The organism is Micromonospora haikouensis, from assembly GCF_900091595.1.
GTDB classification, from domain to species: domain Bacteria; phylum Actinomycetota; class Actinomycetes; order Mycobacteriales; family Micromonosporaceae; genus Micromonospora; species Micromonospora haikouensis.
Genome location: NZ_FMCW01000007.1, coordinates 173014 through 230684 on the forward strand (window position 1 = coordinate 173014; position 57671 = coordinate 230684).

At 74.4% G+C, this 57671-nt stretch carries 41 protein-coding genes and 2 pseudogenes (2 of these 43 only partly in view); 25 read left to right on the plus strand and 18 right to left on the minus strand.

What is annotated here, in order from left to right; translation table 11 throughout:
• The 6 genes from GA0070558_RS09410 to GA0070558_RS09435 all read left to right on the plus strand — a co-directional run.
• On the plus strand, positions 1-398 hold the 3' end of the coding sequence (locus GA0070558_RS09410) for a hypothetical protein (RefSeq protein WP_176734154.1). Its footprint begins 751 nt before the window's first position; only the last 398 of its 1149 coding nucleotides appear in the window; the start codon falls outside the window, past its left edge; it ends in the stop codon at positions 396-398.
• Positions 399-637: 239 nt separating this feature from the next.
• Positions 638-1102, plus strand: coding sequence for a hypothetical protein (locus GA0070558_RS09415; protein WP_091277731.1), 465 nt, complete (start codon positions 638-640; stop codon positions 1100-1102).
• A complete protein-coding gene (locus tag GA0070558_RS09420; RefSeq protein ID WP_091277733.1) occupies positions 1084-4215 on the plus strand; it encodes a M48 family metalloprotease in 3132 nt (1043 codons plus the stop codon). The genes GA0070558_RS09415 and GA0070558_RS09420 overlap by 19 nt, the downstream gene beginning before the upstream one ends.
• A gap of 452 nt (positions 4216-4667) precedes the next feature.
• Positions 4668-5732: a cellulose binding domain-containing protein gene (locus GA0070558_RS09425; RefSeq protein WP_091277735.1), complete on the plus strand. Its 1065-nt coding sequence runs from the start codon at positions 4668-4670 to the stop codon at positions 5730-5732.
• 222 nt (positions 5733-5954) lie between these two features.
• Positions 5955-7178 carry a multidrug effflux MFS transporter gene (locus tag GA0070558_RS09430; protein ID WP_091277846.1) on the plus strand — a complete coding sequence of 408 codons (1224 nt, stop codon included), beginning with the start codon at positions 5955-5957 and terminating at the stop codon, positions 7176-7178.
• Between the two features lie 80 nt (positions 7179-7258).
• Positions 7259-8623 (plus strand): glycoside hydrolase family 43 protein, encoded by a 1365-nt coding sequence (locus GA0070558_RS09435; RefSeq protein WP_091277737.1) that lies wholly within the window; start codon positions 7259-7261, stop codon positions 8621-8623.
• A 95-nt stretch (positions 8624-8718) separates the two neighbouring features.
• Here the strand turns inward: GA0070558_RS09435 and GA0070558_RS09440 are convergent, their stop codons facing one another.
• From GA0070558_RS09440 to GA0070558_RS09475, 8 genes are all read right to left on the minus strand, one after another.
• A complete protein-coding gene (locus GA0070558_RS09440; protein WP_043963454.1) occupies positions 8719-10293 on the minus strand; it encodes a DHA2 family efflux MFS transporter permease subunit in 1575 nt (524 codons plus the stop codon).
• Positions 10294-10751: 458 nt separating this feature from the next.
• On the minus strand, positions 10752-12893 hold the full coding sequence (locus tag GA0070558_RS09445; RefSeq protein ID WP_091277740.1) for an alpha-glucuronidase: 2142 nt from the start codon (positions 12891-12893) through the stop codon (positions 10752-10754).
• Positions 12890-13582 (minus strand): hypothetical protein, encoded by a 693-nt coding sequence (locus GA0070558_RS09450; protein ID WP_091277742.1) that lies wholly within the window; start codon positions 13580-13582, stop codon positions 12890-12892. Before GA0070558_RS09450 ends, GA0070558_RS09445 begins: the two co-directional genes overlap by 4 nt.
• Positions 13579-15180, minus strand: coding sequence for a GH39 family glycosyl hydrolase (locus GA0070558_RS09455; protein WP_091277744.1), 1602 nt, complete (start codon positions 15178-15180; stop codon positions 13579-13581). Before GA0070558_RS09455 ends, GA0070558_RS09450 begins: the two co-directional genes overlap by 4 nt.
• Before the next feature lie 85 nt (positions 15181-15265).
• Positions 15266-16900 (minus strand): ABC transporter substrate-binding protein, encoded by a 1635-nt coding sequence (locus GA0070558_RS09460; RefSeq protein WP_091277745.1) that lies wholly within the window; start codon positions 16898-16900, stop codon positions 15266-15268.
• A 49-nt stretch (positions 16901-16949) separates the two neighbouring features.
• Positions 16950-17882, minus strand: coding sequence for a carbohydrate ABC transporter permease (locus tag GA0070558_RS09465; protein ID WP_256091841.1), 933 nt, complete (start codon positions 17880-17882; stop codon positions 16950-16952).
• Positions 17879-18862, minus strand: a complete 984-nt coding sequence (locus tag GA0070558_RS09470; RefSeq protein ID WP_091277747.1) for an ABC transporter permease — start codon at positions 18860-18862, stop codon at positions 17879-17881. The genes GA0070558_RS09465 and GA0070558_RS09470 overlap by 4 nt, the downstream gene beginning before the upstream one ends.
• A gap of 29 nt (positions 18863-18891) precedes the next feature.
• A complete protein-coding gene (locus GA0070558_RS09475) occupies positions 18892-21288 on the minus strand; it encodes a beta-xylosidase/alpha-l-arabinosidase (RefSeq protein WP_091277749.1) in 2397 nt (798 codons plus the stop codon).
• Between the two features lie 225 nt (positions 21289-21513).
• Here GA0070558_RS09475 and GA0070558_RS09480 point away from each other — a divergent pair, with 225 nt between their 5' ends.
• The 4 genes from GA0070558_RS09480 (at position 21514) to GA0070558_RS09495 (ending at position 27805) form a co-directional block, all read left to right on the plus strand.
• Positions 21514-22554, plus strand: coding sequence for an acetylxylan esterase (locus GA0070558_RS09480; RefSeq protein ID WP_091277751.1), 1041 nt, complete (start codon positions 21514-21516; stop codon positions 22552-22554).
• Complete coding sequence (gene manD / locus GA0070558_RS09485; RefSeq protein ID WP_077937843.1) at positions 22551-23759, plus strand: D-mannonate dehydratase ManD; 1209 nt, start codon at positions 22551-22553, stop codon at positions 23757-23759. The genes GA0070558_RS09480 and manD overlap by 4 nt, the downstream gene beginning before the upstream one ends.
• 63 nt (positions 23760-23822) lie before the next feature.
• Positions 23823-25157: an SWIM zinc finger family protein gene (locus GA0070558_RS09490; RefSeq protein ID WP_091277754.1), complete on the plus strand. Its 1335-nt coding sequence runs from the start codon at positions 23823-23825 to the stop codon at positions 25155-25157.
• The gene (locus GA0070558_RS09495) at positions 25154-27805 is read left to right on the plus strand and encodes a DUF6493 family protein (protein WP_256091842.1); all 2652 of its coding nucleotides are present in this window, start codon (positions 25154-25156) and stop codon (positions 27803-27805) included. Before GA0070558_RS09490 ends, GA0070558_RS09495 begins: the two co-directional genes overlap by 4 nt.
• Positions 27806-27958: 153 nt before the next feature.
• Here the strand turns inward: GA0070558_RS09495 and GA0070558_RS09500 are convergent, their stop codons facing one another.
• A complete protein-coding gene (locus GA0070558_RS09500) occupies positions 27959-28762 on the minus strand; it encodes an IclR family transcriptional regulator domain-containing protein (protein ID WP_091277756.1) in 804 nt (267 codons plus the stop codon).
• Positions 28763-29007: 245 nt separating this feature from the next.
• Here GA0070558_RS09500 and GA0070558_RS09510 point away from each other — a divergent pair, with 245 nt between their 5' ends.
• The 3 genes and pseudogenes from GA0070558_RS09510 (at position 29008) to GA0070558_RS09520 (ending at position 30614) form a co-directional block, all read left to right on the plus strand.
• A complete protein-coding gene (locus GA0070558_RS09510) occupies positions 29008-29640 on the plus strand; it encodes a CoA transferase (protein WP_256091843.1) in 633 nt (210 codons plus the stop codon).
• Between the two features lie 154 nt (positions 29641-29794).
• Positions 29795-30244, plus strand: a pseudogene (locus tag GA0070558_RS09515) (DODA-type extradiol aromatic ring-opening family dioxygenase); the annotation flags it as partial.
• 130 nt (positions 30245-30374) lie between these two features.
• The gene (locus GA0070558_RS09520; protein ID WP_256091844.1) at positions 30375-30614 is read left to right on the plus strand and encodes a hypothetical protein; all 240 of its coding nucleotides are present in this window, start codon (positions 30375-30377) and stop codon (positions 30612-30614) included.
• Positions 30615-30636: 22 nt separating this feature from the next.
• On the opposite strand, the gene GA0070558_RS09525 is transcribed toward GA0070558_RS09520, so the two are convergent.
• Positions 30637-32091 carry a family 43 glycosylhydrolase gene (locus GA0070558_RS09525; protein ID WP_256091845.1) on the minus strand — a complete coding sequence of 485 codons (1455 nt, stop codon included), beginning with the start codon at positions 32089-32091 and terminating at the stop codon, positions 30637-30639.
• Positions 32092-32113: 22 nt separating this feature from the next.
• Entirely contained in the window at positions 32114-34081 is a 1968-nt protein-coding gene (locus GA0070558_RS09530; RefSeq protein WP_256091846.1) for an alpha-L-arabinofuranosidase family protein, read from the minus strand.
• Positions 34082-35153: 1072 nt separating this feature from the next.
• Here GA0070558_RS09530 and kdpF point away from each other — a divergent pair.
• From kdpF to GA0070558_RS09560, 6 genes are all read left to right on the plus strand, one after another.
• Positions 35154-35243, plus strand: coding sequence for a K(+)-transporting ATPase subunit F (gene kdpF / locus GA0070558_RS09535; RefSeq protein WP_091277762.1), 90 nt, complete (start codon positions 35154-35156; stop codon positions 35241-35243).
• A complete protein-coding gene (gene kdpA, locus GA0070558_RS09540; protein WP_091277764.1) occupies positions 35243-36898 on the plus strand; it encodes a potassium-transporting ATPase subunit KdpA in 1656 nt (551 codons plus the stop codon). Before kdpF ends, kdpA begins: the two co-directional genes overlap by 1 nt.
• A 20-nt stretch (positions 36899-36918) precedes the next feature.
• Positions 36919-39114, plus strand: a complete 2196-nt coding sequence (gene kdpB / locus GA0070558_RS09545; RefSeq protein ID WP_091277766.1) for a potassium-transporting ATPase subunit KdpB — start codon at positions 36919-36921, stop codon at positions 39112-39114.
• On the plus strand, positions 39114-39995 hold the full coding sequence (locus tag GA0070558_RS09550; protein ID WP_091277767.1) for a potassium-transporting ATPase subunit C: 882 nt from the start codon (positions 39114-39116) through the stop codon (positions 39993-39995). The genes kdpB and GA0070558_RS09550 overlap by 1 nt, the downstream gene beginning before the upstream one ends.
• Positions 39996-40087: 92 nt before the next feature.
• Complete coding sequence (locus GA0070558_RS09555; protein ID WP_091277771.1) at positions 40088-42721, plus strand: sensor histidine kinase; 2634 nt, start codon at positions 40088-40090, stop codon at positions 42719-42721.
• Positions 42718-43404 carry a response regulator gene (locus tag GA0070558_RS09560; RefSeq protein WP_091277774.1) on the plus strand — a complete coding sequence of 229 codons (687 nt, stop codon included), beginning with the start codon at positions 42718-42720 and terminating at the stop codon, positions 43402-43404. The genes GA0070558_RS09555 and GA0070558_RS09560 overlap by 4 nt, the downstream gene beginning before the upstream one ends.
• Positions 43405-43425: 21 nt before the next feature.
• Here GA0070558_RS09560 and GA0070558_RS09565 read toward each other — a convergent pair whose 3' ends face one another.
• Genes GA0070558_RS09565 through GA0070558_RS09575 form a run of 3 tightly spaced genes read right to left on the minus strand, consistent with a single transcriptional unit; the run spans position 43426 to position 45272 of the window.
• Entirely contained in the window at positions 43426-44070 is a 645-nt protein-coding gene (locus tag GA0070558_RS09565) for a hypothetical protein (protein WP_091277776.1), read from the minus strand.
• A gap of 38 nt (positions 44071-44108) precedes the next feature.
• Positions 44109-44489, minus strand: a complete 381-nt coding sequence (locus GA0070558_RS09570) for a YccF domain-containing protein (protein WP_043963476.1) — start codon at positions 44487-44489, stop codon at positions 44109-44111.
• A gap of 48 nt (positions 44490-44537) precedes the next feature.
• Positions 44538-45272: a DUF2470 domain-containing protein gene (locus GA0070558_RS09575; RefSeq protein WP_091277778.1), complete on the minus strand. Its 735-nt coding sequence runs from the start codon at positions 45270-45272 to the stop codon at positions 44538-44540.
• Positions 45273-45318: 46 nt separating this feature from the next.
• On the opposite strand from GA0070558_RS09575, the gene rpsD reads away from it, so the two are divergent.
• Entirely contained in the window at positions 45319-45927 is a 609-nt protein-coding gene (gene rpsD, locus GA0070558_RS09580) for a 30S ribosomal protein S4 (RefSeq protein ID WP_091277780.1), read from the plus strand.
• Between the two features lie 29 nt (positions 45928-45956).
• Here the strand turns inward: rpsD and GA0070558_RS09585 are convergent, their stop codons facing one another.
• The gene (locus GA0070558_RS09585; RefSeq protein WP_091277782.1) at positions 45957-46742 is read right to left on the minus strand and encodes an alpha/beta fold hydrolase; all 786 of its coding nucleotides are present in this window, start codon (positions 46740-46742) and stop codon (positions 45957-45959) included.
• Positions 46743-46898: 156 nt separating this feature from the next.
• Between GA0070558_RS09585 and GA0070558_RS09590 the strand changes: the two genes are divergently transcribed.
• Positions 46899-49328, plus strand: coding sequence for a glycogen debranching N-terminal domain-containing protein (locus GA0070558_RS09590; RefSeq protein WP_091277783.1), 2430 nt, complete (start codon positions 46899-46901; stop codon positions 49326-49328).
• A gap of 16 nt (positions 49329-49344) precedes the next feature.
• Here GA0070558_RS09590 and GA0070558_RS09595 read toward each other — a convergent pair whose 3' ends face one another.
• The gene (locus GA0070558_RS09595) at positions 49345-50430 is read right to left on the minus strand and encodes an SRPBCC family protein (protein ID WP_091277786.1); all 1086 of its coding nucleotides are present in this window, start codon (positions 50428-50430) and stop codon (positions 49345-49347) included.
• A gap of 205 nt (positions 50431-50635) precedes the next feature.
• On the opposite strand from GA0070558_RS09595, the gene GA0070558_RS09600 reads away from it, so the two are divergent.
• Positions 50636-51889 (plus strand): glycoside hydrolase family 16 protein, encoded by a 1254-nt coding sequence (locus tag GA0070558_RS09600; protein ID WP_091277789.1) that lies wholly within the window; start codon positions 50636-50638, stop codon positions 51887-51889.
• A 144-nt stretch (positions 51890-52033) separates the two neighbouring features.
• Positions 52034-52996 carry a hypothetical protein gene (locus tag GA0070558_RS09605; RefSeq protein WP_091277791.1) on the plus strand — a complete coding sequence of 321 codons (963 nt, stop codon included), beginning with the start codon at positions 52034-52036 and terminating at the stop codon, positions 52994-52996.
• 56 nt (positions 52997-53052) lie between these two features.
• Here the strand turns inward: GA0070558_RS09605 and GA0070558_RS09610 are convergent, their stop codons facing one another.
• Entirely contained in the window at positions 53053-54267 is a 1215-nt protein-coding gene (locus tag GA0070558_RS09610; protein ID WP_091277793.1) for a S8 family peptidase, read from the minus strand.
• 68 nt (positions 54268-54335) lie between these two features.
• A complete protein-coding gene (locus GA0070558_RS09615) occupies positions 54336-55571 on the minus strand; it encodes a S8 family peptidase (RefSeq protein ID WP_091277795.1) in 1236 nt (411 codons plus the stop codon).
• 402 nt (positions 55572-55973) lie between these two features.
• Here GA0070558_RS09615 and GA0070558_RS09620 point away from each other — a divergent pair, with 402 nt between their 5' ends.
• The gene (locus GA0070558_RS09620) at positions 55974-56888 is read left to right on the plus strand and encodes a ribokinase (RefSeq protein ID WP_091277796.1); all 915 of its coding nucleotides are present in this window, start codon (positions 55974-55976) and stop codon (positions 56886-56888) included.
• A 5-nt stretch (positions 56889-56893) separates the two neighbouring features.
• Positions 56894-57671, plus strand: a pseudogene (locus GA0070558_RS09625) (ABC transporter permease); its annotated part runs 200 nt beyond the window's last position; the annotation flags it as partial.

The following is a 57671-nucleotide window of genomic DNA, read 5'->3' on the forward strand; positions in this document are numbered from 1 at the left end:
GCGATCTCGTCGGGGCGCTCACCACCGGCCGGCCGAGGAGCATCGCCCTGCCCGACGAACCGCAGGGGGAGTCGGTCAGCTACAGCCCCGACGGCCGGTCCCTGCTCACGGTCTCGGAGACGGCGAACCAGCCACCCGGCACGCGGCCGCGGATCCTGCGCTACGCCCTGCCCCCCGGCCCGACCCCGTCCGCGCGCCGGACCGAACCGGGGCCGACCGGGCGTGCCGCCGACCGGGGCGCGGCCGACCGGGCCGGCGACCGCGCCGCCGGCTCCCGGGACCGGGCCGGGCGCGGCGGCACCGCATCCCTCGTGGTGGGCGGCGTCGCGGTGGCGCTGGCGTTGGTCGCCCTCGCGATGGTCGGCGTGCGGGGCGTCCGCCGTAGCGGCGGACGGTGACCGTCCCCGCCACCCCGCCCACCCCGCCCACCCCGCCCACCCCGCCCGCCCCGACCGACCGCCCCGCCATCCGCCCGGCTCGACCGCCCGGCCCGCCACCCGACCGGGAGCCGCCGGCCGATCGGCCGCGCCGACGCTCGGCCGATCCGGCGAACGCGCGGGCGGTGTCGGTCAGCCGACACCCCGCCCCGCGCCGCTCTGCCACGCTGCCCCTGACTCCGGATTCAGGGGAGAGCGCGGTGCCGGTCACAGAACAGCGCAAGGTCATCGACATCGCCCGCGACATCGTCGCGGAGGTGGCACCGGACGAGTTGTCGGACTTCGACTTCGTGGCGACCGCCTACCTGCGCGATCCGGCCGCCGCCCGCCGGGCGGGCCGGGCCGGCGCGGAGCCCACCGCCGCCGGCTGGGAGGAGGCGGGCCACGCGGTGGGCGTGCTCGCCGCCGCGGTGGTCGTGGACATCTGCAAGGACCTCGTCGTCACCGGCGCGAAGGCCGCCGGACGCCGCTACCGGGCGGCGGGCTGGTGGCCGTTCCGCGGCCCCGCCGTCGGCGAGGACAGCACGGCCCCGCCGATCCCGCCCGGCCAGGAGGAGCGGATCAGGGCGCTGGCGGCCCGGCGCGCCGCCGACCGGGGCGCGCCCGAGGCCCTCGCCGCCGACCTCGCCGCCGCGCTGGTGCAGCGGTGGAACGCCCGGCCGTAGCGGACCCGGCCACCGACCGGGCACGGCTGAACCCGTTCACCCTCCCGCCCGCGACCACCTCGCTGTTCCTGCTGCTGATGACGCTCACCCTCAGCGCCGCCGCCTACACCTACGACGCCGTGGCCGGCGGCCTGACCGGCTGGGAGAGCAGCTACCGGCGGTGCGTCGTCGCCGCCGACACCGCCGCCGCGACCGGGCCGCCGCAGCGGGTCACCGACGGTTACCTGGCCTGCAACTCGGCGGTCGACGTCCGCCGGGCGGGGGTCGGCCTGGGCGCGGCGGCACTGGTGGCGACCGCGATGTTCGTCGGCTACCGGCGGCACCCGCGTCGGCTGATCCGCCGGCAGGGGCTGCGACCCCTCGACCCGGCCGTCTACCCGGTCGCGGCACGGGAGATCGCGCGGCTGGTCGACGAGGCGCGGCTGACCCGGCCGCCCCGCTTCGTCGTCAACCCGTACCGCACCGGGCCGGGCGGCCGGGCCTTCGGCTGCCGCCCCCACTACCACGTCCGTCTCAACCGGGGACTGCTGCACGACACCAGCGACGACGGCCTGCTGGCGCTGCGGGCGGTGGTCCGGCACGAACTCGCCCACCTGCGCAACCGCGACGTCGACCGCACCGTCCTGGCGCTGCTCAGCGGCTGGGCGTTCGTGCTGGTGGTGGCCGTGCCGCTGCTGGCGTTCGTGGCCGTCCGGACGCCCGCCCTGCTGTGGCCCGTCGGGTGGCGGCTCGCCGTCGCGGTCGCCCTGCTCTGGCTCGTCCGGGCCGCGGTGATCCGCGCCCGGGAACACCACGCCGACGTGCGCGCGTCCGTGGCCGGCCCCGACCGCACCGACCCGCCCTTCCACCCGCAGGCATTCCCGGAGCGGGAGCCGCCGGCGGGCGGGCCGCTGGGGCCGGCGCGGCGCGCCTGGTGGCGGCTGCTGCGGCTGCACCCGACCAACGGGGACCGCGCCGACGTGGTACGCCGGCCCGAGGCGCTGCTGCGCGCCGGGGCCGTCGAGGCGCTGGCGGCCGGCGTCACCGTCGGTGTCTCGCTGCCGTACCTGAGCACCATCACCACCAACCTGCTCGGCGGTGACCGGCTGCACGGCCTGTTGCTGGCCTCGGCGCTGCTCGGCGCGCTGACCGTGACCGTCGTCGGCACCGGCCTGTGGCGGCAGACCCTCGTGTCCCTGGTGACCGGCACGCCGCTGCCCACCGGCGCCCGGCCCGGCCTGGCGCTGGCCGCCGGCATCGCCGGTGGCGAACTCGTCGCCGCGCCGCTGAGCGACGACGCGACCTGGCCGTCGATCCTGCGGCAGTTTCCGGCGCCGGGCGTGCTCGCGCTGGTGCTGCTCGCCCTGGGCTGCCTGCTGGTCGCCCGCTGGTCGGTGGCCTCGGCGGCGGCGTGGCTGCCGTCGGCGGCCGGCCGCACCCTGACCCCGGCCGTACGCGCGGGCCAGGCGCTGGCCGCGCTCGCCTTCGGCGCCGGCCTGACGGCCTGGTCCACGGGGACCTCGGTGGCCGGCACGGGTGTGCCCGTCGCGCTGCCCGTCGGCGTGTTCGGCAGCGCGCTGGACCCGTGGGTGCTGCTGCCGCTGCTCGCGGCTGCGGCATACCCGCTGACGGCCGCCGTGCGGCGCGGCGGGGCCCTGCGGGCGGTGCGCCTCGACCGCGCCGACGGCGCGGCCCTGCCCCGGCCGCGCATCCGGCCCGCGGCGGCGCTGCTGCCGCCCGCGCTGGTCTTCGTCGTCGCGCTGGCCGTCAACGAGGCCAGCTCCGGTCGGCTGCTGGTGGCGGCGGCGACCTGGTTGGGCCGCGAGCTGGACCCGGGCAGCTACCAGCGGGCCCTGCTCAACGTCTACGCGCTGCTCGGCGCGGTCGCGCTCGGGCAACTCGTGGTCGCGTTCGTCGCCGCGGCCCTCGGCGGCCGGTCCGGCGTCGGGCTCGGCCCGGCGCACGCCCTCGTCGCGGCGGTGCTCACCGGCTACGCGCTGGTGTCGGTGCTGCTCACGCTCTCCTTCGTCGAGTTGTGCCTGGGCGCCGGCTGCGGCAGCGTCTACCAGGGCGTGCTCACCATCGGTGGCGCGTACACCCTGGTCGGGGTGTTCGGCCTGGCGGCGGCGGTCGTGGCCGGCACGGTCGTGGCGTCGGTGGGCCGGCTGGTGCGGTGGCGTCGCGCGCGGTGGCCGCAGGGCCACCCGGCCGCGCCCGCCGGTGCCCGCCGGGCCCGGCGCTGGCCCCGCGTCGTCGTGGTCGCCGTGACCGGGCTGGTCGTGCTGGGCTACGTCGGACCGGTCGTCGGGTTGTGGCTGTCCGCGAACGAGTTCATCCCCGGCCGCGGTGGATCATGGGTGCCGGAGCAGGTCGCCGCCGCCGCACCCCCGCCGGCCGCCGGCACCGTGGCCGCGGCCGACGTCTGCCGGTTCGCGCAGACCGCGGCCGGTCGCCCGCTGCTGCTGGACCAGCAGGCGATCACCAACGTCGAGGTGGGCCGGCGGGCCGCCGGCTCCGACGCGCCGGGGCTGCGCGCCTTCGGTCAGGTGCTCTACGACGGGACCCGGCGCGGCGAGGTGCGCCGCCCGAGCCGGGCCCAGGTGGCTCTCACCACCTACTGCCGGTGGCTGCCCACCGGCGGCCGGCCCGGCCCGGACACCCCGCCGCCGCCGGAGGCCGGCCCGACGGGACCGGTGCCGGCGCCGGCCCGGCTGCCCTTCGGGCAGACGTACGCCTGGCCCGACGGCGTCACGCTCACCCTCGCCGTGCCGCAGCGGGTCCAGCTCCAGGGCACCTGGTACGCGGTGGTCATCGCCAGCCTCGCCAACGGCCGCCCCGGGGCGCTGGACGTCAACGAGTTCTCCTTCCGGGGGCTGGTCGACGACCGGGTGACCCCGGCGATCGTCGTGCCCGACCCGGAATACCCGAACGCCGGCCCGACGGTGGAGGCGGGGGCGGTGCGGCGGCTCAACTACGCGTTCGCCGTCCCCGCCGACGCGGCGCGGCTGCGCATGGAGGTCTTCCACCGGGTGCGCGACGCCGAGCGGCCGGCGGTGGTGTTCGACGGGCCGCTGGGCACTTCGCCCAGCCCGACCCCGCAGGTGTCCACGCCCCCGTCGCCCACCCCTCGCTGACGCCGGTCCCGCCGCGCCTCCTCCGCGCCCGGCACGCGCTGTTCCGCCGGCGCAGCCGGTGCCCGGACCCGCCCGCCGCGCGCCTGGAAGTATCGCCAGCTGACGATCCATTGTGGGTGTCAGCGGTAAACCGTTATGGTGTCGGCGGCCAGGGTGAAGGGCACGCTCCAGCCACGGGCCGCCGGTCGTCCGCCCGGACGCCGGGGCCGGCGGCGCAGCCGCACGGGCACTGCTGACGGTTGGCCTTCCCATGCCATACCCGGCAGTTGCGGTGGTGCTCCGACCCGCCGCGCCTCCGTTCACCCTCGTCCGCCCGTGGGCGGACCTCGACGGGGCCGCCGCCGCGCCCGGATTCCGCACCTCGCCTCGGCGCGTCCCTCGCCCGGGCAACCACCATCGGGAGGATACGCATGACACGAAGAACTCGCCTGTTCGGCGCCGCGGCGGCCGTCATGGCGGTCGTCGCCACCGCCGTCACGTTCGCGATCGCCCCCGCCAACGCCGAGTCCAACGGCGGCGTCCGGGTGATGCCGCTGGGCGACTCGATCACGGACGGCTTCAACGTCCCCGGCGGCTACCGCATCGACCTGTGGCAGAAGTTCGCCGCCGGCGGCTACCGGATCGACTTCGTCGGCTCGATGTTCAACGGGCCGGCCAGCCTCGGCGACCACGACCACGAGGGCCACTCGGGGTGGACCATCTCCCAGGTCGACGCCAACGTCGTCAACTGGCTGCGGGCGACGACGCCCCGCACGGTGCTGCTGCACATCGGCACCAACGACATGTACGGCGACCCGACCGCCGCCGCGTCGCGCCTGTCCACGCTGATCGACCGCATCACCTCGACCGCGCCGACGGCGGACGTCTTCGTCGCGACGATCATCCCGCGGTCCGGCACCGAGAACGCCGTGCGGACGTACAACGCGGCCATCCCGGGCATCGTGCAGGGCAAGGTCAACGCCGGCCGCCGCGTGCACCTCGTGGACATCGGCAGCGCGCTGACCTACGCCGACCTGGCCGACGGCATCCACCCCAACGCGACGGGCTACGGCAAGATGGCCACCGCCTGGTACAACGCGCTGCGGGCGGTGCCGGGCAGCATCGGTGGCACGCCCCCGACGACGACGCCTCCGCCGACCACGCCCCCGCCCACGACGCCCCCGCCCACCACCCCGCCGCCGACCACGCCTCCGGCGTCCGGGGCGTGCCGGGTGGCGTACACGGTCAACGCCTGGAGCACCGGCCTGACCGCCTCCGTCACGATCACCAACACCAGCGCCGCGGCCGTCAACGGCTGGACCCTGGCGTTCACGCTGCCGACCGGGCAGAGCATCACCAGCGGCTGGAACGCCACCTACTCGCCGACCAGCGGCGCGGTGACCGCCCGCAACGTCTCCTACAACGGCAGCCTCGCCCCGAACGGATCGGTGGACATCGGGTTCCAGGCGAACCACACCGGCAACGCCGGCAAACCGTCCTCTTTCACCCTCAACGGCGCGACCTGCTCGACCGTCTGACGCCCGGCGGGCCCCCCGCGCCCGTACCCTTCGTGGGGGGCCCGCCGGCCTGTGACCTGCGTTACCTGTCGCCGGGCGGGGAATCAGATGCCGGGCTCCGGATTTGGAGCCTGTTGTGACCGTTGCATCATTTCCCGCCCGGCCGCGCGCCGGCCGCGCCGGGGCGTCCCGATGAAGGCCGCCACCGTGGCACCGGCAGCCCCGCCGACGCCGGGCGACGCGATGGGTCGCCGGCAGCGCCTGCGGCTCGTCCTCGTGCTCGGCTCGCTGATCGCGGTGGGCCCGCTGACCATCGACATGTACCTGCCGACCTTCCCGGCACTCGTCGCCGACTTCCGGACCACGTCGGCGGCGGTGCAGATGACCCTCACCGGCACCCTCGCCGGCCTCGCCGTCGGCCAGTTGCTGATCGGCCCGCTGTCGGACGCGGTCGGCCGCCGCAAGCCGCTGATCGCCGGCATCGCGCTGCACATCGTGGCGTCGGCGCTCTGCGTGGTCGCGCCGAACGTCGCCGTCCTCGGCGCGCTGCGGGTGGTGCAGGGCCTGGGCGTCGCGGCGGCCTCGGTGGTCGCGATGGCCGTGGTCCGCGACCTGTTCAGCGGCGCGGCCTTCGCCACGCTGCTGTCCCGGCTGCTGCTGGTCATGGGGGCCGCACCGGTCCTCGCGCCGACCCTCGGCGGCGGGCTGCTGCGCTGGACGGACTGGCGGGGCGTGTTCGTGGCCCTGGCCGTCTTCGGGGCGGTGCTCGTCGTGGTCGCCGTGTTCGGCCTGCGCGAGACGCTGCCGGCCGAGCGGCGGCGGCGCGGCGGCGCGCTCGCCACCCTGGCCCTGTACGGCTCGCTGCTGCGCGACCGCACGTTCGTCGGCCTGGTGCTGGTCGCCGGCCTGGCCATGGCGGCGCTGTTCGCGTACGTGGCCGGGTCGTCGTTCGTCCTGCAGCAGCAGTACGGCCTCGACGAACAGCAGTTCGGGCTGGCCTTCGGGGCGGGCGCGGTGGGGCTGATCGGGGCGACCCAGTTCAACGTGCGGCTGCTGCGTCGCCACTCCCCGCAGCGGATCCTCGTCGCGGCCCTGGGCGCGGGGACCGTGGCCGGGCTGGCGCTGCTCGTCTTCGCCGCGACCGGCCTGGGTGGGCTGCCGACCCTGCTGGCGTCGCTGTGGGCGGTGCTCGCGGCGGCGGGGCTGGCGATGCCGAACGCGCCGGCTCTGGCGCTGTCCCGGCACGGCGAGGCGGCGGGCACGGCGTCGGCCCTGCTCGGCGCGGTGCAGTTCGGCGTCGGCGCGGTGGCCGCGCCCCTGGTGGGGATGCTCGGCACCGGTGCGGTGGCGATGGCCCTGGTGGTGGCGGGCGGGATGGTGGCGGCCATGGCGGTCCTGCTCGTCGTCGTGCGGCCGGCCCGGCTCGCCGGCCTGCCGGCCGACGCGGTGGTCGTGGCGGCGCACTGACCGGCGGCACGCCCTCGTTGTCACCCGGTGAGGCGAGCGTTAACATCGAGTAACTTCGATTGTTGGCGTGGGGGTGGCAGATGGTCCGAACCGTCCGTCGGTCGTGGCGTCGGGCGGCGCTGACGGCCGCGACCGTCCTCGCGTCGCTCGTCGCCGCGCTGCCGTCCGCCGGGGCCGCCCCGGCGTCGGCCGCCGCGCCCCCACCGGGGCAGACCTCCCGCTACACGATGACGGCGTTCACCAACAGCAGCGAATCCAACATGTACGTCTACGAGTCGGCCGACGCCACCGGCTACCGGCTGCTGCGCGGGCCCGCCTACACGCCGCCGACCGGGCTGATCCGCGACCCGAGCATCATCCGGCACACCGACGGGCGCTACTACGTCGTCTACACCACCAACTGGACCGGCAACACCATCGGCTTCGCCACCAGCACCGACCGGGTCAACTGGACGTTCCTGCGCAACCACACCATCCCGATGACGGTGCAGAACACCTGGGCCCCCGAGTGGTTCGTCGACAGCGACGGCAGCGTCAACGTGATCGTCTCGCTCTCCACCAACGGGGCCGACTTCAAGCCGTACCGGCTGCGCGCGACCAACGCCTCGCTCACCGCGTTCGGGGCGCCCACGCTCCTTTCCGGGATCGGCCCCAACCACATCGACACGTTCGTGGTGAAGGTCGGCGCGACGTACCACGCCTTCGCCAAGCAGGAGACCACCAAGTACATCGAGCACGCCACGGCGAGCAGCCTGAACGGCCCCTACACCTTCGTCGGCACCGGCGACTGGGCCGGCTGGGGCGGCCCACGCGAGGGCCAGGCGCTGGTGCCGCTCGACAACGGGGGCTGGCGCATCTACTTCGACGGGTACACGGTCGGCAAGTACTTCTTCAGCGACAGCTCCGACGGGCTGCGCACCTGGACCCCGCCGGTCGAGCTGCCCGGGTTGTCCGGCTTCGCCCGGCACTTCACGGTGCTCCGCGAGACGGTTGCCGGCGGCGTCACGCTGCCCACCGGCACCCGGTCGTTGCAGTCGGTCAACTTCCCCGACCGGTACGTGGCCCGCCGCGCCGACAACCTCGGCTACCTCGACCCGGTCTCCACGGCCAGCCCGGCGCAGGCCCGCCAGGACGCCACCCTCACCGTCGTCGCCGGGCTCGCCGACGCCAACTGCTCCTCGCTGCGCACCGCCGACGGCAGGTACCTGCGGCACTACGACTACCGGATCCGGGCCGACGCCAACGACGGCAGCGCGATCTTCGGGCGGGACGCCACGTTCTGCGCCCGGCCCGGCTCGGTCACCGGTGCGGTCTCGCTGGAGTCCTACAACTACCCCGGCCGGTACCTGCGGCACTACGACTACGCGCTGCGGATCGACCTGTACCAGGACACCGCCGTCTTCCGGGCGGACAGCTCCTTCCGCCCGGTGGCCCCGCTGGCCTGAGCGCCCGGCCCCACCGGGCGGGCGAGGCCGGGACGCCGTCGCGGCGTGGGGCAGGGCGCCCCACGCCGCGACCGGTGGATCGGTGGATCAGCGGTTCAGTGGATCAGCACCGGGGCCGGCGCCTGCTCGTCGTCGAGCAGGTGGGACACCTGCCTCCGGCGCGGCAGGAAGAACGCCGGCACGAACGTCACCAGCACCAGGGCGAAGCCCACCCAGAACGTCGTGGCGAACGAGTCGGCGACGAACTCCAGGCCGCGCTGGAGCAGCCCCGGGTCGACCGGGAACTGCTGGGCCAGGTCCGGGTTCTGCTTGACGGCGATGGCCAGCCCGGCCTCGGTGACCGGCGCGCCCGTGTTCGGGTCGACCACCCCCGGGATGACCGGCGCGTCGTTCAGCTTGCTGGTCAGGATCACCGACATGATCGCCGAACCCACCGACCCGGCGATCTGCTGGAGGATGTTCAGCAGCGTGGAACCCCGGGCCACCTCGTGGTTGGTCAGCGTCTTCAGCGCCGAGGTCATGATCGGCATCATCGTGCCGCCCATGCCCAGGCCCATGACGAACAGCGAGCCGCACAGCAGCAGGTAGGACGTGTCGGTGTCGACCTGGGTGAACGCGAAGAAGCCCGCCGCGATCAGCACCAGCGCGAACGGCACCGTCCGGCCCACCGGGATCTTGTCGGCCAGCATGCCGGCGATCGGCATGGTGACCATCGCCCCGATGCCCTGCGGCGCCATCAGCAGGCCGGCGTCGAGCGTCGACTCGCCGCGCACCTGCAGGAAGTAGCTCGGGAACAGCAGCCCGGCGCCCATGAACGCGACCATGAACACGGCCATCGTGACGGACGCGACGGTGAGGTTGCGGTCGCGCAGCAGCCGCAGGTCGAGCAGCGGGTGCTTCGGCTTGAACGAGTAGACGACGAACGCGACGACCAGCAGCCCGCCGACGAGCATCGGCAGCCACACCTTGCGGTCGGCGAACGTGCCGGTCTCGGGCAGCGACGACACCCCGTAGAGGAAGAGGGCCAGGCCCGGCGAGAGCATCAGCATGCCGACGAAGTCGAACGACTCCGACGGCTCCGGGGCGTCCTTCGGCAGCGCCCACTGCGCGTAGGCCAGCGCGACGACGCCGATCGGCAGGTTGATCAGGAAGATCCAGTGCCAGCTCGCCACGTCGATCAGCCAGCCGCCCAGGATCGGGCCGCCGATCGGGCCGAGCAGCATCGGGATGCCCAGCACCGCCATCAGCCGGCCGATCCGCTCCGGCCCGGCCGCCCGCGTCATGATCGTCATGCCGAGCGGCATCAGCATGCCGCCGCCGAGGCCCTGCAACACCCGGAAGCCGATGAGCTGGCCGATGGAGTCGGCGGTGGCGCACAGGCCCGAGCCGAGCGTGAACAGCACGAGCGCCGCCATGTAGAGCCGCTTCGTGCCGAACCGGTCGGCGGCCCAGCCGGTCAGCGGGATGACCGTGGCCAGCGCGAGCGTGTAGCCGGTCATCGTCCAGGCGACCCGGGCGTAGGAGGCGTCGAACTCGGTCTGGAACGTGGGCAGCGCCACGCTGACCACGGTCACGTCGAGGATCGACATGATCGCACCGAGGACCACGACCCCGGCGATCTTCAGTACGGCGGCGTCGAGCTTGGCCGGCGCCGCGGGTTGACTGCTCACAGAATCTCCTGATGAAGCCGGCGGGTGCCGCCGATCGGCCGCGTGCCGCACCTCGGGCGGCAGCACGTTGTGGGTTACCTGTCGGGCGGGGCTGTCGCACACGGCGGCCCCGTGCGCCCGGTGGGATGCAACCGCCCTCCTGGTGGACGCGCGGCCACACGAACGCACCGCGAAACGTTAACAAGGCGGTCCACGGTTTCACGCGCCCAATTCGGCCGCGTGAACTGTGGTTACGATCACGGCAGCCGGGCCGTCAGCCTCCAGCCGCCAGGAGAGGACCTGCCGCTGGTCGGACTGCGCCCGCACCGGCAGCACCGACGCGGACCGGCTGCGGCGAGCGGGAATCGGACGCTCCCGGTCGGGCGGGTGCGGCGTCGAGGCCGAACCTGCGGGAACCCGGGCTGGCGCGGGGCGGCGGCCGGGAAGCTGTCACATGACTGACAGCCCGCCGCCTGCGTTCAGTGGATCGTCCGCCCGCGCACGTCCGGCACCCCTGACTTGCGGAGGAAGTACGTGTTGACCTGGTCGCGCCACTCGATGGCGCAGCGCAGCTGCTCGTCGAGGCGCTCGGCCACCCGGGCGTGCACCGCCGGGTCGATCACCCCGGTGAGGCGTCGCCACCGCTGCCGCATCTGCGCCACCTGCTGCGCCCCGGCGAAGTGGGTGTCGTAGATGTGCTGGATGACGGTCGACCCGCTGCGCAGCACGTGCCCGTACGGGACGTGGTGGAAGAACAGGAGCAGCTCGTCCGGGCAGTCGGACAGCGACTCGTACACCTGCGACCACGGCTGCGGATACTGGCCCGTGAAGCCGGTGCCCGTGGCGCGGGTGCGGTCCACGCCCACCCCGTCGCGGTCGGCGAAGTGGTAGGTGCCCCACCGCGAGTACTCGTAGCCGTCGACGTCGGGGCCGTAGTGGTGGCGGGCCGGGCTGACCATGAAACCGACGCCCAGCGGGGCGGTGTACCGCTCGTAGGTGCGCCACGAGTCGTCCATGACGGCGTGCAGCGTCTCGCGTACCAGCGCCGGGTCGCCGACCGTCGACGCGGGGAAGGTGAGGTCGATCCACTCGTCGAGGACCGCGATCGGGTCGAGGCCGGGATCCCAGGCGAGCCGGCCGTAGGCGTACAGGTTGGCCTGGGAGAGGGGGTGCCCGGTCCAGAACGGGTCGTCGCCGACGTTGGCCACGGCGGCCAGGCCGCCGCCGGTCGCCGGACCCGGCCCCGAGCCGGCGGCCACATCGGCGACCGTCGGCCCGCCGGGCCCCCACGGCGCGAACGTCAGCACCTCGCTCCAGCAGGGCGCGAGATAGCACACGTGCTGCTGCTGGCCCGTGTACTCCTGGGTGACCTGGAACTCCACCGCCAGCCGGGTCGCCGGCATCGCGGCCAGCACCGGCGACACCGGCTCCCGGGGCTGGAAGTCGATCGGGCCGAACTTCGCCTGCACCACCACGTTGTCGCGGAACCGGCCGTCGAGCGGGGCGAAGTGGTCGTACGCGGCTCGCGCCCGGTCGGTCGAGCGGTCCCGCCAGTCCTGCCGGTGGTTGTAGACGAACGCCCGCCAGTGCACCACGCCCCCGAACGGCGCGAGGGCCTCCGCGAGCAGGTTCGCGCCGTCGGCGTGGTCGCGCCCGTACGTGAACGGGCCCGGCTGCCCCTCCGAGTCGGCCTTCACCACGTAGCCGCCGAAGTCGGGGATGCGCTCGTACACCTGGCGGGTCGCGGCGGCCCACCACGCGCGCACCGCCGGGTCGAGCGGGTCCGCGGTCGGCAGGCCGCCGAGGACGACGGGCGCGGCGAAGGTGACCGACAGGTGCACCCGCACGCCGTAGGGGCGCAGCGCGTCGGCCAGCTCGGCGACGTCGCCGAGGCGGTCGGTGAGCAGTCGCGCCTCGGTCGCGTGGACGTTGACGTTGTTTACCGAGATCGCGTTGACGCCGCACGCCGCCAGCAGCCGCCCGTACGCGCGGACCCGGTCGAGGTCGCGGCGCGCCGCCCCGGCCCGCCAGAAGATCGACCCGCCCGCGTAGCCCCGCTCGACCTGTCCCATCACCGGGTCCACGTCGACGTTGTCCCAGTGGTCGAGCATGCGCCGCGCCATCGCCGGCGCGTGCCGCCGCGCCATCGCCGGCGCGTGCCGCCGCGCCGGGTGGTCCCCCTCGAACGCCGCCGCGCCGAGGCGCACCACGTGGAACAGCCCGTAGAGCAGGCCGGCCGGCGCGTCGGCCAGCACCACCGTGACGCCCTCGGCGCGGGCCAGCGCGAACCCCTCCGCGCCGAGCGGCCCGCCGGCGCCGGCCGTCCGGGCCAGCGCCGCCGCCGGCGCGGGCAGGGGCCCGGCGTCGCGCAGCGCGAGCACCAGGTCCACCTCCCGGTCCCCGGCGGTCCGGTCCGCCCGCCCGCCGTGCCGGGCGCAGGCCCGCTCGACCTCGTCGAAGACGGTGTCGACGAGCATCCCGTCGCCGCGCACGAGGACGCGACGCGAGCCGAGCGGGGCGAACGCCTCCGGCGGCAGCCAGGCGGCGTGCACGCCCCCGCCGTGGCCCGTCGTGTCGTGGCCGGCGGTGGCGGGGCCGGTCGTGGCGGGGGGCAGGCTCATGCGGTGAACTCCTTGCGGATCGTGTCGACCATCGGGGCGGCGACGCGCAGCAGCGCGAGGGCGCCCACCGAGCCCGCCAGCGCGAGCACCGCCTCCGAGGTGACCGCCGTGACGGCGGCACCCGCCACCAGCACCAGAGCCGTGCCGATGCCCACCCCGGGGGCGCGGACCACGAAGTGCAGGGCGAGGCGGGCCACGTCGCGGGCCCGGAACGCGAACAGGGAGGTGATCACCAGCGCGTTCGCCCCGACGAGGGCCGCCAGCGCGGCGACGCCGACCAGCGGCACCGCCCACCACCGGGGCACGCCCGCGACGTCCAGGTGGGCGAGGTTCACCGCGACGACGGTGAGCAACGCCAGCAGTGGCAGCCAGATCCGCAGCACCCCCGCCAGGTTGGCCCGGTAACCGCGCCGGAACGCGGCGGCGGGCCGCAGGTCGGTCAGGTCGGGGCGCTGGTGGTGCAGCGCGTACAGCGCGGCCGACAGCGCCGGGCCCAGCGGCAGCGCGCAGGCGGCGTAGAGCGGGATGTTGCTCGCGTCGGCGTCGAGCAGGACCAGCGGCACCAGGCCGGGCAGGCAGGCCAGCAGCAGGAGCAGCTCGACGACGAGCAGGGTGTAGACCCGCGCGGCGGACCGCGACAGCGGGCCCTCGCCGAACTGCCGGGCGGCGCGCGCGGCGTCGCCGCTCACGGGCGGTCGCCCCCGCCGGCCGGGTCGCCGTCGCGTCGCCCGCCGTCGGCTCGCCCGTCGCCGCCGTGGCCGGTCCCGTCGCGGCCGGGCAGGCCGAGCAGCCGGTCGCCGTCCCACCACGGCGGGGTCTCGTCGCGCACCGCGTCGATCTCCACCAGGGTCACCTCGTGCCGGGCGAGGGTGAGGTCGACCTCCACCCGGCCACCCGCCACCGGCAGGCTGCGGTGGGCGCGGGCCGGCTCGGCGGCCTCCCGCAGCGCGTCGAGCTGGCGCGGCAGCGGGGACCGGGGCCGGCCCATCTCCGCCCAGGCCGCGTGGACGTTGCCGGCCTCCTCGCTCACCGACGAGCGCGCCAGGTACGCCGACGTCGCCCCGGGCGCGTCCAGCGGCACCGACAGCGCCAGGGTGTGCCGCTGCGGCACCGGCTCGCGGCCGGTGACGTCCACCGGTGCCCACGCCAGCACGGTGACCCGGCCGTCGGCGTCGCGGGTGACCAGGTGGTCCGCGCCGCGGGCGAGGACCTGGTCGCCCATCCGGGCCAGGAACGCGTACAGGTGGTAGGTGGGCTTCTTGAGCTGGCGGTGGGTGAGCAGGCCGAAGCCGCCGTGCAACAGCGCCGTCGGGATCCCCACCTCCTCGAACATGTCGCTGAACGTCCAGTACGAGAAGGAGTCGACGAGGTCGCCGCCGGCGGCCACCACGGGGGCGAGGTACGCGGCGTGGAACGCGGTGTCGTGGATCGGGTTGTCGGGCCGGTAGGAGGAGTTGAACTCGGTGATGTGCACGGGCAGCTCCGCCAGGGCGGTGCCGGCCAGCAGCCGGCGCGGCGTGGCGAACTGCTCCAGCAGGTGTTCCGCCGGGGCCAGGGTCTGGTGGGTGCCGAACGGCACGTGCTGCGCCGGGCCGGAGGTGTAGGCGTGCCGGCTGACGAAGTCGCACGGCACGTCCCGCGCGGCGACGAACTCGGCGAAGGGCACCAGCCACTCGTCGGAGCCGGGGGAGATAGCCGGGCCGCCGACCTGCAGGGACGCGTCGACCTCCTTCACGGCGTGCGCCGACACCTCGTACAGCCGGTGGTAGACGTCGCGGTCCGCATCCTGCCAGAAGGCCGTCAGGTTCGGCTCGTTCCACACCTCGATGGGCCAACCGCGCACCTCGTCGAGGCCGTACCGGTCGACCAGGTGCGCGACCGTGGCCCGGACCAGGTCCGCCCACTCGGTCCAGGACCGCGGCGGGGTGACGTTGCCCTGCCACCAGAACACCGTCTGGTCGCCGGAGGCCAGGCCCGAGGGCATGAAGCCCAGCTCCACGAAGGGCCGGATCCCCAGCTCCAGGTACGCGTCGACGACCTGGTCGACGTACGTGAACGAGTGCCGCACGCGCCGCGACCCCGCGTACTCGTAGGGGCGGTGCACGCCGACGCCGTCGCTGAGCAGGCCGTGCCCCCGGATGTGCCGGAAGCCGATGTCCCGCTGGACGAGCGCCAGCGAGTCCTGGTAGTCGCGCCGCAGCGCCAGCTCGAACCGGCCGGTGCCGACGCAGGCCCGCCAGGCGTCGGTCAGCCGGCCCGCGGGCCGGTCTGGAACGTGGATCCGCATGTCGTCCTTGTCCTGCTCGTCGTGCCGGCCGGGCCCGCCGGTCCCGGCCGGCCCCCGGTGGTGGGGGCCGGCCGGGACCGGACGGTCAGCCGTTGTCCTTCTTGAACCGCTCGTACGCCTTGTTGACCACCTCGATGTACTGGTCGGCGTTCTTGGCCTTCAGCTCGCCGACGTAGGCGTCCCACTCGGTCAGTGGTCGCTGGCCCAGGATGAACTTGAGCGTGTTCTGGGTGACGTAGTCCTTCAGCGGCGTCTCCCACAGCGACACCTGCTCGCGCTCGGCGTCGGTGAGCGGGGCCGGCGGCGGCACGTCGACCGGCTTGCGCGTGTTCATCACCTTCTGGAACTCCAGCTCCTCCGGGGAGAAGAAGGACTGCATCAGGTCCAGCTTGCCGCCGTAGGCGAAGACCCCGTTGGCGAAGCCGAAGTCCTTCTGCAGGTGCTTGGTGCCCTTGGGGTTGAGCCCGATCATGTCGACGTCGGGGGCGGGCATCCGCTTGCCGGCGGCGTCCTTGACGAACGTGGTGCCCTCGATGCCCCACTTGGCGAACTCCTGGCCGGCGTCGGAGTAGTAGAGCCAGTCGATGAACTGCATCATCGCCACGAAGTTCTTGCTGTCCCGGGCCTTCTTGGAGATCATGACGCCGTTCTCCAGCCGGGAGGCGGGGTTGATCTCGCCGGCCGGGCCGACCGGCAGCGGGATGTTGACCAGCTTCGCGCCGGGGATGGTCTTGGCCAGGTCCGGCCGGTAGTCGTTGACCAGGGTCTGGGCGTTGCTAGAGATGACGAAGGACTTGCCGTTGGCGAGCTTCTGGCGGGCGGCCTCGTCGCTCTGGGTGAAGCTCTCCGGGTCGAGCAGCCCCTCGGTGACCAGCTTGTTGAGGTACTGGATCATCTGCCTGTACTGCTCGGTGGCCCCGGTGTAGACGAACTTGCCGGCGGCCGGGTCCCAGGTGCTGTGCTGGAAGGACCAGCCGGCCTGGGTGCCGAAGGAGCTGCCGGCGATCCGCAGCAGCGCGCCGCCGGGGGTGGGCTTGCTCCACCGGTCCGAGTACGGGTACGAGTCCGGGTACTTCGCCTTCATCGCCTTGAGCACGGTGTAGAGCTCGTCCCACGTCTTCGGGACCGGCTGCTTGAGCTCGTCGAGGATGTCGGTGCGGACCGCCACCGTGTATTCCTGCCAGGGCTTCTCGTGCAGGCCCGGCAGCAGGTAGAACTTACCGTCGGACTGGCGGAGGGTGTCGATCTCCGGCTTCAGCCCCCACTTGTCGATCTTCTCTTTGAAGTTCGGCATCAGGTCCAGGTAGTCGCTCACCGGCAGGATCGCCCCGGAGGAGACGAACTGGTTCTCCGCCGGGTGGTAGGTCTTCGGGATGATCAGCGGGGCGTCGCCGGCGCCGACGAGCAGGCTGCGCTTCTGCTCGTAGTCGCTCAACGGCACGGCGACCGGTTCGAGCTTGACGTTGGTCCCCTTGGTCAGCTCCGACCAGAACAGCCACTCGTTCTTCAGTGGATAGTTCGGGTGGTTGTTGTAGAGGATGGAGAAGGAGAGCGGCTCCGTCGCCGTGAACTGGGTGCCGACGTCATAGTCCGCCATGGCGCCGGCCCGGTTGCCGGACAGGTCCTTGGCGTCGCTGGCTTCCTCGGAGCAGGCGACGAGGGTGAGGGTGAGCAGGCTGGCCGCGGCTATGGCCGCGCGCCGCCACGTTCTGTGGAGCACGGCTCGTCCTTTCCGAACGGTGGTGGGGTGGTGGGGGAACATCGCCGGGCTACCCCTTGACCGCGCCGAGCATCACGCCCGACACGAAGTAGCGCTGGATGAAGGGGTAGACCGCCAGGATGGGCAGGGTGGTGAGCACGATGGTCACCGCCTGCAGGGTCGCGGCGGCCTGGACGGCGTCGGACTCGGCGACGCCGCCGGCCGACTGGGCGCCGGTGGCCCCCGCGATGAGGTTGCGCAGGTAGACGGTCACCGGAAACATCTCCTGCTGGTCCAGGTAGAGGAACGCGGTGAACCACGAGTTCCAGAACGACACGGCGTAGAACAGCACCATCGTGGCGATGATGGCCTTGGACAGCGGCAGCACGATCCGCAGCAGCGTCCCGTACGTGTTCAGCCCGTCGACGGCGGCGGCCTCCTCCAGCTCCTCCGGCAGGCTCTCGAAGAACGCCTTCATCACCAGCAGGTTGAACACGTTGATGGCGTTGGGCACGACGACCGCCCAGATGGTGTTCTTCATGCCCAGGCTGGTGATCAGCACGTAGTTGGGGATCAGCCCGCCGGAGAAGAACATGGTGAACACGGCGATGCCGACCAGCGCACCGCGCCCCTTGAGCCGAGGCTTCGACAGCACGTACGCGTAGCAGGTGGTCAGCACGATGGAGATGACCGTGGCGACCACCGTGTACACCACCGTGTTGCGGTAGTTCGTCCAGAACAGCGCGTCGGACATCACCAGCTTGTACGTCGTCAGGTTGAACCCGCGCGGGACGAGGTTGACCCGCCCGGCGATGATGTACGCCTCGTCGCTGAGCGAGCGGGCCACGATGTTGACGAACGGGTACAGCGTCACGATCACGACGCCGGTGAGGATGACGGCGTTGACCGCCTGGAAGACCCGGTAGCCCCGGGTCGGGCGGATCCCCTTCGGCCGGCGGGTCACCCGCCGGGTCTCGCCGGTCTCGGCGGCTTCCACGGTCACCACAGGCTCGTCCCCACCGTGCGCTTGGAGATGGCGTTCGCCGACAGGACCAGGGTCAGCCCGATCACGGCCTCGAACAGGCCGATCGCGGCGGCATAGCTGAAGTTGCTGGACTCGAAGCCCATCCGGTAGAGGTACGTGGAGATCACGTCGGCGGTCGGATAGGTCAGCGGGTTGTACAGCAGCAGGATCTTCTCGAACCCGACCGCCATGAACGTGCCGATGTTGAGGATCAGCAGTGTCACCATCGTGGGCCGGATGCCGGGCAGCGTCACGTGCCAGGTCTGCCGCCACCGGTTCGCCCCGTCGATGCGGGCCGCCTCGTAGAGGTTCTCGTCGATGGTGGTCAGCGCGGCGAGGTAGAGGATCGTGCCCCAGCCGACCGTCTGCCAGACCTCGGAGGAGACGTAGATGGTGCGGAACCACTCCGGCTGTTGGAGGAACGGCACGGCCTCGCCGCCGAGGCCGCGCACGATCTGGTTGACCGTCCCGTCCATCGACGTCAACTGCATGACCATGGCGGCCACGATCACGATGGACAGGAAGTGCGGCAGGTAGGACACCGACTGCACGAACCGCTTGAGCCGGCGGGCGCGGACCTCGTTGAGCAGCAGCGCCAGGACGATCGGCAGGGGGAAGCAGAACAGCAGGGTCAGCGTCCCGAGCACGAGGGTGTTGGTGAACACCTCCCAGAACGTCGGGTCGGCCAGGAACAGGCGTACGTAGCGCAGGCCCACCCAGGTCTCGCCGAACAGGCTGCCGCCGGGGGAGAACTTGCGGAAGGCGATCACGTTGCCGGCCATCGGCAGGTAGCGGAAGACCAGGAAGAACAGCAGCGGCGCCACGGCGAGGGAATAGAGCTGCCAGTCCTTGCGCAGCGCCTGCCGCCAGGTGCGGCGCCGCGCGGGGCGGCCCGCCGGCCGGGCGGCGTCCCGCGTCGGGGGCACCGGCGGCGGGGTGAGGGTGTCGGGAGTGGTCATCGACGGCCTCCAGGACGGGGCGGAGGTGCCTAGGCGGACTGCGGGACGGCGGCGGGGGCGATGCGTGCGGTCGACACCAGCCGACGCTGGTGCCCGACGGTGCGTTCGGCGCCGACGAGGCGCAGCGGGAGGGCGGCGGCGAACTCGCCGCTGGACCGGCCGAGCCGCAGCTCCACGTCGCCCGGCTCGACGACGCGCCGGCCGTGCGCGCCGGTGAAGGACGTGACGTCGGCCGGCACTGCGAACGTCACCCGCGCGCTCTCGCCCGGCGCGAGCGGGACGCGGGCGTAGCCGACCAGGCGGACCACCGGCCGGGTGGTCCGCGCGACCGGGTCGTGCAGGTAGAGCTGGACGACCTCGGTGCCGGCCCGGTCGCCGGTGTTGCGGATCGTCACGTCGACCTCGACCTCGCCGTCGACCGCCCAGTCGAGGCGGTCGCCGCCGGTGGCAGGGGCCTCGTCGACCCCGCGTACGCCCGCGTCGTGCCACTCGAACGTCGTGTAGCTCAGCCCGTGGCCGAACGGGAACGCCGGGGTGGGATCGACCGACGACACCTCCGACCGGCGGCCCAGCGCCGGGTTGAGGTAGGTCGACGGCAGGGCGCCGGCATCCCGGGGCACGCCGACGGGCAGCCGCCCGGACGGGTTCACCGCGCTGGTGAGCACCTCGGCGATGGCCTGCCCGCCGCGCTGGCCGGGGAAGAACGCCTGCACCACGGCCGCGGCGGAGTCGACCTCGGGCCCGAGAGCGTACGGTCGCCCGGCCAGCAGCACCAGCACCACGGGCGTGCCGGTGGCGAGCACCGCCCGGATCAGGTCGGGCTGGACCCCGGGCAGCCGCAGGTCGGTGGCGTCGCAGCCCTCGCCGGACGTGCCACGGCCGAACATGCCGGAACGGTCGCCGACGGCGAGCACGCACACGTCGGCCTCGGTGGCCGCCGCGACCGCCGCGGCGAAGCCGGAGGTGTCGTCGCCGGTGACCGCGCACCCGGGGGCGTGGGTGAGCCCCGGGAGCAGGCGGCCGAGGGCCTCGCGCAGGGAGGCCAGCTCCACGCCGAGCCCGTGCTCGGGGTGGCGCACCCCCACGTGGGAGGGGAACGTGTAGCAGCCGAGCATCGCCATCGGGTCGTCGGCGACCGGGCCGACGAGGGCGACGCGGCGGCCGGCGGCCGGCGGCAGCAGCCCGCCGTCGTTGCGCAGCAGGACCACGGACTCGCGGGCCAGGCGCAGGGCCACCTCCTGCGCGCCCGCGTCGTCGAGGCGTAGCCCGTCGACGCCGTCGGGCAGCGGCTGCCAGCCCTGGTCGAGCAGGCCCAGCTCGGCCTTCTGCGCCAGCACCCGGCGCAGCGCGCGGTCGATCAGCGCCTCGTCGACCTCGCCGGCGCGGACCGCCTCGACCAGCGGGGGACCGAACGCGTCGATGGTGGGCAGCTCCACGTCGATCCCGGCGCGCAGGGCGAGCCGGGCCGCCTCGACGCCGTCGGCGGCGACCGCGTGCAGCGTCTGGAGGAAGCGCACCGCGAAGTAGTCGGCGACCACGGTGCCGGTGAAGCCCCACTCGTCGCGCAGCAGCCGGGTCAGCAGTCCCTCGTCGGCGGCCACGGGCAGGCCGTCGATCTCGGCGTAGGAGTGCATCACCGAACGGGCGCCGCCGAGGCGCAGCGCCATCTCGAACGGCGGCAGGATGACGTCGGCCAGCTCCCGGCGGCCCATCGACACCGGGGCCAGGTTGCGTCCGCCGCGCGAGGCCGAGTAGCCCGCGAAGTGCTTGAGGGTGGCGACGATGCCGGCGGCCTCCAGGCCGCGCACGTACGCCGCGCCGGTCGTCCCGACGAGGTACGGATCCTCGCCGATGGTCTCCTCGGTGCGGCCCCACCGGTGGTCGCGGGTCACGTCGAGCACCGGCGCCAGGCCCTGGTGGACCCCGGCCGCCCGCATGGACCGGCCGATCTGGCCGGCCATCTGCGCGACCAGCTCAGGGTCGAAGGACGCGCCCCAGCTCAGCGGCGTCGGGTAGACGGTCGCGCGCCAGGCGGCGAAGCCGGTGAGGCACTCCTCGTGCACCTGCGCCGGGATGCCGAACCGGCTCGCCGCCGCGATCTCGGCCTGGGACGCGGCCAGCGAGCGCGCGCCGGCCACGGGGTCGACCGGTGCGGTGCCGAACGGCCGGGTCAGCTGCCCCAGCCCGTGCCGGATGACGTCGCTCCACCGCAGCTCGCCGTCGACCATGTCGGCCTGGTGCGGCGCGACCCCCTCGCCGGAGGGGTCGGCGCCGACCCACACCCCGACGAGCTGGGCGACCTTCTCCTCAAGCGACATCAGCGGCAGCAGGGCGTCGGCGCGCTCGGTCGGACTCAGCCGCGGGTCGCGCCACCGCGCGGCGTCCGGGGACGCCTCCGCGTCGTGGACGGGCAGCTGACTGTTCATGCCACACCCCTTCAGCCGGGCCCGGGAGGCTCCCCGGTGGCCCGCGACGACTGGCGACGGCGAGCCGGCCCGAAATTTTCGGAAATCCCCGCGTGACCTATTTCGGGCAACTTAAGGGCCCTAAATGGGCATGTCAAGGCTCGTCGTGCCCGGAGTGGATCGACGGGGGTCATCGTACCTGGGCGTCGCGCGTGTTACAGTCCTCGAAAATTTCGGAGAGGTTCCATGCCCCACTTCGACCTGCCCCTCGACCAGCTCCGGCAGTACGCCCCCACCGTGGCCGAGCCTGCCGACTTCGACGCGTTCTGGCAGGCCACCCTCGCGGCGGCGGCCGAGCACCCCGTGCTCGTCGACGTCCGGCCCGAGCCGACCCACCTGCGACTCGTCGACACCTGGGACGTCACGTTCGCCGGCTACGGCGGTGACCCGGTGCGGGCCTGGTACACCCGTCCCGCCGGCGCGGACGGGCCGTTGCCCCTCGTCGTGGAGTACGTCGGCTACGGGCGCGGCCGGGGCCTGCCGCACGAGCGCCTCACCTGGCCGGTGGCCGGCTACGCGCACCTGTTGATGGACGCCCGGGGCCAGTCCGGCCACTACGCGGCCGGCGACACCCCCGACCCACGTGCTGGCGCCCCGGGCGGCCCCTGGCCGGTGACCTGGGGAATCCTCGCGCCCGAGGACTACTACTACCGGCGGCTGATCACCGACGCCGTGCGGGCCGTGCAGGCGGCCCGTGCGCTGCCGGGCGTCGACCCCGGCCGGGTCGTCGCCGCCGGCAACAGCCAGGGCGGGGGGATCGCCCTCGCGGTGGCGGGCCTCGTCGACGACCTGGCGGCCCTGATCACCACCGCGCCCTTCCTGTGCCACGTCCAGCGGGCCATCGAGATCACCGACGCCGAGCCGTACGGCGAGATCGCCCGCTACCTCGCCGCCGACCGGACGGCCGAGGAGGCGGTGCGGCGCACCCTGTCCTACGTCGACGGCGTCACCTTCGCCCGCCGGGCGGTCGCGCCCGCGCACTTCGGCGTCGGCCTGCGCGACACCGTGTGCCCGCCGAGCACCGTGTTCGCCGCCCACAACCAGTACGGCGCCGCCAACGGCCGGCCGGAGCCGCCGCAGCGGGTGGTGCACGTCTACCCGTTCAACGGCCACGAGGGAGGGGAGGCGGTGCAGGTCCGCCGGCAGCTCGCGTGGCTCGCCGGGGTGCTCGCCGCGCCGGCCGACGCCACCGGCCCCGCCACCGACACGACGGAGGAGAGCGCGTGAGGATCGTCGACGCCCGGGTCATCGTCACCTGCCCCGGCCGCAACTTCGTCACCCTGAAGATCATCACCGACGAGGGCGTCACCGGGGTCGGCGACGCCACCCTCAACGGCCGCGAGCTGGCCGTCGAGGCGTACCTGCGCGAACACGTCGTGCCGCTGCTGATCGGGCGCGACCCGGCCCGGATCGAGGACACCTGGCAGTACCTCTACCAGGGGGCGTACTGGCGGCGCGGCCCGGTCACCATGAGCGCCGTCGCGGCGGTGGACACCGCGCTGTGGGACATCAAGGGCAAGGTCGCCGGCCTGCCGGTCTACCAGTTGCTCGGCGGCCGGTCCCGCGAGGGCGTCACCGTCTACGGCCATGCCAACGGCGAGACCGTGGACGAGGTGCTGGCCGAGGTGGCCCGCTTCGTCGACCTCGGCTACCGGGCGGTGCGGGTGCAGAGCGGCGTGCCGGGCCTGGCCAAGACGTACGGCGTCAGCGCCGACAAGATGTTCTACGAGCCGGCCGACGCGGCGCTGCCCACCGAGACGGTCTGGTCGACGGCCCGCTACCTGGCCCACACCCCCGGCGTGTTCGCCCGGGTCCGCGAGGAGTTCGGCCCGACGCTGCGGCTGCTGCACGACGTGCACCACCGGCTCACCCCCATCGAGGCGGCCCGGCTCGGCCGCAGCCTGGAGCCGTACGCGCTGACCTGGCTGGAGGACCCGGTCCCCGCCGAGTTCCAGGAGGGCTTCCGGCTCATCCGGCAGCACACCACCACGCCGATCGCCACCGGCGAGGTGTTCAACTCCGTCTGGGACGCCACCACGCTCATCCGCGAGCAGCTCATCGACTACGTCCGCACCACCGTGGTGCGGGCCGGCGGCATCACCCACCTGCGGCGCATCTTCGACTACGCCGCGCTGCACCACGTGCGCAGCGGCTCCCACGGCGCCACCGACCTGTCGCCGGTCTGCCTGGCCGCCGCCCTGCACCTGGACCTCGCGATCCCGAACTTCGGCCTGCAGGAATACATGCGGCACACCGAGGAGACCGACGCGGTGTTCCCGCACGGCTACCACTTCGCCGACGGCTACCTGCACCCCGCCGAGACGCCGGGGCTCGGGGTGGACATCGACGAGGAGGCCGCCGCCCGCTACCCCTACTCGCCGGCGTACCTGCCGGTCAACCGCCTGGAGGACGGCACCCTGCACCCCTGGTGACCCAAGGGCGCGAGAGGCCCGGCCGGGGCGCGGTGTCGGGGGGATCTTGTACCCTCCGGGCCCGTGAGCGCCCAACAGACGTACAGGTACCTCGGATCCTCCGCCCTGAGCCGGTCCGGCCTCGCCCTGTCCACCAGCGGCGGGCCCGCCCCGAACCCCCGCTTCTTCAGCGGCTTCCTCACCACGCCGCAGGCCGCCGCCGTCGGGCTGCTCGCGGTCGCCGAGGTCGCCCGCACCCGCTACTTCCGGCCGGTGAGCCCGGCCAGCCTCGACCCGGTGGTCACCGGCAGCCGCGACCGGCTGCGCTTCGAGTCGTTCTCCGGCTGCTGCGGCGTCTACGCCCGCCTGGACGCCCTGCCCGACGGGCTCGACGGCGACGTGCTGGAGCACGGCACCACCAACGTGGACGTCAACAACCCGCTGCGCGAGGCGCTGTCGCGCGTCGGCGGCCTCGACCCGCTGCGCCTGTCCGTCGGCCCCGACGACCTCACCGTGGAGACGATGGACGGCGCGGTCGTGGAGAAGAAGGTGCCCCTGCCGCAGCGGTGGCTGCGCGGCTTCGCCGAGGTGCAGGTGCTCGCCGCCGGGTTCGAGCCGCGCGCCCAGCTCCCGGCGGCCGAGGCGGCGACGTTCCTGCGCCGGCTGCCCACCGCCGGGGACCGGTCGGTGCTCTGGGCCGTGCCCGCCGGGCGGAGCCTGCGGCTGACCTCCCGGCCCGTGGCCGGCGCGGTCTGCCTGGCCGGCGCGGGCCGGCTCGCCGCCCTGCGCGGCCTGCTGCGCCACGCCCGCACCCTGACCGTCTACGGTCCGACCGTCGCGCCCGGCGCCGGGGCGCTGCCCAGCACCTGGGAGCTGGACACCGGGGCGCTGCGGCTGTCGCTGACCCTGTCGCCGGAGCCCTACCGGGGCTTCTCCGGCGAGGGCGCCGCGCTGGCCGCCCTCGCCGGCGACGACGTCGCCGACGACGCCGAGCTGGTCTCGGCCCTGTTGGCCTGGGACCCGACGATCGACGTGGACGCCCTGGCGAGCGCCGCCGGCCTCGACGCCACCCGGGTGCGGGGCGCCCTCGCCCAGCTCGGCACCGCGGGACGGGTCGGCTACGACGTCGCCGAGGCGGCGTACTTCCACCGCGTCATGCCCTACGACGCGGGCCGGGCCGAGCGCGACAACCCCCGCCTGGTGGGCGCGCGGGCGCTGGTCGAGTCCGGCGCCGTCGACGCGGACGACGCCGGGGCCACCGTCCGCAGCGCAGACCAGGTCTACCGGGTGCGGCGGCTCGCCGACGACGCGTACACCTGCACCTGCCCCTGGTGGGCCAAGCACCGCGGCCAGCGCGGGCCGTGCAAGCACGCGCTGGCCACCCGGATGGCCGGCTCCGTCGCGCGGGAGGCGGTGTGAAGTCCACGGTCCGGCGTCGGTGGGAGCTGGCGGCTGGCGGCAGCAGCGACCTGTTCGACCTCGTCGACGCCGGGTCGGCCGACCTCGTCGCCGCCGCCCTGACCGGGCTGCCCGAGCAGCGCCGCCGCGCCGTCGGCGGCGAGCTGACCGAGTGGTTCAAGACGCGCCGGTCCACCTTCTGGGGCAGCGCCAAGGGCACCGCCCTGGCCGTCGCCGTGGTTGGCTGCCTGCCCACCGCCGCCCAGGCCGCCGCGATCCTCACCCGCCGCTCCGTCACCGTCGACGGCGACCGGGCGGCCCGGCTCGTCCGCGTCGTCGCCGCCGAGCGGGGCATCGACTGGCTGCCCGAGCTGGCCCGCCGGCTGGCCGACAGGCTGGCCCGCGACGCCTGGATCGGGCACTGGCGGTTCGCCGCCGGGCTGCTGCCCGCCGACGCCGCGCCGCCGACGGGGGAGCGCTTCGTCGAGCTGTGGGTGCAGTCGCTGGCCACCCCCGACCGCCGCCGCGGCGCGCCCGTGCCGCTGCTCGACCGGCTACGCAACGACCCGCTGCTGCCCGCGCTGCTGCCCCGGCTGTTCGAGATCGACGGCATCGGCGCGCCCATGATTTTCGACGAGGTCCACACCGACTGGGAGAGCCGGCACCGCCACGTCCTGCCCACCGCGCTGGCGCGGCTCGCCGCCGACGGGGTCGTCGACCGGGCGGCCCTGCTCGACGGCGCGCTCGGCCGGCTGCTGCGCGGCGACCGCCCGGCCGCGCTGCGCGCGTTCACCGTCCTGCTGCACGAGCTAGCGCCCAGCGCGCAGGAGGTCGCCGCCCGCGCCACCGACTACCTGCGCCTGCTCGCCGACGCACCGGCCCCCGTCGCCGTCATGGCGCAGAAGGCCCTGCGCGCCCTGCCCGACCCGGAGCCGGAGGCCGTGCTCGCGGCCTCCCGCGAGGTCCTGCTGCGCCCCGACAAGGCGCTGGTGCGCGGCCAGCTCGCCTGGCTCGACCGGCTCGCCCGCCGGCACCCGGACCGGGCGGCCCAGATCGCCGAGGTGATCGCCGTCGCCGCCGGGCACCCCGCCGTCGACGTGCGCGACCGGGCGGCGGCCCTGGCGGCCCGGCACGGCCCCGCCCCGGCGGTCGGCGGTCCCGTCCCGGCCGGCGGCGACACCGCGCCGGCGGTCGCCGTCGCGCGCGGCGACGACCTGCCCCACCCCGGCCCGCCCGCGCCCGCGCCGGCCCCGATCACCGACCTCGACGAACTCACCGAGGAGGTCGCCGCGCTCGTCGGCACCGAACACCGCGGCGAGCCCTTCGACCGGATCCTCGACGGGCTGGTCCGTCTCGCCCCGACCGACGGCCCGCGGCTGCGCGCCGCGCTCGACCCGGTCCTCGCCCGCCGGCACTGGGCCTGGGCCGCCGAGCACCAATGGGACCCGTGCTGCCTGTGCGGCCTCGTCAGCGACCTGCTGGAGACCGCCGGCGAGCCCCGCCCGGCCGTCCCGCAGCGCGGTCGGTGGGCCGCGCTGCTCGCCGCCGTGCGACGCACCGGCCCGCAGGGGCCGCCGCGCGAGCTGGTCGTCACCGATCCCCGGGTGCCCGCGCCGCACGCGCTGCTGCGCGCCCGCCTCGCCGAGGTCGGCCACCACCTCGGCGAGCCCGGCCACGCCGGCCTGCTCGCCGCCCCCACCTCGGCCAACGGCGCGCTCGACCCGCTGGCCCTGCTGGAGCGGCTCACGGCGCTCGGCGAGCGCCAGCCCTGGCGGTGGGACCTCACCCAGGCGCTGCTGCGGCTGCCCCCCGGCGTCGACGACACCCTCGCCGGCAAGGCGGAGGCGCTGCGCACCCCGGCCGGCGACCGGCTCGCCGCCTGGCTGCGCGCCGGCGGGCTGCCCGACCCGGTCGCCCGGATCATCCCGCTCGCCCGCCGCCCCCGCAAGGTCGGCTACGACTGGCAGCACGACCAGCTCCCGCCCCGGCGGATCGCGGTCGAGCTGCGCCCGCCGGCCGGCTACCCCGACCCGTACGGGCTGCTGACCGTCGACCCGCCGCCGATGGAGACGGACCACGCCACCTGGGCGCGGATGTGGCCGTCGGTGCTGCCGCACCACCTCGGCGTCGTCGCCGCGTACGTGCTGCCGCAGGTGACCGCCGCCGCGGACCTGGACCGGCGCGACGGCGCGCTGGCGCTGCCCCTGCTCGCCGAGTGCGGCGGTGCCGGCGGGCCCGCCGTCGACGTGGCCCTGGCCTACGGGCTCGGCGCGCGCCACGGCGCCGACCGGGTCGCCGCGCTCGACGCCCTGCTCGGCCTGGCCGCCACCGGCCGGCTCGACGCCGCCGGGGTGGGCGCGCGGCTCGGCGACCTGGTCGCGGGCAACCTGGTGAAGCTGACCCGCGCCGTCGAGCCGCTGCGCGACGCGGCGGGGGCGGGCGCGCCGCTGAGCGTGTGGCGGCTGACGGCCGCGGCGCTGCCCCCGCTGCTCGCCGCGGCGACCCCGCCCCGGGGCCTGCCCGACCTGCTGACCCTGGCCGCAGAGACGGCCACGGCCACCGGGGTGCGCGTCGAGGTGCCGGGGCTGGCCGAGGTGGCCGGCCGGCGCGGGACGAGCCGGGTGGTGACCGAGGCGCGCCGCCTGCACCGGGCGCTCACCGCCGGTTGACGGGGCTCACCGCCGGTTGACGGGCGGCCCGGCCCGGCCCGGCGCGTGCTGCCGCCGGTCGGGCAGCGCGGTCGACCCCAGCCGACGCGGGGCTGTCCGGCGTCGGGCTCGGTCGCCCGGCCGAAGCCGGTGCCGGGCCTGGCCTGGGGGCGCTCAGCCCGGGGCGGGCGCGGCCAGCGGGACGCTGTCGCGCAGCGCCCAGTCTCGGCTGATGTCGGCGGCGGTGCGCAGCAGGCGCGGCAGGTGCTCGTCGACAAGGGTCTCCACGGTGGTGTCGGCCGCGTGCACGGTCACGTTCAGCGCGGCGACGATGCGGCCGTCGCCGTTGTGCACGCCGGTGGCCACGGAGCGGATGCCGGGGGCGAGGTCCTGGTCGGCGAGCGCCCAGCCCTTGGCCCGCACGTCGCGCAGCGCCCGGTCCAGCTCGGCGCGGTCCGGCTGCCACCGGGAGACGACCCCGGAGCGGCCCGGCTCGGCCAGCGCCCGGTCGAGGCCGGCGGGGTCGAGCGCGGCGAGCAGGACCTTGCCCATCGACGTGGCGGGGGCGGGGAAGCGGGTGCCGATGGTCACCGCCAGGGTGACGATCTTCGGTACGGCGACCCGCGCGACGTAGACGATGTCGCCGCCGTCGAGCTGGGCCATCGAGGTGGACTCGCCGGTCTGCGCGACGAGCCGCTGCATGTGCGGCCGGGCGACGTCCCACATGGTCAGCGAGTTGATGTAGGACATGCCGAGCTCCAGCACCCGGGGGGTCAGCGCGTACCCCCGGTCGGCGACCCGGACGTAGCCGAGCTCCTCCAGGGTGAGCAGGATGCGGCGGACGGTGGGCCGGGCCAGGCCGGTGACGCCCGCGACCTCGCTGAGCGTCATCACCGCCTGGCCCGGCCGGAAGCAGCGCAGCACGTCGAGCCCGCGGGCCAGGGCCTCGATGAAGTCCGGTCCCGCCTCGCGTGCCATCGGGCTCCCTCCGTCCGTGCTCGACCGGCCGCCCGGGCGGTCACCCGGGCGGCAGGCTCATGCTTCCACTGGGCCGAGCCGGCGTCCCACTCGGTGTACGTGTACGGGTTGTCGAGCACCGCCGTGGCCGGGATGTCGGGGTTCATGCCCCTGCGCCAGGCCTCCTCGCTCATGGCGTCCATCAGGTACGACACCGTCGCCTCGACCCCGCGCCCGACGGCCCGCCCTACCGGGCCGGCATCTCCGTGTTCGACGTGATGGCCGGCCTGCACGCCAGCATCGGCATCCTCGCCGCCCTGCACCACCGCGACCGCACCGGCACCGGCCAGCACGTCGAGGTCAACCTGCTCTCCTCGGCCCTGTCCGGCCTGGTCAACCACAGCAGCGGGTACGTCGCCGGCGGCACCGTGCCGTTCCGGATGGGCAACGCCCACCCGAGCCTGTTCCCCTACGAGCCGCTGCCCACCGCCGACGGCGAGCTCATCGTCATCGCCGGCAACGACGGGCAGTTCCGCAAGCTGTGCCAGGTGCTCGACCTGCCCGACCTGCCCGACGACCCCCGCTTCGGCCGCAACCAGGACCGCACCGCCCACCGCGAGGCCCTGCGCCCGATCCTCGTCGAGCGGCTGGCCCGGCGCACCAAGGACGAGTGGTTCCGCGACCTGCTCGCCGCCGGGGTGCCCTGCGCCCCGATCAACACCATCGACGGCGGGGTCGCCCTGGCCGAGGAGCTCGGCCTCGACCCCGTGGTCACCGTCGGCGACGTGCCCGGCGTCCGCAACCCGATCACCTTCTCCGACACCCCGGCCCGGTACGAGCTGCCGCCGCCGGGTCTCGACGAGCACGGCGAGGAGATCCGCGCATGGCTGACCAGCTGAGCTTCCCCACCTCCCTCGGCACCTCCGACCCGACCACGATCCGGCTGCTCGGCCACGACCTCGCCGCCGAAACATGCCGCAGTTCCTCGTCGGCAAGGCCCCGTTCTACGACGCGAACTGGCACAACGAGGAACGCGAGTTCGGGCTGCCGCGGATGCTGCTCACGGGCCAGGAGGACCTGTCCGGGCACATCCTGCGCGCCGGCCTCGACGCCGGCTTCGACCTGGCGTTCAGCAACGAGCTGCGCATCGACCACAGCATCACCTGCCCGATCGTCACGCTGCGCCCCGAGGCCGACCTGCCGATCGTGCCGATCTACACCAACATCTTCGCCCCGCCGCTGCCGCAGCCGAAGCGCTTCGTGCAGCTCGGCCAGGCCATCCGCGAGATCGTCGAGTCGTGGCCGTCGCACCTGCGGGTGGCGATCATCGGCACCGGCCACCTGTCGCTGGAGCTCGGCGGGCCCCGCCAGTCCGGCCCGCACGGCCCCGACCCCGAGTTCGACCGCCGGGCCGTGGAGTGGATCGCCAACGGCGACCTCGACGGCTGCCTGTCGGAGGTGACCCTCGACAGCCTGCACGCCCCCGGCAACGCCACCCACGGGTTCATGGACTTCATGCTCATGATGGGCGTCGCGGGCGCGGGCGCGAAGGCCCACCACGTCGACACCCTCGACCTGTTCCACACCATGGAGGCCTACTTCACCTGGTACCCGAGCCGAGCGGGCCAACGCCGTGCTCAACTGCCACACCGGCGAGGCCAGCACCTGGCTGCGGTTCACCCCGGCCGAGCGGGCCGCCCTGATCGCCCACGACCACGTCGCGCTGTTCCAGCTGGGCGCCCACCCGTTCCTCACCCTGACGCTGTTCATCGCCATGTTCGAACGGGACAACACCGAGCCGCTGGAGTACCAGAAGGCGTACGCCGCCCGGCTGGCCCACTTCGACCTGCCGTACCCGGACATCGCGACCTGACCGAGCCACCGCCACGCGCCGGTCAGCTCAGCAGGAACGTCGTCCGGTTCCCGGCCGCCGGCCCGACGATCAGCCGGCCCCGGTCGTGCCGCAGGTACGCGGTGGCGTCACCGGCGAGCTGGAGGGAGATCCCGCCACCGTCGCGGGGGACCCGACGGAAGCTCGCCGAGGTCGCCTCGGGGCTGCCGGCCGCCACCGGGACGATCTGGACGGTCCCGTCGACGACGCGGACGTACCGGTCGGGGAAGTTGACCGACCGCAGCGACTCGGTGCCCGCGCCGGCCAGCCCCGGCACGAACCGGAACTGGGTGTCGGCCAGCTCGCGCACGCCGGAGTCGACCCGCAGCACGTACTCCCAGTGCCGCACGTACGCGGTGCGGGCGTCGGCGGGGGACAGGCGCACGATCGGGCCGCCCTCGCCCACGGGCACCCCGAACAGCGGCGAGCCGTCGCCGTGCCAGTACAGCCGCTGCACCCGGGTGTGCCGGTTGGGGTCGTAGAGCGGGTCGCCGGTGATGTCGCGGTAGTCGCGGGCGTGGTAGACGAGCACGTCGGTCACCCCGTCCTCGGCGACGGTGAACGAGTTGTGCCCCGGGCCGTACCGCCGGGTCTGCTCCCAGGTGGCGAAGACCGGGTCGGGGGTCTTCACCCACGACCGGTTGTCCAGCAGGTTCGCGCCCGCGTCGGCGCTCAGCAGGCCCATGCAGTAGCGGGCGTCGGTGGCGCTGGCGGAGAAGGTCAGGAACACCCGCCCGTTGCGTACGAGCACCGCCGGGCCCTCGTTGACCGCGAAGCCCTGCGTCTCCCACGCCCGCGTCGGGGTGGCGATGCGCACCGGCTTGGTGCGGATGGACCACGGCGTGTTCATCTCGGCGATGTACAGGCTGGTGTTGACCGCGATCTCCGGCTCGGCCTGCGCCCACACCAGGTAGCGCCGCCCGGCGTGCGCGAAGGTGGTCGCGTCGAGGGAGAAGTCGTCCCACTCCGTGGCGATCTGGCCGCGCAGCGTCCACCCGGCGGGGTCGCGCGGGTCGGCCAGCCCCGACTCCAGCACGTACATCCGGATGCGGAACACGTTGTCGGAGTCGCCGGCGGCGAAGTAGACGTACCACCGCCCGTCGATGCGGTGCAGCTCCGGTGCCCAGATGTGCCCGGCCATCCGTCCGCTGGCGGGCCGCCGCCAGATCACGGACTCGGCCGCGGTGGCCAGGCCGGCGATGGTGGACGCGCCCCGCACGACGATCCGGTCGTACTCCGGCACGGAGCCGGTGAAGTAGTACGTCCCGGCGACCGGCCGGGTGATGAACGGGTCGGCGCGCTGGGTGATCAGCGGGTCGACGGTGGTGACGCCGTAGACCTCGGCGTCGGTGCGGGCCACGCCCGGCCGGGGGCCGGCGGTGGCCGCGGAGGACAGCCCGGCGACCATGCCGGTCGCCGCCACGCCCAGCCCGCCGCGCAGCAGGACACGTCGGCTCATCGGGTACGTCATCGTGGCTACCTCACTTGGTCCGGATGCGCAGGAAGGTGACGGAGTTCGGCGCGAAGGTGCGGGTGAACGTGCCGGCGATGCCGCCGACGGTCCGGGTTACCGGCTGGATCGGCTCGGCCGAGCGGGTGTTCTGTTCGCCCGGGTCGCCGGTGATCACGGTCATCCGGGCCCGGTCGTGCACCCGCAGCCCGCCCAGGTCCACCCGGGTCACGGCGGGCCTGTCCTGGGCGTTGACCACCTTCACGATCAGCTCGCCGGTGGCGTCGTCGCGGGTGACGACCTGAGTGAACGTGCGGGTGACCCGGTCGTCGGTGAAGCTGGCCCACTCCTGGCCGTCGAGGAACAGGGTGACCTTCGTGCCGCGCACCTGCACCCGCACGTCGTACGTGGTGCCGGTGGTGATCCGGTTCGGCTTGGCGAGCAGGGTCTCCTTGGCCCCGTTGGTGGCCTTCTCCACCGCGCCCTGGGTGTTGTTCCAGCCGCCGAGGTTCCACCAGTAGAAGTTGCCGGAGTCCTTCACCCCGAACGCGATGAGGAAGCCCTCCGCGCCGGCGTTCTTGCGGGCCCTGAGCGTCAGGTCGTAGTCGCTGGCCGTGACGTCGGCGGCCCTGACCAGGGTGTCCTGCGCGCCGGTGTCCGACTGGGTGTACGCGCCGTCGATCACCGACCAGGCGCCCCGGTTCGCCAGCGGCGTCCAGGCGCCCGCCCCGGCGGAGAAGTCGTCGGCGAAGAGCACGGTGCCGTCGGGGGCGGTCACCCGCACGTCGTCGTACGTGGCCGAGGTGGCCCAGGTCGACAGGCCGATCGCGCCGGTGATCGGCGCCGGCGCCGTGGACGGGCCGGTGACCCGGCTCGGCACGGTCCGGTCGCCGACGTTGTTCATGAAAAGCTTCTGCACCTGGTAGCTGGTGGAGCCCCACGACTCGTCGTTGTCGAACCAGATCAGGTCGGGCCGCCACTGGACGTTGTCCACGTTGGCCAGCAGTGGCGCGTACGAGGCCATCCGCACCACGTCGGCGTTGCGTTCCAGGCCGGTCAGGTACGACGCCTCGGCCAGCGAGTTGGCCAGCTTGTTGCCCTGCGAGGCGTACTCGCCGAGGAAGACCTTCGGGCCGGCGCGGTCGTAGGAGTCGTAGCGGGTGTTGTTCTGCAGGAACCACGCCGGGCTGTTGTAGTAGTGCTCGTCGACCATGGCGACGCCGGCGTCGCGGTTGAGCTGCCAGAGCCGGTCGAAGGTGCCGCCGGCGTCGTCGGGGCCGGAGTTGCCGATCACGGTGATCCCCGGGTGCGCCGCCTCGATCGCCGCGCGGAACCTCTGGAAGTTGGCGAAGTACGCGTCCGGCAGGTTCTCCTCGTTGCCGACGGCGAGGTGGGTCAGGCCGAACGGCCTGGGGTGCCCCATCGAGGCGCGCAGGCGGCCCCAGGTGGAGCTGGTCGGGCCGTTGGCGAACTCGATCAGGTCGAGGGTGTCGGCGATGTGGCGTTGCAGCAGCGCCTCGTCGACGGTCGCCTGGTTCTGGCCGCAACCGGTGACCAGGGCGGGCACGACGGGCAGCGGCATCGCGCCGATGTCCTCGGCGAACTGGAAGTACTCGTAGTAGCCCAGGCCGTAGGACTGGTTGTAGCCCCAGAAGTTGGCGTTGGTGGCGCGGGTCTCGACCGGGCCGACCGTGTCCTTCCACTGGTAGGAGCGGGCCCGGGGCCAGTTCGAGGCGGCGTCGTAGCCGGACATGCTGCCGGTGTTGACCAGGCAGCCGCCGGGGAAGCGGACGAAGCCGGGCTTCAGCGCCGCGATCTTCTCGGCGAGGTCGCGGCGCAGGCCGTTCGGGCGCTGGCGGAAGGTGTCGCGGGGGAACAGCGAGACCATGTCCAGCCGCAGGACGCCGGTGCCGCCCGCGCGCACGGACAGCCGGCCGGCGTCGGTGGTGCGGGTCGCCTTCAGCGTCCCGGTGTACCGCGTCCAGCCGTCGCCGCGCACGGCACGCCTCAGGGGCGCGGCGAGCGGCCGGCCCGCGGCGTCGTGCAGGGTGACGGTCAGGGGGGGTCCCGGCGGCGGCGTCGGTGCGGGCCCACACCGAGAAGTCGTACGCGCCGCCGGCGCGCAGCGCGATCCCGGTGTTGTAGCCCGCGTTCGTCACGCCGTACCGGCCGTCGCCGGGGTTGGCGAGGTCGAGGCGCAGGTAGGTGCGGTTGCGCTCGTGCAGCCGGGCGGCGTCGTCCGCCGTGGACGCGGTGCCGACGCCGCCGGCGTCGGCGGTGGACGTCCAGCCGGTCAGCGGCGTGTAGGAGCGGTTGTCGGCCGGGCCGAATTCGAAGGAGCGGTTGCGGACCAGTTCGGCGTGGAACCCGCCGTCGGCGGCGAAGTTGATGTCCTCGAAGAACACCCCGTACATGGAGTCGCTGATCGCGGTGCCGGCGGCGGCCGGGTCGACGGTGATGGTGTATTCGGGCTCGGGGGTCGGCGTCCTGGCCAGGCCGGGCGTGGCGGTGGCGACGGTGGTGGCCACCAGCGCGGCCGCCGCGAGGCCGAGCAGTGGGTGTGGTCGGAACATGTGTGCCTCCTGGACATCGGCACTGCCCCCGGCGTGCCGTGGCCGGGGCCCGACGCGCCGCGCCCCGGTCGGACGGCCCTGCATGTGAGCGCTAACACGGGCGAGTATTGCCGGCCGATGAAAACCGGTCAATAGCCGGGTTACCGGGAAGTACCTCCGGAGCCCCTTCTCGCCCCGCCGATGCGCGTCCCGTCGCGCTGCGGTTGCGGGCGACCACCCGGCGCGTCCGCGTCGGCCCGGTCCCGGCGGGGTGACCGCGCTCACGGCCGCGACCGGTCCGCGTGAAAACGGCGTCAAGAAACGGCCCGTCGCCGTCACGGTCGCGTTATGGCCCCTGTCCCCGGGCCGCGCGGCGGGTTGTGATGGCACGGCGACCGGCCCCGGTCGCGACGACCGTGTCCAGTAGGAGGAACCGACCGTGTCCGACCTGGTGTACGTGCTGGTGACGGCGGCGCTGTTCGCGGCGCTCGCCCTCGTGGTGAGGGGCGTGGAGAAGCTGTGAGCGCCGTCGACGCCGTCGGCTTGGCGCTGGCGATCGGCCTGGGCGTGTTCCTGGTGATCGCCCTGCTGTTCCCGGAGCGGTTCTGATGACCACGACGACAGCCGGCGTGCTGTTCGCACTCTCGCTCGTGGCGGCCCTGGTAGCCGTCCACAAGCCGTTCGGCGACTACCTCTACCGCGTGGTGGCGGGCACCCGGCACGCCCGCGTCGAGCGGGTCGTGTACCGCCTGGTCGGGGTCGACCCGGCGGCCGGGCAGACCTGGGGCGTGTACGCCCGCGCGGTGCTTGCCTTCTCCGCGGTGTCGATCCTGTTCCTGTACGCGTTCCAGCGCGTGCAGAACCACCTGTGGCTGTCCCTCGGCTTCGCCCCGGTGGTGCCGCACGGGGCGTGGAACACCGCGGTGTCGTTCGTGACCAACACGAACTGGCAGTGGTATTCGGGCGAGTCGACCATGGGGCACCTGGTGCAGATGGCCGGGCTGGCGGTGCAGAACTTCGTCTCCGCCGCCGTCGGCATCGCCGTCGCGGTCGCCCTGGTCCGTGGGTTCGCCCGCGGTCGTACGGGCGAACTGGGCAACTTCTGGGTCGACCTGACCCGGATCGCGCTGCGGGTCCTGCTGCCAGTCTCGGTGCTCGGGGCGCTCGTGCTGATGCTCGGCGGCGTGGTGCAGAACCTGTCCGCCGGCACCGACGTCACCACACTCACCGGCGCAGCCCAGACGATCACCGGCGGGCCGGTGGCCAGCCAGGAGGTGATCAAGGAACTGGGCACCAACGGCGGCGGCTTCTACAACGTCAACAGCGCCCACCCCTTCGAGAACCCGACGGCCTGGACGAACTGGCTGGAGATCTTCCTGCTCCTGGCGATCCCGTTCAGCCTGCCCCGGGTGTTCGGCCGGATGGTCGGCCAGAACCGGCAGGGATACGCCATCGCCGCGGTCATGGCGATCCTGGCGGTGGCGAGCATCGCCCTGACCAACGTCTTCGAGCTGGCCGGCCACGGCACGGTGCCGCAGGCGGTCGGGGCCGCGCTGGAGGGCAAGGAGGTGCGCTTCGGGGTGTCGGACTCAGCGACCTTCGCCGCGGCGACGACGCTCACCTCCACCGGCGCGGTGAACTCGTTCCACGACTCGTACACGGCCCTGGGCGGGATGATGCCGCTGGTCAACATGATGCTCGGCGAGGTGGCTCCCGGGGGTGTCGGCTCCGGCCTCTACGGGATGCTGGTCCTCGCGGTGATCACCGTCTTCGTGGCCGGCCTGATGGTCGGCCGGACCCCGGAGTACGTGGGCAAGAAGATCGGCGCGCGGGAGATCAAGCTCGCGTCGCTGTTCTTCCTGGTCACCCCGGCGCTGGTGCTGGCCGGGACGGCCGCGGCGTTCGCCACCGGCAACAACTCCACGGCCCTGAACGCCGGCCCGCACGGCCTGTCCGAGGTGCTGTACGCGGTCACCTCGGCGAGCAACAACAACGGCTCCGCGTTCGCCGGCATCACGGTCGGCACCCCGTGGTGGAACACCGCCCTGGGCCTGTGCATGCTCCTGGGCCGGTTCCTGCCGATCATCTTCGTGCTCGCCCTGGCCGGCTCCCTGGCCCGCCAGGTGCCCACCCCCGCCACCGGGGGAACCCTGCCGACCCACCGGCCGCTGTTCGTCGGGATGGTCGTCGGCGTCACGGTGCTCCTGGTCGCGCTGACCTTCCTGCCCGCGCTCGCGCTCGGTCCCCTCGCCGAGGGGCTGTGACCACTGTGAGAGAGAAGGACATGACAACGTCCACGCCGGCACCGCACGGCACCGCCGACGCGGGGACAGCCGGCACGCCCGCCACCCGGGGCAACCCGGCCGGCGGCGGCCTGCTCGACCCGGGGCAGCTCCTGGCCGCCCTGCCGGACGCGCTGCGCAAGCTCGACCCGCGCACCCTGTGGCACAACCCGGTGATGCTGATCGTGGCGATCGGCGCGGCCTTCACCACCGTTCTCGCCGCGACCGACCCCTCGGTCTTCGCCTGGGCCATCACCGGCTGGCTCTGGCTCACCGTCGTCTTCGCCAACCTCGCCGAGGCGGTCGCCGAGGGGCGCGGCAAGGCACAGGCCGCCACCCTGCGCCGGGCCAAGCAGGAAACCATCGCCACCCGGCTGGTCGGCTGGACCCCGGGCGCGCCCGCCAACACCTACCGGGACGAGGCGGTGCCCGCGCCAGAGCTGCGGCAGGGCGACGTCGTGCTCATCTGCGCCGGCGGGATCATCCCCGGCGACGGGGACGTCGTCGAGGGCATCGCCAGCGTCGACGAGTCGGCCATCACCGGCGAGTCCGCCCCCGTCATCCGAGAGTCCGGTGGCGACCGCAGCGCGGTCACCGGTGGCACCAGGGTGCTCTCCGACCAGGTCGTCGTGCGGATCACCCAGCGGCCGGGGGAGAGCTTCATCGACCGGATGATCGCCCTGGTCGAGGGCGCGAACCGGCAGAAGACGCCGAACGAGATCGCGCTCAACATCCTGCTCGCCGCGCTCACCGTCATCTTCCTGCTGGCCGTGGTCACGCTCCAGCCCCTCGCCGTCTTCTCGAAGGGCTACCAGGGCGCGGCACCGGACACCGGCGCGATCACCGACGCCGGCGTCAGCGGCGTGGTCCTGGTGGCGCTGCTGGTCTGCCTCATCCCCACCACCATCGGCGCGCTGCTCTCGGCGATCGGCATCGCCGGCATGGACCGTCTGGTGCAGCGCAACGTGCTGGCCATGAGCGGCCGGGCCGTCGAGGCCGCCGGTGACGTGAACACCCTGCTGCTGGACAAGACCGGCACCATCACCCTCGGCAACCGGCAGGCGGCCGAGTTCCTGCCCGTCGAGGGGGTCACCGCCGCCGAGCTGGCCGACGCGGCCCAACTGTCCAGCCTCGCCGACGAAACCCCCGAGGGCCGGTCCGTGGTCGTCCTCGCCAAGAACGACTTCGGGCTGCGGGAGCGGGAACCGGGCCTCGTGCCACACGCCGCGTTCGTGCCGTTCACCGCCCAGACCCGGATGAGCGGCGTCGACCTCACCCCGGACGGCGACGCCGGCCCCGCCCGGCGGGTCCGCAAGGGCGCGGCGGCAGCCGTGCTGAAGTGGGTCCGTGAGCACGGCGGCCACCCCACCGAGCAGGTCGGCCAGGTGGTCGACGAGATCAGCGGGCTCGGCGGCACCCCGCTCGTGGTGGCCGAGCACGTCCAGGGCGAACCGGCGCGGGCGCTCGGCGTGATCCACCTCAAGGACGTGGTCAAGTCGGGCATGCGGGAACGCTTCGACGAGATGCGCCGGATGGGCATCCGCACCGTCATGATCACGGGCGACAACCCGCGCACCGCGAAGGCGATCGCGGACGAGGCCGGCGTCGACGACTTCCTCGCCGAGGCCACGCCGGAGGACAAGCTCCACCTGATCAAGCGGGAGCAGGAGGGCGGCCGGCTGGTCGCGATGACCGGCGACGGCACCAACGACGCACCCGCCCTCGCCCAGGCCGACGTCGGGGTGGCCATGAACACCGGCACGTCGGCGGCGAAGGAGGCCGGCAACATGGTCGACCTCGACTCCGACCCGACCAAGCTCATCGAGATCGTCGAGATCGGCAAGCAACTCCTCATCACCCGGGGCGCCCTGACCACCTTCTCCATCGCCAACGACATCGCGAAGTACTTCGCGATCATCCCGGCCATGTTCGCCGGCATCCACCCGGGCCTGGACACGCTGAACGTCATGCGGCTGGCCAGCCCGGAGTCCGCGATCCTCTCGGCCGTCGTCTTCAACGCGATCGTCATCGTCGCGCTCATCCCACTGGCCCTGCGCGGCGTGCGGTACCGGCCGGCGGCGGCGGCGACACTGCTGCGCCGCAACCTGCTGGTCTACGGCCTCGGCGGCATCGTCGTGCCGTTCATCGGCATCAAGCTCATCGACCTGCTCGTCCAGCTCGTCCCGGGGATCTCGTGATGCGTCTACCCACCTGGCTCGCCCAACACCTGGCCGCCCTGCGCGCCCTGCTCGTCTTCACCGCCCTGCTCGGCCTCGCGTACCCGCTCGCCCTGGTCGCCGCAGGCCGGCTGCCCGGCCTCGACGCCCGCGCCGACGGCTCGCTCGTCACCGCCGACGGCCGCACCGTCGGCAGCGCGCTCTTCGGCCAGGCGTTCACCGACGCCGACGGCGACCCCGTTCCGCGCTACTTCCAGTCCCGCCCCTCGGCGGCCGGCGACGGCTATGACCCCACCTCCACCGCGGCGAGCAACCTCGGCCCGGAAAGCGTCGTGGACACCCTCGCCGCCGACCCCGCCGAATCGACGCCGAGCCTGCTCACCCAGGTCTGCGCCCGCAGCCGGGCCGTCGGCGCGCTGAACGGGGTGGACGGGCGGCGGCCGTACTGCACCGCCGACGGGGTCGGCGCGGTCCTCGGCGTGTTCCACCGCGACGGGTTCACCGGCCCGGTCACCCGGGTCGTCAGCGTCAACCAGACCGCACCCGCCACCCCGTTCGTGGCGGCCTGGCAGGGCGTCGCGGTGGAGCTGGCGCGGCCCGGCGAGGACTACGTCGCGGCCGGGGCGGTGATCGTCCCCGTGCGCGGCGACGCCCCGGCCGACCCGGCTGTGCCCGCCGACGCGGTCACCGCCGGCGGCAGCGGACTCGACCCGCACATCAGCCCCGCGTACGCCGAACTGCAGGTCGCCCGGGTGGCCCGCGAGCGCGGCGCGGACCCGGCGGCGGTGCGGCGGCTGGTGGCCGAGCACACCACCGGCCGGGTGCTGGGCTTCCTGGGCGAGCCCGGCGTTAACGTGCTGGAGCTGAACCTCGCCCTCGACCGGCGGCTGCCCGCTCGTTGAACCCTCGCCGGGGCGGACCACCGACGACCCGCCCCGGCCGGCCCGCCGACGATTCGCCCCGACCCACGTCGACCCACGGAAGGAGGAGCGCCGTGCCCACCGGAGAGCTGCGCGTCTACCTCGGGGCCGCGCCCGGCGTCGGCAAGACGTACGCGATGCTCGAAGAGGCCCGACGGCGGGCCGCGCGCGGCACCGACGTGGTGATCGGGCTGGTCGAGACCCACGGCCGCCCGCACACCGCCGCCATGATCGGCGACCTCGAACTGGTGCCCCGGCGCGTGCTCACCCACCGGGGCGTGGAGTTCACCGAGCTGGACCTCGACGGCGTGCTGGCCCGCCGCCCCGAGGTCGTCGTCGTCGACGAGCTGGCCCACACGAACGTGCCCGGCTCCCGCCACGACAAGCGCTGGCAGGACGTGCGGGAACTGCTCGACGCCGGCATCACCGTGCTGACCACCGTCAACGTCCAGCACCTCGAGTCGCTCAACGACGTCGTCGCCCGGATCACCGGCACCACCCAGCGCGAGACCGTCCCCGACGCCGTGGTCCGCGCCGCCGAGCAGGTCGAACTCGTCGACATGACCCCGGAGGCGCTGCGCCGGCGGATGGCCCACGGCAACGTCTACGGTCCCGACCGGATCGACGCCGCCCTCGGCAACTACTTCCGGGTCGGCAACCTGACCGCCCTGCGCGAGCTGGCCCTGCTCTGGCTCGCCGACACCGTCGACGACCAGCTCGGTGCCTACCGCGCCCAGCAGGGCATCTCCGACACCTGGGAGGCCCGCGAACGCGTCGTCGTCGCGCTGACCGGCGGGCCGGAGGGGGACACGCTGATCCGCCGCGCCGCCCGGATCGCCGCCCGGGGCCGGGGCGCGGACCTGCTGGCCGTGCACGTCGCCCGCAGCGACGGCCTGGCCGGCGCCGACCCCGCCCGGCTGGCCCGCCAGCGGGTCCTCGTCGAGGGCCTCGGCGGCACCTACCATCAGGTGCTCGGCGCGGACGTCCCGGCCGCGCTGCTCGACTTCGCCCGGGGCGTCAACGCCACCCAGCTCGTGCTCGGCGCGAGCCGGCGGGGCCGCTTCGCCCAGCTGTTCTCCCGGGGGGTCGGCGTCACCACCACCGCCCTGTCCGGGCCGATCGACGTGCACCTGGTCACCCACCCCGAGGCCGGGCGGGGTCGGCGGGCCGCCACCACGCCGGCCGCCCTGTCGCGGCGGCGCAGGCTGCTCGGCTTCGCCCTCGCGGCGCTCGGCATGCCGGCGCTCACCCTGGCGCTGCGCACCCTGCCGGATCTCACCCTCACCAACGACATCCTGCTGTTCCTCGCCGGCGTCGTGGGGGTGGCCCTGGTCGGCGGCCTCTGGCCGGCGCTGGTCGCCGCCCTCGGCGGATCGCTGCTGCTCAACTGGTTCTTCACCCCGCCGTACCGCACGCTGACCATCGCCGAGGCCGACAACCTGTTGGCGCTGGGCGTCTTCGTCGGCGTCGCCGTCGCCGTGAGCTGGGTCGTCGACGTGGCCGCCCGGCGCACCCGGGAGGCCGCCCGGGCCTCCGCCGACGCGCAGACCCTCGCCACCGTGGCCGGCGGCGTGCTGCGCGGTGAGCGTCCGCTGCCGGCCCTGCTGGACCGGCTGCGCGAGACGTTCGCGCTGCGCGCGGTCAGCGTGCTGGAGCTGGTCGCCGAGGCGCGGGGCCGCCCCGACCGGGCCCGCGACCGGGCCGCCTGGCGGGTGGTGGCCAGCGTCGGGGACGCCCCGGCCGGCAGCCCCGACGCCGGGGAGACGGCCGTGCCCGTCGACGACACGCTCACCGTCGTGCTGTCCGGCCGGCGGCTGGAGGCCGCCGACCGGCGCGTCGTCGAGGCGTTCGCCGCCCAGGCCGCCGTCGCGCTGCGGCAGGAACGCCTCGCCGTCGCGGCGGCCGCCGCCGGGCCCCTCGCGGAGGCCGACCGGATGCGCACCGCGCTGCTCGCCGCGGTCAGCCACGACCTGCGTACGCCCCTGGCGTCGGCGAAGGCGGCGGTGAGCAGCCTGCGCAGCCCCGACGTCGAGTTCGACGCCGACGACCGCGAGGAGCTGCTCGCCACCGCCGACGAGTCCCTCGACCGGCTGGGTCGCCTGGTGGCGAACCTGCTGGACATGAGCCGGTTGCAGGCTGGCGCGCTCGGCGTCACCGCCACCGCGGTCGGGCTGGAGGACGTGGTGCCCCGGGCACTGGACGAGCTCGGCCCGGCCGCCGCCGACGTCGGCACCGACCTCCCCGCGGACCTGCCCGCCGCGTTGGCCGACCCCGGGCTGCTGGAACGCGTGCTGGTCAACGTCGTCGCCAACGCCCTGCGGCACAGCCCGCCCGGCCGGCCGCCCACCGTCGCCGCCAGCGCCCACGCCGGCCAGGTCGAGCTGCGGGTGGTCGACACCGGCCCCGGCATCCCGGCCGACCAGTGGGAGCACGTCTTCCTGCCGTTCCAGCGCCTCGGCGACCGGGACAACCAGACCGGGGTGGGCCTCGGCCTCGCCCTGTCCCGCGGCCTCGTCGAGGCCATGGGTGGCACCATCACCCCCGAGACCACCCCCGGCGGAGGGCTGACCATGGTGCTGCGCCTGCCCGCCGCCGGTCCGCCGGGCCGCCCCGGTCCGCCGGAGGCGGGGGAGCCGCACGGGCCGCCGGAGGCGGGGGAGCGGCACGGGCCGCAAGCGCAGCGGGAGCCGGAGGGGCCGCAGGAATGAGCCGCATCCTCGTCGTCGACGACGAACCCCAGATCCTGCGCGCCCTGCGGATCAACCTGCGCGCCCGCGGCTACGAGGTGCGGGTCGCCGAGACCGGCACGGCCGCGTTGAAGGCCGCCGCCGCGCACCCGCCGGACCTGGTGGTGCTGGACCTCGGGCTGCCCGACCTCGACGGCGTGGAGGTGATCCGGGGCCTGCGCGGGTGGACGAGCGTGCCGATCATCGTGCTGTCGGGCCGGGCCGGCAGCGAGGACAAGGTCGCCGCCCTCGACGCGGGTGCCGACGACTACGTCACCAAACCCTTCGGCGTCGACGAACTGCTCGCCCGCATCCGCGCCGTCACCCGCCGGCTCGCCGCGCCGTCGGCGGACGGCGCGACCCCGGCCCCCCGGGTGGGGCGGCACACGGTCGACCTGGTCGACCGCACCGTCACCCGCGACGACGGCGCGCCGGTGCGGCTCACCCCCACCCAGTGGGCCGTGCTCGACAAGCTGCTGCGCCATCCCGGTAAGCTGGTCAGCCAGCGGCAGCTGCTGCACGACGTGTGGGGCCCGGAATACCAGAACGAGACCAACTATCTGCGGCAGTACATGGCCCAACTGCGGCGCAAGCTGGAGGACGACCCGGCCCGGCCCCGGCACCTGATCACCGAGCCGGGCATGGGCTACCGCTACCGCCCCTGATCCGGGGCCCGACGCCGCAGGTCATCCCCGAACCGTCGGCTCGGCGGCCTCGCGTTCCCACGGCGCCGGACCCCGCACGCCTGCCCCGAGCAGGCGGCCGTGGTTCCACCAGTCGTCCTCGGCGGCGGGGAGCTGGTCCAGCACCAGCCGGGCGGGCGGGAACGGTCGGCCGGCGCGCAGCTGCGCCAGGTCGGTCAGGTGCCGCCGGGCGGCGGCGGGATCGCCGGGCTGGTCCAGGGCGGCCAGCCCGGCGCGCAGGGTGTCGTAGAACTCCCGCTCGTCGACCAGCACGGCGATCTCGTAAGGATCGACGGTGACGAACCGGCCCGGCATGGCCGCCACGCCCGCGCGCAGCAGCGCGGCGTGCTCGTGCAGCGGCCCCTCCGCGGCGAAGATCCGGGCCAGGGCCGGCAGCGCGGCGTCGAGCTGGTCGAGGGCCCGCCGGCGGGGCGCGATCGGGGCGGTGACCGCCACGTCGCCCTCGTCCTCGTCGTCGGACGGGAACGTGGCCGTCACCAGGTCACCCGGCCGGAACATGGCCAGCCACAGCAGCGGCACGGCCGCCACGTCCTCGGCGAGGACCTGCTCCGCGACGCCCGGGGCCCCCGCCCAGGCGGGGCAGATGCCGTCGTGGTCGGTGACGAAGAGGTACGAGAGGTTGGCCATGCCAGGGAACGTACCGGCCGGCACCGACAGCCGGCGGGCTACGGCGCGTCGACGACCTCCCGCCCCAGGGGCCAGAACGCGGCGGGGACGAGCTTGAAGTTGGCGATCCCGAACGGGATGCCGATGATCGTGACGCAGAGGGCGACGCCGGCGACGATGTGGGACAGGGCCAGCCACCAGCCGGCGAGCACCACCCACAGCACGTTGGCCAGCCCGGAGCCGACGCCCGCGCCCGGCTTGGGCACCACCGTCCGGCCGAACGGCCACAGGGAGTAGCTGGCCAGGCGCAGCGACGCGACGCCGAACGGGATCGTGACGACCAGCACGAAGCAGATCAGCGCCGCGATCCCGTATCCGACGGCCAGCACGATCCCGCCACCGAAGACGAGCCACAACACGTTCAGCAGAAAGCGAATCACCCTTCGAGCATGACCGACGCCCGCCACCAGCCGGTCGGGCGCGGGCCCTCAGCGCCCGGCGCGGGACACGCGGCGCGGTGGCCGGCCGAGCAGCGCGTCGATGCGCGCGCCGAGCTGGTCCGGGTCGCGCATCGGCCGGGCGAAGGGCAGCCGTACGTCGTGCGGACGCGCGGCGGACCCGGCGGGGGACTGCACCCGCAGGACGATGCCGGCGCGGTCCAGCCGCAGCAGGTGGATCCGGGCGCCGTCCTGCCGCAGCCGCGCGGGGAGCAGCCCGGTGAGCTGCTCCACGGTGCGGGCGTCGGCGTCGAGGCGGCGCAGCAGCTCCGTCTCGGCGGGGGCGATCGGGTCGGGCCGGGCCGTGGCGAACGCGTCCGGGTCGACCGGGGCGGTGCCGTCGGTGTCGGTGATCCCGGCCGTGGCGAGGTGCAGCACCGCGACGAGGTCGGGCCGTCGGCCGCGCAGTCCCTCGACGGTCAGCCAGCCGGTGAGGGCCGCCCGGCCGCGCACCCGGTCCGGCATCGGGATCGGGGCGAGGTCCACCACGTGGACGACGGCGGGCAGGTCCCCCTCCCGGGCCAGCTCGTGGGCCGCGCCGGAGTCGGCCGGCACCTCGACGCGGAGCCGGCCGTCGGGGCCGACGCGGTGCCGGCCGGTGAGCTCGGCCCGGTGCGTCGGGGTCAGCAGCGTCACCGAGTCGGCGGCCACGAGCAGGGTACGCAGCCGCTCGGCCGGTGTGCCGGCGGCCACCGCGACGGCGGCCGGGGGGATGTTGCCCGACATCTGCACCTCCTATTAGGTTAGCCTTACCTTACCTGAGAGGCAGATTATGAATCAGTCCCGCCCCAAGGCCAAGCGGTCGCGTCGACTCGGCATCGCCCTGACCCCCAAGTGCGTGCGGTACGTCGAGCGCCGCCCGTTCCCGCCCGGAGACCACGGCCGGGCCCGGACCAAGGACAGCGACTACAAGGTCCGGCTGCTGGAGAAGCAGCGCCTCAAGGCGCAGTACGACCTGCGGGAGGGGCAGCTGCGGCGCGCGTTCGACCGGGCGGCGCGCCGGCCGGGCAAGACCGGCGAGGAGCTCGTGGTCGACCTGGAGACCCGGCTCGACGCCCTCGTGCTGCGCGCGGGGTTCGCCCGCACCATCTACCAGGCGCGGCAGCTCGTCACCCACCAGCACCTGACCGTCAACGGCCGGCGGGTGGACCGCCCGTCGGCGCGGCTGCGCCCCGGCGACGAGATCGCGGTGGCCGCGCGCAGCCGGGGCAAGGCGCCGTTCCTGCTCGCCGCCGCGGGAGCGCACGCCCCGCACCGGCCCGCGCCGTACCTCGACGTCGACCTGGCGGGTCTCGCCGCCCGGCTCACCCGGCTGCCCCGGCGGGCCGAGGTGCCGGTGGTCTGCGAGGAGCAGCTCGTCGTCGAGTACTACTCCCGCTGACCGGCGCGTGCCGGCCCGCCGGCGGGTGCTCAGCCGGTGAGCTCGAGGTGCCGGTCGATCATCGCGTTGACCTGGTCCGGCACCTCGAGCTGCACGAAGTGGCCCGAGCCGGCGGCCTGACCGATGTTCGCCTGCGGGGCCAGCCGGGCGAGCCGGGCGTAGTCGGCGAACGGCGCGTTGCTGCCGACCAGGAGCAGCGGGCGGTCCCACCGGGTCAGGGCCGCCTCGTCGCCGCCGGAGCCGACGTACGCGGCCAGGGCGGCGATCGGCGCGTACGCGACCTCGGTGGAGGGGCGCGCCATGGCCGAGACCACCCACTCCACCAGCCGGGGATCGGACTGCGGCAGGAAGTACGACCGGACGATCGCCTCCCGGGCCGCGCCGGAGGTGTCGTCGCGCAGCGACCGGGCGACCTCCTCGATCGCGGCGGCGGCGCCCGGCGGCCCGGCCACCGCGGAGTCGAGCATGACCAGGCCGGCGAAGCGCTCCCGGTCGCCGGCGGCGGCGGCGAGCGACCAGACCCCGCCCAGGCTGTGCCCGATCACGACGACCCGCCGCAGGTCGAGCTCGGCGGCCAGGGCCCGGAGCCGGGCGGCGAGCTGCTCCACGCCGTAGCCCTCGGGTGGTGGCGGGCTCTCCCCGTGCCCCGGCATGTCGACCGCGATCACGCGGGCGGGTCGGCCGGCCAGGTGTCGGGCGATCGGCTCCATGAACCGGTGGTCGCAGCACCAGCCGTGCACCAGCAGGAACGTGTCGCGCCGGCCGCGCCCGTACGTCCAGTAGCGCATCCCGGCGGCGGTGTGTCGGTCTGTCATCGGCCCTCCCGGGCGGTGGGTGGGTGGAGGGTTCTCGTTCCACTGAAGCGCGGCCGTCGCGGGCCGCCATAGCGTACTGTGGCCTTCGTGCAATTACATCCGTTTCGTCGGCTATAGCGAAAGGGGTGTGCGGGTGCGTGGCGACAGGAGCACCCCGTGAGCGCGGAGATCGACCGGTTTTTCGCCGGCCTCCCGGAGGCCTCCCGGGGTCGACTGCCCACCACGCCCGCCGGGCTCGTCGCCTTCCGCTTCGTCACCGACGACGGGCCGGCCAGCACCTGGTTCGTCACCCTCGACGGCGGGCGGGCGCGGGTGGACCGCCGCGGCCACGACCCGGACTGCCTGGTGGAGATGCGGCCCGAGACGTTCGAACGGCTGGTCGCCGGCGCCGACCACAGCGTGGCGATGCTCTTTCGCGGCGTGGTGTCCGTCGAGGGCGACCTGCCGTTGTTCCTGGTGTTCCGCCGGCTGCTGCCGATCCACGCCGACAGCGGCGCCACCGAGCCGATCGCCGACGTCCGGCCCGGCGTCGAGCACGACGGCGTCGGGTCGCACGACACGACCAGCATCTTCTACGGCAACATGTTCATGATCAGCTCTCGCAACGGCGACGTCGCGGCCGAACCGGTCACCCCGCTCGGCCTCTTCTTCTTCGACACCCGCTTCCTGTCGACCTGGCGGCTGAGCCTCGACGGCGAACAACTCACCGAGCTGTCGATCGACGACGTGCGCTCCTTCGAGTCGAAGTTCGCCCTGGTGCCCGGCCAGCCCACGCACTACGTCAACGCCACCACGTCGATCCTGCGGCACCGCTCGTTGGGGGAGACCTTCGAGGAGGAGGTCACCCTGTTCAACTACGGGGCGGAGCCGGTGCGGTACACCGTCCGCCTGGACGTCGGGGCGGACTTCGCGGAGGTGCAGGACATCCGCGACGGCCTGCGGCGGGAGCGCGAGGTGACCACCACGGTCGACGACAGCTCGCTGCGGCTGCACTACCGCAGACACACCCTGCACCGCGAGACGGTCGTCTGCGCCAGCGCGCCCGCCCACGTCGACGAGCGCGGATTCACCTTCACCGTCTCCGTCGACCCGCACGACACCTGGACGGTCCGGCTGCGCGTGCTGACCCTCGTGCGGGACCTGCGCCGGCGCGACCTGCGGGAACGGCTGCGCAGCTCCACCCACCGGTCCCGCGCCGAGGCCGGCCGGGAGATCGACGACATCGTCGCCGGGGTGCCCGAGCTGCGCGCCGACCACGGGCCGTTGGCCGAGGCGTACCGGCGCAGCGTGCTCGACCTCGCCGCCCTGTACTACCAGGGCCTCAACTACCGCGACCGGCTGCCCGCCACCGGGCTGCCCTGGTCGATGACCCTGCTCGGCCGGGAGAGCCTGGTCAGCAGCCTCCAGGTGCTGCCGTTCCTCCCGCACCGGGCCGTCAGCACGCTGCGGATCTTGGCGCTGAGCCAGGGTGCCCGGATCGACCCGTTCCGCGGCGAGCAGCCGGGCCGGATCGTCCAGGAGAGCCGGTACGGCGAGTCGGCCGCCTTCGCCGACACCCCCGACGCGGCCGACTTCTCCGCCGCCGACACCACCCCGCTGTTCGTCATCCTGCTCGACGAGTACGAACGCTGGACCGGCGACGCCGAGCTGGTCCGCCGCTACGAGTTCGAGGTCCGCGCCGCCATCGCCTGGCTCGACGACTACGCCGACGTGGCCGGCGACGGCTACGTCTGGTCCACCCGCCGGCAGCGTCGGGCCGGGCCGGTCAACGAGAGCTGGCGCAACTCGGTGCAGGCCGTCTGCTTCCGCGACGGCCGGCTCGCCACCTTTCCGCAGGCGATCTGCGAGATCCAGGGGTACGCCTACGACGCCCGGCTGAGGGCGGCCCGGATGGCCCGGCTGTTCTGGAACGACCCGGCCTACGCCGACCGGCTCGAACGGGACGCCGCCGCGTTGCGGGAGCGGTTCGACCGGGACTTCTGGCTGCCCGAGCGGGGCTGCTACGCGCTGGCGTTGCAGGCCGACGGCCAGCGGGTCGACGCGCTGGCGTCCAACGTCGGGCACCTGCTGTGGAGCGGGATCGTCGCGCCCGAACGCGCCGAGCGCCTGGTGGGCCACCTGCTCGGGCCGGCGCTGTTCTCCGGCTGGGGGGTGCGGACCCTGGCCAGCACCGAGGAGCAGTTCAACCCGCTGGGTCACCACACCGGCGCGATCTGGCCGGCGGACAACTCCCTCATCGTCTGGGGGCTGCGCCGCTACGGCTTCCGGCAGGAGGCCGCCCGGATCGCGCTGGCACTGCTGGAGGCGGGACAGCACTTCCAGGGCGCACTGCCCCCGTACTTCGCCGGCTACGACCGGGCCGTCACCCGCGTCCCCGTGCCGCACCACTTCACCGACAGCCCGTACGCCCCCTCCGCCGGGGCGCCGCTGCTGCTGCTGCGCGCCCTGCTGGGCCTCGAACCGCACGACGACCACCTGGCGATCGACGCCGGGGTGCCGGAGGAGATGGGCCAGATCGAGCTGCTCGACATCCGGGGCCGCTGGGGGTACGCCGACGCGCTGGGCCGGGGCCGGCCCTTCCGCTGACCCGACCCGGCGGCCCTCACAGGCCGGCGCACGGGGTGTCGGCCACCGCGCACGCCTCGGGCGCCTTGACGAACGGGTCGGCGTCGCGGACGTCGAACCGGACGGTCTGCGATCCGCCGGCCGGCACGGCCGGCCCGGTGATCGTGACGGACCGGCCGTCCTGCTGCCATTCGCCGCCCTCGACGTCGCCGATCGTGCTGCCCGAGGGCAGGCTGAGCACCACCGTCCAGTCGCGGGCCGCCGCGCCGGCCGCGTTGTCGACCACCACCTCGCCGGTGTAGCCGAAGATCCGGGTCGCCACGGTCTCGTACCGGGCGGCGAGGGGCGCCTGCGGCGCCGGTGACGGGGTGGCCGTCCGCGACGGCGTGGGCGAGGCGGAGCGGCTCGGGCGGGCGCTGCTCCGGCTGGCGCCGGGGGTGGGCCGCGCGGTCGGCGTGGCCCGGGGCGGACCGCTGGTGGCGGCGGTGGTCGCGACGGGCGGGACGGTCGCCGGCTCCGGGGCGGCGGCGCGGTCCGGGTCCGACGGCAGCAGCACCCACGTCGCCAGCCCGGTGACCAGCACGCCGCCGCCGAGCGCAGCGACCAGCGCGGTGCGGCGGCGACGTCGCGGCGGGGCCGCGTCGCCGGGCGTCTCGACGATCGGCATCTCGGCCGTCGGCGGGCCCTGGTCGCGGAGCAGGTCGACCTGCTGGAAGGCCAGCCAGTCGAGGATGGCGGGCAGTCGGCCGGTGAGCGCCTGCTGGTAGAACTGCTCGCGGCGCACGCGTTGCTCGACGGGCCAGGAACCGTGTTCGAGGGTTTCGTGGACCGTCAGCCGGCAACCCTCGGCGGTGGGGGTGACGGCGCAGCTCAGCAGCGTGCGCCGGCCGGCCTCCTGGCAGCGCAGGGCGATCGCGTCCGGCTCCCGCCGCTCGGTCACCTCCGCGTCGACGGCGGCGTCGAAGCCGGGCAGCCCCGCCGTGTAGAGCAGCAGCCGGCCTGGCCGGCCGGCGGCGGGCTCGACCTCGGTGTACCAGCGGGCCAGCAGCGTCGGATCCGTCAACGCGCGCCAGACCCGGCCGGTGGGATGGGGCAGGTCGATCCGGGCGCCGATCTCGATCACGGCGAGACTCTACGGGTCCCGGCGGTCGCCGGTCCGCCGGGGCGACGCCCCGGGGTTCCCCGGTGACCCTACGGCACTGGCAACAGTCTTGACGGAGAGGATCCGCATCGACAGACTTCGCTAGAGAGAGCGCTCTCTGCGCGCCGCCGCCGGTCGGCCCGCCGCACCCCGCGTCGCCGTCCGGACCGTCCACCGAGGAGACAATGTGACCAGACGCCGATCCGTCCCCCGGGCGCTCGCCCTCGCCGCCGCGCTCGTCGCCTCCAGCGTGGCCCTCGTCCTGCCCGGCCACGCCGAGCCCGCCGCGGCGGCCATCGGCTCGATCACCTGGCAGGACGAGTTCAACGCGCCGGCCGGCACGCCCGTCGACCAGAACCGGTGGCGGTTCGACATCGGCGGCAGCGGCTGGGGCAACGACGAACGGCAGTACTACACCAACAGCACGAGCAACGCCGTGCACGACGGCCAGGGCAACCTGGTCATCACCGCGCGCAAGGAGAACCCCGCCAACTACCAGTGCCACTACGGCCGGTGCGAGTACACCTCCGCCCGACTGCTGACCGCCGCGACGTTCACCCAGGCGTACGGCCGGTTCGAGGCCCGGATCAAGATCCCCCGGGGCCAGGGCATCTGGCCGGCGTTCTGGATGCTCGGCAACGACATGGGCAGCGTCGGCTGGCCGAACGCGGGCGAGATCGACATCATGGAGAACATCGGCCGCGAGCCGAACACCGTGCACGGCACCATCCACGGCCCGGGCTACTCCGGTGGCGGCGGCATCACCAACAGCCGTACCATCGGCGCCCCGCTGGCCGACGCCTTCCACACCTACCGGGTCGACTGGGAGCCCAACTCGATCGTGTGGTACCTCGACGGCGTCGAGTACCACCGCGTCGACCCGAGCCGGCTCGGCGGCAACCGCTGGGTGTTCGACCACCCGTTCTTCATGATCCTCAACGTGGCCGTCGGCGGCACCTGGCCGGGCTACCCCGACGCCACCACGCAGTTCCCGCAGCAGATGCTCGTCGACTACGTCCGGGTGTCCGGCTACACCTCCGGCGGCAACCCGCCGGCCGGCACCACCCGGCTGCGCGGCGCGCAGAGCGGGCGGTGCGTCGACATCCCCAACGCCGACCCGGTCGACGGGGCCAAGCTGCAGATCTGGGACTGCAACACCACCGCCGCCCAGGCCTGGACGTTCGCCTCCGACGGCACCGTGCGGGCGATGGGCAAGTGCATGGACCCGGCCTGGGCCGGCACCGCCAACGGCACCGAGGTCAACCTCGTGACCTGCAACGGCAACCCGGTCCAGCGGTTCACCCTCAACGGCAACGGCGACCTGGTGAACCTCAGCGCCAACCGCTGCGTCGACGTCCGCGACCAGAACCCGGCCAACGGCGGCAAGCTCCAGCTCTGGGACTGCACGGGCGCGGCCAACCAGAAGTGGTCGCGCTACTGACCCGACCCGCGTCCCGCCGCCGCCGGCCTGCCGGCGGCGGCGGGGCCGTCCGGTGAAGATCGGAACGCCGCGCCCCGGCGTCGATCGATCCCGGCCCCGGATCCGTACTCCCCGGTGCCGTTCACCGGACAGAGAGGTCAGCGCATGTCCGCACCCGAGGCGCGTCCCGCACCGTCCGACGTCGACGGTCGCCGTCCGCGCGTCGTCACCGGCGTCGTCGTGGAGCCCGATCCCCACGTCGGCGTCGGCGCCGCGCACCCGGCCGACGCGTACGCCGGGTCGGGCTTCTTCGCCGGCCCGGTGATCGACGTCGAACCGGCGCGCGGCGCGACGCCCCGCCGGCGGCGCGTCGTCGGCATCGTCGGAGTCGGGGTGATCCTGGCCCTGCTCGCCGCCGCCGCGCTGGCCCTCGCCTCGGGGCCGCCCGGCCTGCGCGCGGCCGGGACCGCGCCGGCGCCGGCGGTCGACGGCGGTGGCCCCGCGGCCGGCGGTGGCCTCCCGCACACGGTCACCGCGCCCCTGGGTGGCCGCGCGCGGGCGGCGTTCGAGCTGGTCACCGGCACCACCGCCGTCGACCTGCGCCTCGTCGACCTCGGCGCGGACCTCTACCGGATCAGCACCCCGGCGGACGGCGACAGCGCCCCGCGGCCGGTGCGCACCGCCGAGGGCGTCGCGCTGCACCTGACGCCCACCGGCCGCGCCGGACCCGGGGCGGTGCAGATCCGGCTCAGCTCGCGGGTCGCCTGGCGGCTGGTGATGGGCGGCGGCGCGAGCACCCAGCTGCTCGACCTGCGCGCCGGCCGGCTGATCGGCGTGGACCTGGCCGGGGGCACCGACCGCACGGAGCTGCGGCTGCCCGCCGGGGACGGCAGCCTCGCCGTGCGGCTGAGCGCCGGGGTCAACCAGCTCACGGTGTCCGTGCCGGACCTGCGGCCGGTGCGGGTGCGGGCCGTCCGCGGCGCCGGCTCGGTCACCGTGCACGCCGACCGCCGCGTCGGCGTGGCCGGCGGCACGGTCATCACCACCCCGGGTTGGGAGGCCGCCACCGACCGCCTCGACCTGGACCTGGTCGGCGGGGCCGACGCGGTCACCGTGCTGCGGCGCTGACCGGGCCACCCGCCGCGGCCCGCCCGGCGGGCCGCGGCGGGGCGGTCACCGGAGTGTCAGGGGCCGCAGTAGAGCATCCGGTTCGGCGAGCCGACGCCCGGGCTGCCGACGACACCGACGGTGGCGGTGGCGGCGAGGTGCGCCGCCACCTGCGCCGGGGTCCAGGTGGGATGGTCGGACAACACGAGGGCGGCGCAGCCGGCGACGTGCGCGGCGGCCATCGGGCTGCCGCTGACCGTGTTGGTGGCGGTGTCGCTGGTGTGCCAGGTCGAGGTGATGCTGCCGCCGGGGGCGAAGATGTCCACGCAGGTGCCGTAGTTGGCCGAGCCCATCTTCGCGTCGGTGGCCAGGGTGCCGGAGACCGTGAGCGCCGTGGGCACCCGCGCGGGCGAGAAGTTGCAGGCGTCGCTGGACGAGCTGCCCGAGGGCACCGCGTACGTGACGCCGGAGTTGATGGAGGCCGTCAGCGCGGCGTCGACGGTGCTGCTGGCGCTGCCGCCGAGGCCCATGGTGGCCACGGCGGGCTTCACCGCGTACCGGGTGACCCAGTCGATGCCGGCGATGACCTGGGCCCAGGTGCCGCTGCCGGTGCAGTTGAGCACCCGCACCGGCACCAGCCGGGCGTCCTTGGCCACGCCGTGCAACTGGCCGCCGACGGTGCCGGCGAGGTGGGTGCCGTGGCCGTTGCAGTCGTCGGCCGGCAGGGCCCCGTCGACCGCGTCGTACCCTCCGGTGACCGAGCCGCCGAAGTCGACGTGGCTGGCGCGGATGCCGGTGTCCAGGACGTAGGCGTGCACGTTCGGCGCGGTGTTCGGGTAGGCGTACCGGCCGTCGAGCGGGAGATTGCGCTGGTCGATGCGGTCCAGCCCCCACGACGGCGGGTTGAGCTGGACGCCCGCCGCCAGCGCCGTCACGTGGTTCTGCTCGACGTACGCCACGGCCGGGTCGGCGGCGAGGCGTCGGGCGGCCCGCTCGGGCAGGCGGATCTCGAAGCCGCGTACGGCGGCGTGGTAGACGTGGCCGCGTACGCCGCCGAACCTGCCGGCGAGGCGGTCGGCGGTGGCGGCGACCGCGGCGGCCGACCCGGCGGTGGCCCGGTCGTCCAGCAGCACGAGGTAGCTGTCGGGCACGGCGGTCGCGCCGCCGGCGTGCCGGATGGGTCCGGTGGCCGCGGCGGCCGGCGACGCGGCGGCCGGGCCCGCGCCGAGCGCGAGGGCGACGCCGAGGGTGGCCGCCAGCGACCGCCGGCGTCGGGTGCCAGGAACGATCATGTCCGGTCCTTTCCTCCGACGCGCCGGCCCCGGGGTGGTCACCCCGGGGCCGGCGGCTGGTCGTCCGGTCAGCTGGTGGGGGCGAGGTAGAGCAGGCGGTTCGGCGAGCCGCTGCCGGGGCTGCCCACCGTGCCGGTGCTGGCGGTGGAGGTCAGGTACGACGCCACCTGCGCCGGGGTCCACGACGGGTTGTTCTGCAGCACGCGGGCGGCGCCGCCGGCCACGTGCGGCGAGGCCATCGAGGTTCCGCTGATGGTGTTGGTGGCCGTGTCGCTGGTGTACCAGGCGGACAGCACGGCCGAGCCCGGCGCGAAGATGTCCAGGCAGGACCCGTAGTTCGAGTACGACGCGCGGGCGCCGTCGCTCTGGGTCGCGCCGACGGTGAGGGCCGTGGGCACGGCGGCCGGGGAGGTGTTGCAGGCGTTGGCGTTGGAGTTGCCGGCGGCCACCGCGTAGGTGACGCCGTCGGCGATCGAGTTGGCCACGGCGGTGTTCAGGGAGGTGTTGAGGCCGCCGCCGAGGCTCATGTTCGCCACCGCCGGCTGGCCGGCCTGGTGGTTGGAGGTCACCCAGTTGATGCCGGCGATGACGCCCGCGGTGGTGCCGCTGCCGGCGCAGTTGAGCACCCGCACGGCCACCAGCCGGACGCTCTTGGCCACGCCGTAGGTCGACCCGCCGACGGTGCCGGCGACGTGCGTGCCGTGGCCGTTGCAGTCGGCGGCCGGCAGGGCGTTGTCGACCGCGTCGTAGCCGTCGACGGCCCGCCCGCCGAACTGGCTGTGGGTGGTCCGGATGCCGGTGTCGATGATGTACGCGGTGACGCCCGAGCCGGTGCTGACGTAGCTGTAGGTGCCCGACAGCGGGAGGGCGGCCTGGTCGATCCGGTCCAGGCCCCACGGCGGGTTGGTCTGGGTCGTGGTGGCCGTCACGGTCTGGTTCTGCTCGACGTACGCCACGGCCGGGTCGGCGGCCAGCCGCTTGGCGGCCCGCTCCGACAGCCGGACCTCGAAGCCGTTGAGCGCCTCGCCGTACACGTGGCCGACGGTGGCGCCGTACCGGCCGGCGAGGGTGCCGGCCGAGTTCGCGACGGCGGCGGCCCGGGTACCGGCCCGGCCACCGACGGCGCTGTCCTTCAGCACCACGATGTAGCTGTCCTTGACCGCCGTGGCGCTGCCGGCGGACAGGATCTCGCCGGTGGCGGGTGCCGCGCTGGCCGGCGCACCGATCGTGGCGGCGGCCAGCGCGGCGGTGGTGAGGACGCCGAAGGCGGCCAACCGGCGGGGGCTCGTGCGGGGGAGTGTCATCTCCCGGTCCTCCCTTGTTCTGGCCGGCCCAGGGCTTCCTGAACCCGTAGGGCCGGTCCGAGCGGTTGTGGGGAGCCTAAGGTCAATCCGCGAACATCGATATATACCGAACGGTTCATAGCGTGGCCCTATGGCCGGCGGGTCGGATCCCGGGCTCGCCCGCGCGGTCGGCCGCGGCGTGGCGGCCCGGCGACGCCGCCGGGAACAAAAGCCCCATGTGGTACGAAGGCCACGGGGATCATCTTCGCAAAGGAGGCCTAAGCCTCCTTTCGGCGCTGGTCGGCGCGTTTCCAGGTTGCGGGAATGTTGCGGCGAAATGTCGGCGCAGCCCTTGACACCGCCCTTCGGCGATCCTTACGGTCCCCTGAGTTGTACATGGTTGTCCATGAACATGGGGTCGGGATGAAGATAGCAGTGATCGGCAGCTACGGCGCCGGGCTGACCATGCGGGTGCCCCGGGTGCCGGTGGCCGGGGAGACCCTCTCCGGCGGCAGCTTCGCCTCGGGCCACGGCGGCAAGGGCTCGAACCAGGCCGTCGCCGCCGCCCGGCTCGGCGCGCGGGTCAGCCTGCTGACCGCCGTCGGCGCCGACCAGTTCGGCGCCGCCGCCCGGGAGCTCTGGGCGCGGGAGGGGGTGGACGCGGCGGGCGTGCGCACCACCACCGCGTCCGCGACCATGGTCGGCGTCATCCTCGTCGACGCCGACGGCGAGAACCGCATCGCCATCGCCCCCGGCGCGCTCGACGAGCTGACCCCCGCCGACGTGGCGGGCTTCGCCGACCGCATCGCCGAGGCGGACCTGGTCGTGGTCTCCCTGGAGATCCCGCTGCCGGTGGCCCTCGCCGCGCTGCGCACCGCCCACGAGCGCGGCGTGCGCACGCTGCTCAACCCCGCCCCCGCCGTCGCGCTGCCCGACGAGGCGTGGGCCTGGATCGACGTGGTCACGCCCAACGCCAGCGAGGCCCGGGTGCTCACCGGTCGCGCCCCCGCGGATCCGGCCACCGGCGACGAACTGGTGGACCTGCTGCGCACCCGGTACGCCGGGACGATCGTGCTCACCCTCGGCGCCGACGGCGCCCTCGTCGACCACGACGGGCGGCGCACCCGTGTCGACCCGGTCGCCGTCGCCCGCGTCGTCGACACCACCGGCGCGGGCGACGCCTTCACCGGCGCGCTCGCCGTGGCCCTGGCCCGTGGCGACGCCCTCACCGACGCGGTGCGCTTCGCCGCCGCGGCCGGCGCGCACGCCGTCGGCGTCGCCGAGGTGATTCCCGCCCTGCCCTACCCGGACGACGTCGCGGCCCTGCTGAGGAGATGAGACCGATGGCCCAGACCACCACCCCCGTGGCGCCCCCGGTGGCGAAGCCCGCCGCCGCCCCGCCCGCCCGTTCCCCGCTGCGCCGCTTCCTGCACGCCCGGGAGGCCAGCACCTTCCTCGCCCTCGTCGTGCTGTTCGCCCTGGGCACCCTGATCGCCCCGGGCTTCGTGGGGACGGGCAACTTCCTCACCGTCGGCCAGCAGATCGCCCAGATCGGCATCATGGCCGTCGGCGTCACGTTCGTGATCATCAACGCCGAGATCGACCTCTCGGTGGGCTCGATCTACGGCCTCGGCGCCGTCGTCTGCGGGCTGCTCATGACCTCCGACGTCGCCTGGCCGCTGGCCGCCCTCGGCGGGATCGCCGCCGGCGCGGCCGCGGGCCTGCTCAACGGGCTGATGACGGTCGGCTTCGGCATCCCGTCGTTCATCGTCACGCTCGGCACGCTGAGCGTCTACCGGGGCGTGACGCTGCTGCTCAGCGGGGGCGCGCCGATCTCGCTGTCGGCCAAGGACCCCGCCGTGGCCGAGTTCAACCTGCTCGGCCAGGGCAAGCTGTTCGGCGTCGTGCCGATGCAGCTCGTGCTGTTCGCGCTCGTCGCCGTCGTCGGCACGATCGTGCTGTCCCGCTCCCGCTACGGCTTCAACACCTACGCCGTGGGCGGCAGCGCCGAGGCCGCCCGGCTGTGCGGCATCGACACCGGCCGGGTGAAGGTCGCCGCTTTCACCCTGTCCGGGACGCTCGCCGGCCTGGCCGGCGTGCTCGGCCTGTCGTTCCTGTCCT

Excerpts from the sequence above, each read along its gene's own strand:
- GA0070558_RS09425 (WP_091277735.1), top strand. The coding sequence starts at position 4,668 with ATGGCGGTCGTCGCCACCGCCGTCACGTTCGCGATCGCCCCCGCCAAC.
- GA0070558_RS09430 (WP_091277846.1), top strand. The coding sequence starts at position 5,955 with ATGGGTCGCCGGCAGCGCCTGCGGCTCGTCCTCGTGCTCGGCTCGCTG.
- GA0070558_RS09435 (WP_091277737.1), top strand. The coding sequence starts at position 7,259 with ATGGTCCGAACCGTCCGTCGGTCGTGGCGTCGGGCGGCGCTGACGGCC.
- GA0070558_RS09445 (WP_091277740.1), bottom strand. The coding sequence starts at position 12,893 with ATGAGCCTGCCCCCCGCCACGACCGGCCCCGCCACCGCCGGCCACGAC.
- GA0070558_RS09455 (WP_091277744.1), bottom strand. The coding sequence starts at position 15,180 with ATGCGGATCCACGTTCCAGACCGGCCCGCGGGCCGGCTGACCGACGCC.
- GA0070558_RS09470 (WP_091277747.1), bottom strand. The coding sequence starts at position 18,862 with ATGACCACTCCCGACACCCTCACCCCGCCGCCGGTGCCCCCGACGCGG.
- GA0070558_RS09475 (WP_091277749.1), bottom strand. The coding sequence starts at position 21,288 with ATGAACAGTCAGCTGCCCGTCCACGACGCGGAGGCGTCCCCGGACGCC.
- GA0070558_RS09480 (WP_091277751.1), top strand. The coding sequence starts at position 21,514 with ATGCCCCACTTCGACCTGCCCCTCGACCAGCTCCGGCAGTACGCCCCC.
- GA0070558_RS09500 (WP_091277756.1), bottom strand. The coding sequence starts at position 28,762 with ATGGCACGCGAGGCGGGACCGGACTTCATCGAGGCCCTGGCCCGCGGG.
- GA0070558_RS09525 (WP_256091845.1), bottom strand. The coding sequence starts at position 32,091 with ATGAGCCGACGTGTCCTGCTGCGCGGCGGGCTGGGCGTGGCGGCGACC.
- kdpA (WP_091277764.1), top strand. The coding sequence starts at position 35,243 with ATGACCACGACGACAGCCGGCGTGCTGTTCGCACTCTCGCTCGTGGCG.
- kdpB (WP_091277766.1), top strand. The coding sequence starts at position 36,919 with ATGACAACGTCCACGCCGGCACCGCACGGCACCGCCGACGCGGGGACA.
- GA0070558_RS09550 (WP_091277767.1), top strand. The coding sequence starts at position 39,114 with ATGCGTCTACCCACCTGGCTCGCCCAACACCTGGCCGCCCTGCGCGCC.
- GA0070558_RS09560 (WP_091277774.1), top strand. The coding sequence starts at position 42,718 with ATGAGCCGCATCCTCGTCGTCGACGACGAACCCCAGATCCTGCGCGCC.
- GA0070558_RS09565 (WP_091277776.1), bottom strand. The coding sequence starts at position 44,070 with ATGGCCAACCTCTCGTACCTCTTCGTCACCGACCACGACGGCATCTGC.
- GA0070558_RS09575 (WP_091277778.1), bottom strand. The coding sequence starts at position 45,272 with ATGTCGGGCAACATCCCCCCGGCCGCCGTCGCGGTGGCCGCCGGCACA.
- rpsD (WP_091277780.1), top strand. The coding sequence starts at position 45,319 with ATGAATCAGTCCCGCCCCAAGGCCAAGCGGTCGCGTCGACTCGGCATC.
- GA0070558_RS09585 (WP_091277782.1), bottom strand. The coding sequence starts at position 46,742 with ATGACAGACCGACACACCGCCGCCGGGATGCGCTACTGGACGTACGGG.
- GA0070558_RS09605 (WP_091277791.1), top strand. The coding sequence starts at position 52,034 with ATGTCCGCACCCGAGGCGCGTCCCGCACCGTCCGACGTCGACGGTCGC.
- GA0070558_RS09610 (WP_091277793.1), bottom strand. The coding sequence starts at position 54,267 with ATGATCGTTCCTGGCACCCGACGCCGGCGGTCGCTGGCGGCCACCCTC.
- GA0070558_RS09615 (WP_091277795.1), bottom strand. The coding sequence starts at position 55,571 with ATGACACTCCCCCGCACGAGCCCCCGCCGGTTGGCCGCCTTCGGCGTC.
- GA0070558_RS09620 (WP_091277796.1), top strand. The coding sequence starts at position 55,974 with ATGAAGATAGCAGTGATCGGCAGCTACGGCGCCGGGCTGACCATGCGG.